This is a genomic window from Bacillus sp. B1(2022), from assembly GCF_040259625.1.
Classification (GTDB): domain Bacteria; phylum Bacillota; class Bacilli; order Bacillales; family Bacillaceae; genus Bacillus; species Bacillus velezensis.
The window spans coordinates 57,672-115,342 of record NZ_JANIFO010000013.1 but is presented as its reverse complement, the minus strand read 5'-3'; the positions used below and the strand labels follow the sequence as shown (position 1 = coordinate 115,342).

The 57,671-nt window shown below is 47.7% G+C and carries 54 protein-coding genes and 2 pseudogenes (1 of these 56 only partly in view); 13 read left to right on the top strand and 43 right to left on the bottom strand.

The features are described 5' to 3' along the window. A protein-coding gene (locus tag NQS30_RS19010; RefSeq protein ID WP_007610190.1) for an aromatic acid exporter family protein crosses the window boundary here: on the top strand, positions 1-533 show its 3' portion. It extends 532 nt beyond the left edge of the window; 533 of the gene's 1,065 nt are visible here — the last part of the coding sequence; its start codon lies off the left edge, out of view; it ends in the stop codon at positions 531-533. A gap of 79 nt (positions 534-612) precedes the next feature. On the opposite strand, the gene NQS30_RS19005 is transcribed toward NQS30_RS19010, so the two are convergent. The 5 genes and pseudogenes from NQS30_RS19005 to fabL form a co-directional block, all read right to left on the bottom strand. Then, the gene (locus NQS30_RS19005) at positions 613-2,355 is read right to left on the bottom strand and encodes an ABC transporter ATP-binding protein (protein ID WP_012117125.1); all 1,743 of its coding nucleotides are present in this window, start codon (positions 2,353-2,355) and stop codon (positions 613-615) included. 82 nt (positions 2,356-2,437) lie between these two features. Continuing rightward, entirely contained in the window at positions 2,438-2,968 is a 531-nt protein-coding gene (ntdP, locus tag NQS30_RS19000; protein WP_003155475.1) for a nucleoside tri-diphosphate phosphatase, read from the bottom strand. Positions 2,969-3,103: 135 nt separating this feature from the next. Then, positions 3,104-3,370, bottom strand: coding sequence for a YgaB family protein (locus tag NQS30_RS18995; RefSeq protein WP_003155476.1), 267 nt, complete (start codon positions 3,368-3,370; stop codon positions 3,104-3,106). Positions 3,371-3,530: 160 nt separating this feature from the next. Then, positions 3,531-3,683, bottom strand: a pseudogene (locus NQS30_RS18990) (gamma-type small acid-soluble spore protein); the annotation flags it as partial. A gap of 84 nt (positions 3,684-3,767) precedes the next feature. Next, positions 3,768-4,520 carry an enoyl-[acyl-carrier-protein] reductase FabL gene (gene fabL, locus NQS30_RS18985; RefSeq protein ID WP_003155478.1) on the bottom strand — a complete coding sequence of 251 codons (753 nt, stop codon included), beginning with the start codon at positions 4,518-4,520 and terminating at the stop codon, positions 3,768-3,770. Positions 4,521-4,601: 81 nt separating this feature from the next. On the opposite strand from fabL, the gene NQS30_RS18980 reads away from it, so the two are divergent. Then, positions 4,602-4,826: a hypothetical protein gene (locus NQS30_RS18980; protein WP_007408563.1), complete on the top strand. Its 225-nt coding sequence runs from the start codon at positions 4,602-4,604 to the stop codon at positions 4,824-4,826. Between the two features lie 6 nt (positions 4,827-4,832). On the opposite strand, the gene mutY is transcribed toward NQS30_RS18980, so the two are convergent. Then, on the bottom strand, positions 4,833-5,930 hold the full coding sequence (gene mutY, locus NQS30_RS18975; RefSeq protein WP_218791532.1) for an A/G-specific adenine glycosylase: 1,098 nt from the start codon (positions 5,928-5,930) through the stop codon (positions 4,833-4,835). A 225-nt stretch (positions 5,931-6,155) separates the two neighbouring features. Here mutY and NQS30_RS18970 point away from each other — a divergent pair, with 225 nt between their 5' ends. After that, positions 6,156-7,139 (top strand): metal-dependent hydrolase, encoded by a 984-nt coding sequence (locus NQS30_RS18970; RefSeq protein ID WP_003155481.1) that lies wholly within the window; start codon positions 6,156-6,158, stop codon positions 7,137-7,139. Here the strand turns inward: NQS30_RS18970 and NQS30_RS18965 are convergent. The 6 genes from NQS30_RS18965 to NQS30_RS18940 form a co-directional block, all read right to left on the bottom strand. After that, positions 7,136-9,721 carry a YfhO family protein gene (locus tag NQS30_RS18965; protein WP_069007034.1) on the bottom strand — a complete coding sequence of 862 codons (2,586 nt, stop codon included), beginning with the start codon at positions 9,719-9,721 and terminating at the stop codon, positions 7,136-7,138. The genes NQS30_RS18970 and NQS30_RS18965 overlap by 4 nt on opposite strands. Before the next feature lie 36 nt (positions 9,722-9,757). Beyond that, positions 9,758-10,738, bottom strand: coding sequence for a glycosyltransferase family 2 protein (locus tag NQS30_RS18960; protein ID WP_003155484.1), 981 nt, complete (start codon positions 10,736-10,738; stop codon positions 9,758-9,760). Positions 10,739-10,948: 210 nt separating this feature from the next. Then, on the bottom strand, positions 10,949-11,809 hold the full coding sequence (locus NQS30_RS18955) for an alpha/beta fold hydrolase (RefSeq protein WP_012117121.1): 861 nt from the start codon (positions 11,807-11,809) through the stop codon (positions 10,949-10,951). After that, entirely contained in the window at positions 11,802-12,137 is a 336-nt protein-coding gene (locus NQS30_RS18950) for an SdpI family protein (protein ID WP_003155488.1), read from the bottom strand. Before NQS30_RS18950 ends, NQS30_RS18955 begins: the two co-directional genes overlap by 8 nt. 85 nt (positions 12,138-12,222) lie before the next feature. Continuing rightward, positions 12,223-12,750 carry an SH3 domain-containing protein gene (locus tag NQS30_RS18945; protein ID WP_015417063.1) on the bottom strand — a complete coding sequence of 176 codons (528 nt, stop codon included), beginning with the start codon at positions 12,748-12,750 and terminating at the stop codon, positions 12,223-12,225. A gap of 132 nt (positions 12,751-12,882) precedes the next feature. Continuing rightward, the gene (locus NQS30_RS18940; RefSeq protein ID WP_003155492.1) at positions 12,883-13,152 is read right to left on the bottom strand and encodes a YfhJ family protein; all 270 of its coding nucleotides are present in this window, start codon (positions 13,150-13,152) and stop codon (positions 12,883-12,885) included. A gap of 123 nt (positions 13,153-13,275) precedes the next feature. Between NQS30_RS18940 and NQS30_RS18935 the strand changes: the two genes are divergently transcribed. The 3 genes from NQS30_RS18935 to NQS30_RS18925 all read left to right on the top strand — a co-directional run bounded on the left by NQS30_RS18935 (position 13,276) and on the right by NQS30_RS18925 (position 14,839). Continuing rightward, positions 13,276-13,428 (top strand): small, acid-soluble spore protein K, encoded by a 153-nt coding sequence (locus tag NQS30_RS18935; protein ID WP_003155495.1) that lies wholly within the window; start codon positions 13,276-13,278, stop codon positions 13,426-13,428. A 147-nt stretch (positions 13,429-13,575) separates the two neighbouring features. After that, entirely contained in the window at positions 13,576-14,487 is a 912-nt protein-coding gene (locus tag NQS30_RS18930) for a trypsin-like serine peptidase (protein WP_015239429.1), read from the top strand. Next, entirely contained in the window at positions 14,450-14,839 is a 390-nt protein-coding gene (locus NQS30_RS18925; RefSeq protein WP_043020687.1) for a DUF2606 family protein, read from the top strand. The genes NQS30_RS18930 and NQS30_RS18925 overlap by 38 nt, the downstream gene beginning before the upstream one ends. Before the next feature lie 39 nt (positions 14,840-14,878). On the opposite strand, the gene NQS30_RS18920 is transcribed toward NQS30_RS18925, so the two are convergent. From NQS30_RS18920 to recX, 3 genes are all read right to left on the bottom strand, one after another. Further along, positions 14,879-16,072: an MFS transporter gene (locus NQS30_RS18920; protein ID WP_025284446.1), complete on the bottom strand. Its 1,194-nt coding sequence runs from the start codon at positions 16,070-16,072 to the stop codon at positions 14,879-14,881. 143 nt (positions 16,073-16,215) lie between these two features. Continuing rightward, entirely contained in the window at positions 16,216-16,530 is a 315-nt protein-coding gene (locus NQS30_RS18915; protein ID WP_007408553.1) for a YfhH family protein, read from the bottom strand. Positions 16,531-16,536: 6 nt separating this feature from the next. Beyond that, entirely contained in the window at positions 16,537-17,328 is a 792-nt protein-coding gene (gene recX, locus NQS30_RS18910; RefSeq protein ID WP_015239427.1) for a recombination regulator RecX, read from the bottom strand. Positions 17,329-17,419: 91 nt separating this feature from the next. Between recX and NQS30_RS18905 the strand changes: the two genes are divergently transcribed. From NQS30_RS18905 to NQS30_RS18895, 3 genes are all read left to right on the top strand, one after another. Beyond that, positions 17,420-18,319 (top strand): TIGR01777 family oxidoreductase, encoded by a 900-nt coding sequence (locus NQS30_RS18905; protein ID WP_025284445.1) that lies wholly within the window; start codon positions 17,420-17,422, stop codon positions 18,317-18,319. 57 nt (positions 18,320-18,376) lie between these two features. Next, positions 18,377-18,487, top strand: a complete 111-nt coding sequence (locus tag NQS30_RS18900; RefSeq protein WP_003155504.1) for a YfhE family protein — start codon at positions 18,377-18,379, stop codon at positions 18,485-18,487. A 70-nt stretch (positions 18,488-18,557) separates the two neighbouring features. Continuing rightward, positions 18,558-18,749: a YfhD family protein gene (locus NQS30_RS18895; protein WP_003155508.1), complete on the top strand. Its 192-nt coding sequence runs from the start codon at positions 18,558-18,560 to the stop codon at positions 18,747-18,749. 40 nt (positions 18,750-18,789) lie between these two features. Here NQS30_RS18895 and NQS30_RS18890 read toward each other — a convergent pair whose 3' ends face one another. The 3 genes from NQS30_RS18890 to mprF all read right to left on the bottom strand — a co-directional run bounded on the left by NQS30_RS18890 (position 18,790) and on the right by mprF (position 23,000). After that, positions 18,790-19,374, bottom strand: a complete 585-nt coding sequence (locus tag NQS30_RS18890) for a nitroreductase family protein (RefSeq protein ID WP_007408549.1) — start codon at positions 19,372-19,374, stop codon at positions 18,790-18,792. Between the two features lie 76 nt (positions 19,375-19,450). Then, a complete protein-coding gene (locus NQS30_RS18885; protein WP_025284444.1) occupies positions 19,451-20,335 on the bottom strand; it encodes a PhzF family phenazine biosynthesis isomerase in 885 nt (294 codons plus the stop codon). Positions 20,336-20,429: 94 nt separating this feature from the next. Continuing rightward, positions 20,430-23,000: a bifunctional lysylphosphatidylglycerol flippase/synthetase MprF gene (gene mprF / locus NQS30_RS18880; protein ID WP_012117111.1), complete on the bottom strand. Its 2,571-nt coding sequence runs from the start codon at positions 22,998-23,000 to the stop codon at positions 20,430-20,432. Between the two features lie 168 nt (positions 23,001-23,168). Between mprF and NQS30_RS18875 the strand changes: the two genes are divergently transcribed. Beyond that, positions 23,169-23,651 (top strand): MarR family transcriptional regulator, encoded by a 483-nt coding sequence (locus NQS30_RS18875; protein ID WP_012117110.1) that lies wholly within the window; start codon positions 23,169-23,171, stop codon positions 23,649-23,651. A gap of 108 nt (positions 23,652-23,759) precedes the next feature. Then, complete coding sequence (locus tag NQS30_RS18870) at positions 23,760-25,352, top strand: MFS transporter (protein WP_218791531.1); 1,593 nt, start codon at positions 23,760-23,762, stop codon at positions 25,350-25,352. Here NQS30_RS18870 and bstA read toward each other — a convergent pair. The 5 genes from bstA to NQS30_RS18845 form a co-directional block, all read right to left on the bottom strand. Then, positions 25,312-25,854, bottom strand: coding sequence for a bacillithiol transferase BstA (gene bstA / locus NQS30_RS18865; protein ID WP_218791530.1), 543 nt, complete (start codon positions 25,852-25,854; stop codon positions 25,312-25,314). The genes NQS30_RS18870 and bstA overlap by 41 nt on opposite strands. A gap of 25 nt (positions 25,855-25,879) precedes the next feature. Then, positions 25,880-26,152, bottom strand: a complete 273-nt coding sequence (locus tag NQS30_RS18860) for a ribonuclease inhibitor Barstar (RefSeq protein WP_007408543.1) — start codon at positions 26,150-26,152, stop codon at positions 25,880-25,882. Positions 26,153-26,174: 22 nt separating this feature from the next. Further along, positions 26,175-28,586 carry a PEP/pyruvate-binding domain-containing protein gene (locus tag NQS30_RS18855; RefSeq protein WP_205164539.1) on the bottom strand — a complete coding sequence of 804 codons (2,412 nt, stop codon included), beginning with the start codon at positions 28,584-28,586 and terminating at the stop codon, positions 26,175-26,177. Positions 28,587-28,908: 322 nt separating this feature from the next. Then, positions 28,909-29,997 carry an acyltransferase family protein gene (locus NQS30_RS18850; RefSeq protein WP_025284440.1) on the bottom strand — a complete coding sequence of 363 codons (1,089 nt, stop codon included), beginning with the start codon at positions 29,995-29,997 and terminating at the stop codon, positions 28,909-28,911. Further along, a complete protein-coding gene (locus NQS30_RS18845) occupies positions 29,988-30,590 on the bottom strand; it encodes an NAD(P)H-dependent oxidoreductase (protein WP_007408540.1) in 603 nt (200 codons plus the stop codon). The genes NQS30_RS18850 and NQS30_RS18845 overlap by 10 nt, the downstream gene beginning before the upstream one ends. A gap of 231 nt (positions 30,591-30,821) precedes the next feature. Here NQS30_RS18845 and NQS30_RS18840 point away from each other — a divergent pair, with 231 nt between their 5' ends. Continuing rightward, complete coding sequence (locus tag NQS30_RS18840) at positions 30,822-31,373, top strand: PadR family transcriptional regulator (protein WP_012117104.1); 552 nt, start codon at positions 30,822-30,824, stop codon at positions 31,371-31,373. Positions 31,374-31,410: 37 nt separating this feature from the next. Here the strand turns inward: NQS30_RS18840 and cyoE are convergent, their stop codons facing one another. The 18 genes from cyoE to NQS30_RS18750 form a co-directional block, all read right to left on the bottom strand. Beyond that, on the bottom strand, positions 31,411-32,358 hold the full coding sequence (cyoE, locus tag NQS30_RS18835) for a heme o synthase (protein WP_108654882.1): 948 nt from the start codon (positions 32,356-32,358) through the stop codon (positions 31,411-31,413). A gap of 365 nt (positions 32,359-32,723) precedes the next feature. Then, positions 32,724-33,581 (bottom strand): catechol 2,3-dioxygenase, encoded by an 858-nt coding sequence (gene catE / locus NQS30_RS18830; RefSeq protein WP_072588908.1) that lies wholly within the window; start codon positions 33,579-33,581, stop codon positions 32,724-32,726. A 16-nt stretch (positions 33,582-33,597) separates the two neighbouring features. Continuing rightward, entirely contained in the window at positions 33,598-34,002 is a 405-nt protein-coding gene (locus tag NQS30_RS18825; protein ID WP_012117101.1) for a DoxX family oxidoreductase CatD, read from the bottom strand. A 167-nt stretch (positions 34,003-34,169) separates the two neighbouring features. Further along, positions 34,170-35,987 carry an ABC transporter ATP-binding protein gene (locus NQS30_RS18820; protein WP_108654884.1) on the bottom strand — a complete coding sequence of 606 codons (1,818 nt, stop codon included), beginning with the start codon at positions 35,985-35,987 and terminating at the stop codon, positions 34,170-34,172. After that, complete coding sequence (locus tag NQS30_RS18815) at positions 35,968-37,701, bottom strand: ABC transporter ATP-binding protein (protein ID WP_025284436.1); 1,734 nt, start codon at positions 37,699-37,701, stop codon at positions 35,968-35,970. Before NQS30_RS18815 ends, NQS30_RS18820 begins: the two co-directional genes overlap by 20 nt. 296 nt (positions 37,702-37,997) lie before the next feature. Next, the gene (locus NQS30_RS18810) at positions 37,998-40,322 is read right to left on the bottom strand and encodes a peptidase G2 autoproteolytic cleavage domain-containing protein (protein WP_218791529.1); all 2,325 of its coding nucleotides are present in this window, start codon (positions 40,320-40,322) and stop codon (positions 37,998-38,000) included. A gap of 187 nt (positions 40,323-40,509) precedes the next feature. Then, positions 40,510-42,096: an alpha-glucoside-specific PTS transporter subunit IIBC gene (locus tag NQS30_RS18805; protein WP_012117097.1), complete on the bottom strand. Its 1,587-nt coding sequence runs from the start codon at positions 42,094-42,096 to the stop codon at positions 40,510-40,512. 16 nt (positions 42,097-42,112) lie between these two features. After that, positions 42,113-42,874, bottom strand: a complete 762-nt coding sequence (locus NQS30_RS18800) for a MurR/RpiR family transcriptional regulator (RefSeq protein ID WP_085341829.1) — start codon at positions 42,872-42,874, stop codon at positions 42,113-42,115. A gap of 68 nt (positions 42,875-42,942) precedes the next feature. After that, positions 42,943-44,292, bottom strand: coding sequence for a maltose-6'-phosphate glucosidase (glvA, locus tag NQS30_RS18795; protein ID WP_007610111.1), 1,350 nt, complete (start codon positions 44,290-44,292; stop codon positions 42,943-42,945). A 170-nt stretch (positions 44,293-44,462) separates the two neighbouring features. Then, positions 44,463-44,645, bottom strand: coding sequence for an H-type small acid-soluble spore protein (locus NQS30_RS18790; protein ID WP_003155535.1), 183 nt, complete (start codon positions 44,643-44,645; stop codon positions 44,463-44,465). Positions 44,646-44,710: 65 nt separating this feature from the next. Then, positions 44,711-46,519: a sigma-54-dependent Fis family transcriptional regulator gene (locus NQS30_RS18785; protein WP_218791528.1), complete on the bottom strand. Its 1,809-nt coding sequence runs from the start codon at positions 46,517-46,519 to the stop codon at positions 44,711-44,713. A 106-nt stretch (positions 46,520-46,625) separates the two neighbouring features. Next, entirely contained in the window at positions 46,626-48,005 is a 1,380-nt protein-coding gene (gene lpdA / locus NQS30_RS18780) for a dihydrolipoyl dehydrogenase (protein ID WP_025284432.1), read from the bottom strand. Between the two features lie 14 nt (positions 48,006-48,019). Further along, a complete protein-coding gene (locus tag NQS30_RS18775) occupies positions 48,020-49,213 on the bottom strand; it encodes a dihydrolipoamide acetyltransferase family protein (protein ID WP_076425466.1) in 1,194 nt (397 codons plus the stop codon). Positions 49,214-49,227: 14 nt separating this feature from the next. Then, complete coding sequence (gene acoB, locus NQS30_RS18770) at positions 49,228-50,256, bottom strand: acetoin:2,6-dichlorophenolindophenol oxidoreductase subunit beta (protein WP_218791527.1); 1,029 nt, start codon at positions 50,254-50,256, stop codon at positions 49,228-49,230. Position 50,257: 1 nt separating this feature from the next. Next, on the bottom strand, positions 50,258-51,259 hold the full coding sequence (gene acoA / locus NQS30_RS18765; RefSeq protein WP_007408524.1) for an acetoin:2,6-dichlorophenolindophenol oxidoreductase subunit alpha: 1,002 nt from the start codon (positions 51,257-51,259) through the stop codon (positions 50,258-50,260). Between the two features lie 256 nt (positions 51,260-51,515). Further along, positions 51,516-52,016, bottom strand: coding sequence for a DUF6884 domain-containing protein (locus NQS30_RS18760; protein WP_085341826.1), 501 nt, complete (start codon positions 52,014-52,016; stop codon positions 51,516-51,518). A 156-nt stretch (positions 52,017-52,172) separates the two neighbouring features. After that, complete coding sequence (locus NQS30_RS18755) at positions 52,173-53,156, bottom strand: tRNA dihydrouridine synthase (RefSeq protein WP_007408522.1); 984 nt, start codon at positions 53,154-53,156, stop codon at positions 52,173-52,175. A 964-nt stretch (positions 53,157-54,120) separates the two neighbouring features. Next, entirely contained in the window at positions 54,121-54,393 is a 273-nt protein-coding gene (locus NQS30_RS18750) for a YfzA family protein (protein ID WP_085341825.1), read from the bottom strand. Positions 54,394-54,881: 488 nt separating this feature from the next. On the opposite strand from NQS30_RS18750, the pseudogene NQS30_RS18745 reads away from it, so the two are divergent. Beyond that, a pseudogene (locus NQS30_RS18745) lies at positions 54,882-55,043 on the top strand (aminotransferase-like domain-containing protein); the annotation flags it as partial. 170 nt (positions 55,044-55,213) lie between these two features. On the opposite strand, the gene rlmD reads toward NQS30_RS18745, so the two are convergent. Together rlmD and NQS30_RS18735 are read right to left on the bottom strand one after the other, a co-directional pair. Continuing rightward, positions 55,214-56,614 carry a 23S rRNA (uracil(1939)-C(5))-methyltransferase RlmD gene (gene rlmD / locus NQS30_RS18740; RefSeq protein ID WP_021493862.1) on the bottom strand — a complete coding sequence of 467 codons (1,401 nt, stop codon included), beginning with the start codon at positions 56,612-56,614 and terminating at the stop codon, positions 55,214-55,216. A gap of 134 nt (positions 56,615-56,748) precedes the next feature. Further along, positions 56,749-57,612, bottom strand: coding sequence for a DNA-3-methyladenine glycosylase family protein (locus NQS30_RS18735; RefSeq protein ID WP_167340563.1), 864 nt, complete (start codon positions 57,610-57,612; stop codon positions 56,749-56,751). Positions 57,613-57,671 lie beyond the last annotated feature (59 nt).

Sequence of the window (57,671 nt, the reverse complement as noted above, 5' to 3'; positions counted from 1 at the left end):
TATTGAAAGAGGATATTGAGAAGCTGAAGGAAAAGATGATGAAGCTTGATCATACGTACCTTCTTTATAAAGAGGAGAGAAGCTACTTTAAGAAAACGACGTATGTAAAATCGCGCAAGCTTGTTTTATTCAGACAGGCGATTATTACGGCGAATCGGGCGCTTGATACGCTGAAAAAGCTGCACCGCTATGAAAACGAGATTTATCATATGCCGGAGGAATTTCAGGAGACGCTGACAGAAGAAATTGATTATCTGCTTCATTGGCATGAAAGGATTCTGATGCGGACGGTCGGCAAGATCAAACCGCATGATGACGATGCTGAAGAAAGCATAAGATATAAACAGCTTTTGACGAAGTCTTTCTTGAAAAATCAGCAGAACTGCGAGGATGAACTGCTTGATTACAATATGCTCAGCATTATGGCTGCGGTTGCGGAATACCGCGAGCAGCTGGAGCATCTCGATACATTAATTACGAGTTTTCAGACATACCACCCGAAAGACAGCGAATTAGAAACAGACGAAGAGTAACCCGGTGCTTCCGTAAAACCGGGTTTTTTTGCATTCAAAAAAACTTATGCCGCCCATTCGGACGGCATAAGTTTTTGTATCAGTTCAAATTCTGAATCGTAAATAAGTGTCTGTACTGGCCGCCTTGGGCCATTAATTCCTCGTGCGTGCCGGTTTCGACGATGGCGCCGTTTTCCATGACGACAATTTTATCCGCGTGCGTAATCGTGGACAGCCTGTGGGCGACGATAAAAGTCGTCCGGTTTTTCGCAAGCTTTTCCATCGCTTCCTGAATGTAGTGTTCACTTTCAAGATCAAGAGCCGATGTCGCTTCATCCAAGATTAACAGCGGCGGATTTTTTAAGAATACACGCGCGATGGAAATCCGCTGTTTCTGCCCGCCTGACAATTTGACGCCCCGTTCGCCGACTTTGGTTTCGTAACCTTCTGGGAAATTCATAATAAATTCATGGGCATTTGCCGCTTTCGCAGCCGCAACCACCTCATCCAGAGACGCTCCCGGTTTACCGATGGCGATATTTTCACGAATCGTCTCACTGAACAGAAACGTATCCTGAAGCACCATTCCGACTTGATTGCGGAGGCTTCTCGCTTCATAATCGCGAATATCTGTGCCGTCAATCAGCAGGCTGCCGCCGGATACATCATAAAAACGCGGTATGAGGCTGACAAGCGTCGATTTACCGCCGCCGCTCATCCCGACGAGCGCGACGGTTTCCCCTTTTGTCACCTTTAAGGAAACGTCCTGCAAAATCGTTTCTTTTCCTTCCTCATAACGGAACGAGACATTTCGGAATTCAACTTCGCCCTTAATGCCGTCAGCTTTTACTGCATTCGGTTTATCAGTCAGTTCATACGGCTCGTCGATAAATTCAAATATGCGGTCCATTGAAGCGATCGACTGGGTCAGCGTCGTCGATGAGTTGATCAATCTTCTGACCGGATTGTACATTCTGTCAATATAGCCGACGAACGCAACCATCGTCCCTACCGTCAGCGGACCGTTTATGACAAAATAACCCGCAAACGCGATAACAAGCAGCGGCGCCAAATCCGTAATGGTATTCACGACTGCAAACGTTTTTGCGTTCCAATTCGTATGACGGATCGCTCTGTCCAGAAAATGTCCGTTTTTTTCATCAAAATTGGCTTGTTCATAATCTTCAATGGCAAAACTTCTGATGACGGGCATCCCCTGAACTCGTTCGTGCAAATGTCCCTGAACTTGGGCGAGTGCCTGAGAACGCTCCCGTGTCAGTTTTCGGAGACGGCCGTAAAAGTATTTCACTGAAATTCCGTATAACGGAAACAAAATGACAGATATCAATGTCAGCTTAACATCGAGTGTAAACATAATGCAGATGACGATCAGCACCGTCATCATATCAAGCCAGATATTCATCAGTCCCGTTATGACAAAGTCTTTTGTCTGTTCGACATCATTTATCACCCGGGAAATGACTTCGCCCGTTCTCGTGTTGGCATAAAACCTCAGGCTCAATTTTTGAATATGATCAAACAATACTCCCCTGATATCATAGAGCACCCGGCTGCCCGTCCATTGCGCGAAGTATTGCCGATAGTACTCTACCGGGGGACGCAGAATTAAAAACAGCACGAACATGATGCCCATTATCGTGAATAGCGATGATGTTTTAGCGCTTGCCGTTCCGCTCCCTTGAATAATGTCATCGACCACGTATTTTAACAGCAGCGGGAGAGCCAGCGGGATGGAGAATTTTATGATGCCGATTAACACTGTGATAAAAATTTGTTTTTTATAAGGTTTTACAAATTGCATATAGCGTCTGATTACGCCCACACTTTATCCCCCTCTCTCTTTAAGGCGTGTGAGCCCATGTGAAAAACCTGTTGACACCCCAACAGGTTTTTTATTGTATTCTTTATTTTGTATAGCGCAGATACCGTTCATACCACATATCAACAAATTCCGGAGCAAACGGTCCTTTCCGCTGATGAATCCAGTGCAGCAGCGTATTCAGATACTCCTTCAGAATGCTGTCGATCTCTTTAGGGTAATTCATTGATTTGCGGTGGTCATCGTATTCATCCTCGTCAAGAATGTTATACGTCATATCCGGAAACACCTTGACATCCAAATCGTAATCAATATATTTGATGGCCTCTCCGTCATAAGCGAACGGCGAGCTGATGTTGCAATAATAGTGTACCCCGTCATCTCTCAGCATTCCGATGACGTTAAACCACTGACGGGCATGAAAGTAGCAGATCGCCGGTTCTCTCGTCACCCACGTCCGTCCGTCGGATTCCGTCACCATTGTCCGGTCGTTGGCTCCGATGATACACAATTCCGTACTTTTTAAAATCGTCGTTTCATTCCAAATTCGATGAAGCAGCCCGTTATGCTTATAGCTGTGAATTTGAATGGTTTCTCCTTCCTTGGGATATCCCATATTTCTCCCCTACTTTCTGTAAAGCCCTGCAGTCAATGCAGCCGCAATTGCTTTCCGACAAGTCTTTTCACTATTATAACGTTACGAATTAAAAAATGAAAATAAAAGAACCACTCCGCTTCCGGAATGGCACATTCATTTCTGCACATAGGAAGACGGCTTTTCCGTGCTGCGATAAGACTGGATGACTTGCTCTGTCTGCCTTTGGAATAACTCCTGTATGCCGGCCAGGTCTTTTCGCTTTGTCGCAATTTCGTCCTGTACATTGTCCAGCTTTGCATCTCTTTCCAGACTGATGAGTTCCGCTTCCACCTGTCGGCAGCGGTCAAGTTCTGACTGCAGCTCGAGAAGCTGATCCATGATTTTCATCTGTTCACTTACAAGCTTTTCAAACTCTGACATCGGGTTCCTCCTTAGGCTTTTAGGTTGATACTCCTTACCATTTCGATTTTACGCCGGAAAACCCTTTGACTCATTCTGTAGAGGAATCACAAGTTTTGTCGTTTTGGCAACAGAAAAAAGCACTTCCATCCGAAGATGAAGTGCTTTTTCGTTTCAGTGATTAGCTGTTTTGCTGTTTGTTTTGTTCAGCAGATTGGTTTTGCTTTCTAACCTGTTGCGCATCAGTTTCACTGCCGAATTCAGTGCCGTATTGACCCTGACCAGAAGCTGATTGCTGGTTTTGTCTTTTCACCTGCTGAACGTCTGTTTTGCTGTATTTTGAGTTTGCCATTGTTATCACCTCCACGCACTTTAGAATGCGCAGGAGATGATAAGGCTATTCATCTTTTTTTAAAACTTATACAAGCAGAGAACGTCCGCCGTCAATAATGATGGTCTGGCCGCGGATCATGTCCGCTTTTGAAGAAACTAAAAACTCCACCGTGTCGATCATATCTTTAATCTCGACCATTCTGCCGGCCGGCGTATTTTGGCGGGCATCTTCCAGCAGTTCATCTCTGTTAGGGAAATGCTTCAGCGCGTCCGTATCAATCGCTCCGCCTGACACCGCGTTTACGATGATATTTTTCGGAGAAAGCTCAACCGCCAGATAACGGGTTAACGATTCTAAAGCGGCTTTTGAGACACCGACCGTCGTATAGTTTTCAAGATAGCGGATGCTGCCGAGCGAGCTGATGCTGACGATGTGGCCGCCTCCGTTTTTCTCCATCATCTTTGCTGCTTCCTGGGCGCAGAAAAGCAATGCTTTCGCATTGATATTCATCGTCCAGTCCCAGTGTGTTTCTTCGAGTTCCATGACCGGTCTCAGCACGCCTGAAGCCGCATTATTGACGAACACGTCCAGTCTGCCGAATGTTTCGTCAATCTGGCGGAACATGTCTTTGATTTTTGCCGGCTGGCCGACATTGGCTTTAATGACGAGCGTTTTAACGCCGAGTTTTTCAATTTCTTCGGCGGTTTCTAATGCCGCTTTTTTACTGCGGGCGTAATTGATGACGATGTTGTATCCTTTTTCCGCGAGTCTGATGGCGGCTGCTTTCCCGACGCCGCGGCTGCTTCCCGTGATCAGTGCGCATTTATTTTGTTCCATTTTTCCTCAGCTCCTTGCTGTGTATAGTTCTTTTCATTCAACAAACAATAAAAGCAATATGTGTTGAAAGGGGTCTTTTATATGTATGTCGGACGTGATATGGGCGAATTGGCCATGATGCCCAAAAAAGATTGGAGAGATTCAGAGCTCGCCTATTTCCATCATGCCTTCCAGCAAATTATGCCGTATTTAAACGAAGAAGGCCAGTCCAAATACCGGGAACTGATTCAGGAAATCGAAGCCCGCGGCGGACTGAAACGGAATGAAGCGGATTACGGCCACGGCACTCGCGTCAGCTATGACTGACGCTTTTTACAGGCGGCCGTTTTCTTCCGCCATTTTCCATATCTTTTGATGAGAAACGGGAAATGCGTATTCCTCGAGCTCCTCTTTTGTGACCCGTATGAATTCCGTTGTATCCGACACTTGTTTTACTTTACCGAAAAAGACCGAAATATTCCATACGAGATGGGTGAAAACATGTTCTACGATGCCTTCCAGCTCCCCGATTTCAGCGGTTGTTCCCATCTCTTTTTCTAAATAGGCTTCAAGCTGCTCTCTTTCGGTTTTGATTCCTTTCTGGGTTTCGGTATTCGGAAACTCCCACAAGTTGGCGAGCAAGCCTTTTGGCGGCCGTTTATGAATATAGACATCGCCTTGATCGTCTGTCAGCACAACGGCTGCCATTGTTTTTATTCCGGGCTTTTTCTTTTTGCTTTTAACGGGCAGCTCCCGCTCTGTCCCTTCCGCAAATGCCGAACAGTGGTTTTGTACGGGGCAAAGCAGGCAGGACGGCGATTTCGGGGTGCAGATGATCGCGCCGAGCTCCATTAAACCCTGATTGAATTCAGATGGTTTTTCATGAGAAATGAAAGCGGATACCGCCTGTTCGAAAATGGTTCTGGTTTTAGGTTTTGCGATATCGTCCCATATGGAAAGAATTCTCGACATGACACGCATCACATTGCCGTCTACGGCGGGAATCGGTTTGTTGTATGCGATGCTGAGCACGGCGCCTTTTGTATAAGGGCCGACGCCTTTCAGTCCGCCAAATTCCTTTTCCTCGGCAGGGACGACTCCCCCGTACCGCTCATGCACTTCTTTTACGGCACTTTGCAGATTTCTTACACGGGAGTAATAACCTAGCCCTTCCCAGGCTTTGAGCACTTTTTCCTCATCGGCTTCAGCGAGCGCCGAAACGGTCGGAAATTGCTCAACAAACCGCCGGAAATAAGGGATAACGGTTTCTACGCGCGTCTGCTGCAGCATCACCTCTGACACCCACACCCGATACGGGTCCTGATTTTCTCTCCACGGCAGAATTCTCTGTTCTCTTTCGAACCATGTAATTAAGTCCTCGCGAAATTTGTCTATATCTTTTTGTTTCATTTTTTCTTCAAGTGCGTTCATATCTTCTCCTCAGATGTTTCGGGTTCCGCTTTTCTTGACACCTTATTTTGGTGTAAACTTAGGGCACGTTACGATAATATGTTACATTAAATAGTGATAAAGAAAAAGCGGAAACATATGAGAACGGCGGATAAACGCCATGATTGGGCAAACAGAAAATGGGGAATATCTTATAATGCGAAATATGCGGGCGACTGATTGTTAACGCCTGCTAGGAGGTCAACAATGGATACTGGCACTCACGTTGTCATGGGTATCGCGCTTGGCGGAATCGCAACTCTTGATCCTGCCGTCGGCATGCACACCCCCATGTCTCAGGCAGTTATGATCGCCGCTCTTGCCGGCTCTCAGGCACCTGATATTGATACCATATTGAAGCTGAAAAATAATGCCGTTTATATTCGAAATCATAGAGGGTTCACGCACTCCATTCCCGCCGTTTTATTTTGGTCCGTTCTGATTCCGGGTATTTTGTTTATGTTTTATCCGGAAGCGAACTTTTTGCACCTGTGGCTGTGGACGCTTCTCGCTGTCGTTTTGCATGTGTTTGTTGACATTTTTAACGCGTACGGCACGCAGGCCATCCGCCCGTTTTCGAGAAAATGGATCGCTCTCGGTTTAATCAATACCTTTGATCCGTTTATTTTCGTCAGCCATTTGGCCGCGATTGCCGTGTGGTATATCGGAGGTCATCCGGGCGTGACATTTCTGATGCTTTATATCATCCTCGCAGGATATTACGCCGTCCGGTTTTTGATGCAGCTGCGGATAAAGCGAAGGCTGCGCGAAATGATTGAAGAGGAGATTGAAACCATCATTATTTCGCCGACGATGAAATTCAGGCAGTGGCGTATCGCCGTGACGACGGCGCATGCCTTTTATGTCGGCAGAAGCCTTGACGGCCATGTCGTGATATTGGATACATTCAACCGCGTGCCCGTTCCGGAAACCGATGTGATGAAGGCCGCAAAACAGGACGAAAATATTGCAGCCTTTCTTTCATTTTCCCCCGTTTACAGGTGGGAGGTCGATACCTTTAAAGATCATTATGAGGTGCGTTTTATTGATTTACGCTACCGGAGCAAAGGCCACTATCCTTTTGTCGCCATCGTCCACCTCAGTCATGATTTAGAGCTTCTCTCTTCTTACACGGGCTGGATTTTCAGCGAGGAAAAATTGCAGAAAAAATTAAAGCTCGGCTCTGTTTAAGAGCCGGGCTTTTTTTGTCTTCTCACATATATAACCGCAAACACGAGGCTGATCACCGATAGAGCGGCCGCGGGTTTAAAAAACGGCGGGAAATACGTTAATTGAATATCGTTTTTTCCTTTTTGCGCTTTAAATCCGATAAAGGAATAATCCGCTTTTTCAATCTGCTCTTTTCTGCCGTTTATCTTCAGCTCCCAGCCTTTTTCATATGGAATCGGAAGCATGATATACGGCGCGCGGGTTTTGTTATCATACGAGATATGAAGCGTATTTCCGCGCCAGCTGAGATCGGCCCGCGGTTCTTTTTCCGCTTTTCGGTATGCGCTTTTCAGCGTATCGTACCGTTCTTCATAAAGCGCCAGTCCGTCAAGCTGATAAGATCCTTTCGGCAGACGGATTTGGATGTTTTTTGTTTTCGGCACTCTGACAGTAAGATCGTTGATACCTGTTTTGTAAATGGATTGATTCGATTTTCTCGTTGTCGTGTAATCGTTCACTTTTAATGTAAAGCCCTGGTCCTTCGCTTTATTCTTCAAATAAAAGCTGACGTAATAATCGCCGCCGTCCATCTTAGCGGCTTGCGGCGTAATGATCAGGCCGCCGCCGTCTTCGTTTACCGTCAGGATGCCGTTATGATAATCGCCATGTTCGGCCGCTACCTCTGCATGGCGGATCATATTATTCGCCTCAGGCGCTTTTTTCGTGTTGGTTGTGCTTGATTCCGTGACGATCCCGTCAAGCATTGCCCGTTCCCTGGCAAGGGCGGGCGCTTTTTTCAGGCCGCCCTCGTTATATACGCGATCGGCTGTCCGTACGAACGGAAGCATATATTGATTTTGATAAACCGCATAATGGGTTGATTCCATGATTTTTTTGAACCCGTACGGCACGCCGGCCTCGTTTGTTTTTTCCGTCATATAATATTTTCCGTAAAGCAGGCTGTATAAATTAGCCCTGTTTCCTAATGTGGCATAACGGCTGACGCTTTCTCTGCCCATGTCAATCCGGAGGTCGTTCCAGTAAAAGGACAGCAGATTGCGGTTCAGTATGCTTGAGTATACGCTGAATCCGTTGAATCCGTATATGATCGGGGTGTTATTGAAAACACCGTTCATCCAATCTAAACGGGCAAACGGATCAGGGTCTTTTTCTTTCAGACGCTGAATGAGCTCTGATTGTTCTTTGCCTTTATAGTCAGCACCCGTCATAAAGGTATGCGATACCGTATAAATCTTCCCGCCTTCTGATAAAGCATATTTTTCATATGTATTAGCCGTAAGCACAGCCGTAAGCAAAATGACGGCATAGACGGCGGGCACCGCGCCTTTCAGTCTTGTCTTTGCTGCAAAGAAAGCGGCTATGCTCAGCACCAGAAGAAGGATGACGGGCAGGTTGGCGTGATCAGAAATATCCAGACTGTACCGCCTCACCTGGCTCCAATAGAGCAGAACGACGAGTACGGCGGACATCAGCATACTCTTCATGCTGATGTCTGAAAGCTTAGAAAGCCCGGCTGAAACCGTTCCGGCAATCGTGAAGCACAGGACGTATTCAAACCTGTTCTGCGGAGCTGAAAAACCGTTAAAGGCACTTGCCGCGAACGGACTGAAGTGAAACAGAATATACAGCAGACTGATTCCCGCAAACAGCCGGAACAAGCGGTTTTTGTATAAAGTAAATGTAAATAGAAAAAGCAAAAAAGCCGCCGGCAGGATAATAATCCGGCTTGAAAATAAAATGTTGTCGGAAAAATCAAGCCATGCAATATGCTCTGAATACGGCGGCCGCAGATTATGAAGGTATCCGTATACGACAGGAATAAAGGAAACTGCGCTTATGCCGAACCCGAGAAGGCCCGACAGAATAAATATCCTGCATTGAGTGAGCTTTTTCGCCTCATTGCCTTCAAGGGGGATCACCCACCTGAATAAGATATAAATGCCGATGAAAATCAGATTAATATACGCAAAATAAAAGTTGTTGATCAATGTCAGCGCACAGGCGAAGATAAACCACGCCGGCTTTTTTTCCCGGATGATTTTTTCCGCGCCCAACACAAGCAACGGCAGCCACACCATACTGTCAGTGAAAAAGTCCCAATATACCTCATGCCGGAAGTAAATAATCGAGACCCCGTACAACACGGCGCCGGCAAAAGCAGGCACCGTCCGTTTGACGAAATAACGGAACACACACGCCGCCGTGAATATGATAAAACTCTGCTTGGCAATGCTGATAAAAACGGAGGCCTGCGCCCAAAACAGCGCATCAGCCTCACCCGTCAGCTGAATAAGCTGCAAAAAGCGGACAGCGGCGGAGATAAACAGGAATAGAAAAGAAGTAGAGAAATAATAGCCGAGCTGACTGTACACGCCCCCGCCCAGTCCGAACGAATAGCTGTAAAACAGCCTGCCGTTCATATATTGATCAAACAGCAGCTTTTTGAAGACCGCCATTTGGGCGATCCCGTCTCCAGACCCCGTCATATAGCGGCCTGCCGACCACTCTTTTAAGAAAAAAATATGAGCGGCTGCCGCAGCCAGCACACAGGCTGCCGGCAAGATCCATTTATTTTTTTTCATACAACGTCCCCAGACCCTGCGCACAGCGGCGCCTGTTTAATGGTTCCACTTGCGCTTTTTTGTATAATTCGTTTCATTTTGTTCTCCGTACGTTATATTCGCTTCTTTAATTAAATAGTGCGGGCGTTTTTTTGTTTCATAGTAAATCCGGCCGATATATTCTCCGATGATGCCGAGACTCAAAAGCTGGATGCCCCCTAAAAACAGCACGGCGGAAATAATGGTGAAGTATCCGGGTACGGACACGCCGTGTGTCAGAATATGAACAAAGGTCGTTACAATATACACCATCGACAAAAGCAATATCAGAATACCGGTGAAAAAGCATACCCTAAGGGGCTTGTTGTTGAAGGAGACGACCCCGTCCATTCCGTAGTTGAACAGATTGCTGAATGACCATTTGGACGTGCCGTTCTTCCTTTCGACATTTTCATAAAATACGATTTTCTGGTCAAACCCGATCCAGCAGAACAGCCCTTTCGAGAAACGGTTCCCTTCACTCAGCTTCAAAAGGGCATCAACGGCCTGCCGGCTCAGCAGGCGGAAATCTCCGACCCCGTCACGCAGGTCCACTTCGACGGCTTTGTTGATAAATTTATAATACAGGGAAGAAAGCACGGAACGCACGGGGCTGTCCCCTTTTCGGTTGCGCTGCGCGATGACTTGGTCATACCCTTCTTCATAGCCTTGAATGAAGTCTTTCAGCAGATGGGTCGGATGCTGCAGATCGGCGTCCATCACGATTACCGCTTCGCCCTGCACGTGTTCAAATCCTGCCAAAATGGCCGCTTCTTTCCCGAAGTTGCGGGAAAAAGATATGTATTTGACGCGATGGTTTCTGGCGGCCAGTTCTTTAATCTGCTGAAGGGTGTCATCCGCGCTTCCGTCATTGATGTAGAAAATTTCATAGTCATAATGAATCGTCTGAAACTCTTTTTTTAAAGATTCATGGATGAGCTTGACGTTGTTCCCTTCATTGTAAGACGGAATAATAATTGAGATTAACCTTTGTTTCATGAAGGCACCTTCTTTGTATTATTCTTTTTTTAGGACTGCCTTAAAGGAATTGTCCGCAAAACTTCAGTAAGGCTTTTCCTTTTTTTAATGACGTTTAAACCCTTTTTTTGTTACAGGGAAAGAAAATTTTTTCTGCATATGGTTTATATTTTGTCATGTTTTTCGGCAGATATGAGAAAAAAAAGAAAAAGTCTGTACGCGGGACAGACTTTATTGCTGAAGGTATTCATGAATTAAATGGCTGACGATGCGCGGTTTTTCGTGAATGACCCAATGTGAGGCATCGTCTATAAAGATTAAGTCGCCGTTTGGAATCATCCGTTTTGTTTCCTTGGCGAGCTTTTTGCTCAGCGCTCGGTCATTGACGCCCCATATTAATCGGTACGGAACGGGCATTTTTAGCGGAACGGCAGGGCCTAAACCGCCGGCTCTGATCGCCCGGTACCAGTTCAGCATCGCCGTGAGCGCTCCTTTTCTGCCCCAAGCTTCTTTGTAGCTGTCGACATCTTCCCGTGAAAAAAGCGCCGGGCGTTCGGATAAGCCGATCGCGTGATCCAATACGCGGTAATTGTCTTCAGACAATCTCCGTTCCGGCTTTTCCGGCAGCTGAAAGAACGCGATATAAGAGCTTTTCTTCCACTGCGGCGGGTAGAACGGTGTGACCTTCCGCATAACCGCCGGGTGCGGGATATTGACCGTGATCAATTTTTCAACGTATTGCGGCCGCGTGGTTGCCAAATGCCAGGCCACGGCTCCTCCCCAATCGTGTCCGATGACGACGGCTTTGTCATCTGTAAAATGAGTGATCAGCCCGATAATGTCGTCTCTGAGCGTATCAATGGTATAGTTTTCAATGCCCTCCGGTTTGTCACTGAGATTATAGCCGCGCTGATCAGGCACGACAACATGGTATCCGGCATCCGCTAGCGGTTTGATCTGGCTCTTCCAGCCGTACCAGAATTCCGGAAACCCGTGCAGCAGCACCGCCAAAGGACCGTCTTTCGGACCGGCTGAAGCCGTGTGCAGCGTCACTCCGTTTGTTTCGATCATGTGAAACGTAATGTCATTCATCGATTCTCCTCCCCGTTTGTTTCAATCTTCTTTCTGTTAAGACGATGATCAGTACGCTGATCGCAATCAATAATACGGCCTGAACGATCAGGGCGAACGGCTGAGTCAGCCGGATAAGCAGGCTGCCCGCAAATCCAGCTGCCGCCGATATAAGGCCGAACAAAATCATGAGAAGCGCACTGAATCGATTGCCTTCTTTCCACTGCGACTCATCCGCCATAGATCGCTTCGTCCGATATCCGTACAGGCTGTTGATCGACTTCGGCGGAAAAAATGTGACTGAAATGCCGGCCGCAGCCATCAGAAGGCCGCCGATTACCATTATCATATCCGTCACTCTCCTTTTCATCTTTTACGAAAGGAAAGACGGAAGGTTTCAGAAAAAAAGCAGGCTCATTCGCCTGCCTGAATCTTTATTTTTGAGTTAAGTCGGCCGTTTTCACATAACCTGCTTTCCCGCCGTATGTGACGTACGCCCATTTACGGTCAAATCCTCCGTCATGGCTGAACCCCCAGCCGAGCACATTGACGGTTTCACCCGCTTTAACGGACCCTTTTTTGCCGGTTTCCAAAGTCGGCGTATAAAAAGCGGTTTGTTTCGCCGTCACCGCCTTCACCGGCTGCTTCATCAGAAAATGTGTGGAGATATAGGCTTTGTGCCCTTTGTAGTCAATCTCAGCCCAATCTGCTCCTTGAAGCCGTTTAACCTTTACGGAATCCTCTGAACGAAGCGTGCCGATAATCGACCCTTGTTTATTTGGTTCTTTGCGGACGTTAAGTTCTCCTGCTTTCACGATATATGTATCTGCTGCGGTGTCTATTTTTGTCTGGTGAACTGCTGCGGCATTCGCTGCCGGATCGAAAAAAACGGTGCCTGCGGCTAAAAATAAGCAAAGTCCTGCGGCCGGAATAAATGCGGTTAACCCCTTTTTCATGTTCATTGTGGTTCCTCCCCGCTATTTTATAAGTTATTACACATTTCCACATTCCGCCGGTCGCCAAACATGATTTTTCTATTTCTTTTATAAAAAGTAAAAACCGCCGGACTTGTATCCGGCGGGCGAACTGCTATGTTAATGCAGGAGACCCCTGCTTTGATCCAAATAATGAGAAACGTCTTCCCGAACGCTCTGGAACATATGGAGCTTGCTGCCGTATGATTCGATCCATTCCTTGACGACGCGTTCCGTCATTTGCTCTCCTTGATACGGGCGGCCGGCTTTTGCGTAAGTTGCTTCGAAATCTCCCCATAAAAGCTCAACCCAAGTTCGCGCTTGCAAATAGCTGAGCATGTCATTTTTCTCAAGCAGCAAATTCGTCAGTTTGTCGATATATGTATTCATGTCTCTGTCTCCTTTCCTTGGGAAAACCTGCTGCTTTTACGCAGCTTGTCACAGGCATATACTAACTTTACGTCTTCAGTCCAGAAGGCGCAACCTTTTGATATTGGCCGAGGGGGAAAACAAATGGTCCGGAACAAGGCAAAAGGATTTCCTAATCAGAACAATAATAAGTTTGAAGGCGAACCGCGGGCAAAGGATGACTACGCTTCTAAACGGGCGGACGGTTCAATTAATTCGCACCCGCAAGAACGCATGAGAGCTTCAGGCAGGCGATAACACACACACCGTAAGAGACCGGGAATGACCCGGTCTTTTTTTTTGCGGAAAAAAACATCCTTTTGCGGTCATAACGCTAAATAAATTCCATAATATGTTAAATGTTAAAACGAAAGCCGGTAGACAAAAAAGGAGGGGTTTTATAAAATGAAGACAGTTTCAAAACGATTGCTGAGCCTTACCGCATTCTTACTGTCAGTTTCATTATTTGCTGTTTCAGCAGAAGCAGCGGGCAGCCCGCAGACATCTGTATCAAACAGCGGTGAGGAGTTTGACGCACATCAGAATCAGCCTGTACAAACAACACAGACATCCCCCGCTTATGAAGGAACGGGCCTCACCAAAAGACAGCTTGCACAAAACAGCAAAGCTGACATCAAGTCATTAAAGCCTTCCAGTATTATTGGGACAGACGAACGAATCAGAATTTCTCCTACAACATCATTTCCATATCGAGCGACAGCACAGCTGACCGTTACATACAGCGGCAGCACAAGCACCTACGGATGCACCGGTTTTTTTGTCAATGCCGACACGATCGTTACGGCGGGACATTGCGTGTATGACCAGAAAAACGGCTGGGCATCGAAAATTACGGCAGCTCCCGGCCGCAACGGATCATCGTACCCGTACGGCTCTTATTCAGGCAAGACATTCTACAGTGTCAAAGGGTGGACAGAAAACGGTGACACAAACTACGACTACGGCGCAATCAAAGTAAACGGGTCGCCCGGGAATACCGTCGGCTGGTACGGCTACCGGACGACCAACAGTTCCAGTCCGGCCGGGCTTTCCTCAACCGTGACAGGATATCCGTGCGACAAAGTGTCCGGTTCCATGTGGTCGGACAGCAAGCCGATTCGTTCTGCCGAGACATATAAACTCACTTACACGACAGATACGTTCGGCTGCCAGAGCGGATCGCCCGTTTACCGCAATTACAGCGACACCGGCCAGACCGCCATTGCCATTCATACAAACGGCGGGTCGTCTTACAATCTGGGAACAAGGGTGACAAACAGTGTATTCGACAACATTCAATATTGGTCAAATCAATAAAGCTTTTGTTTTCTTTCTCGCCGCGGCCGTTTTATGCGGATGCGGCAAAGCGGATGATTCTGCCGCCAAAAAAGCATTGCCCGTTACGCTCCATGTTGAGGATGCAGACGGTTCACCGGCGGCCGGTGTGACGGTCACCGTGATGAAAGCGGCGGAGTCAGATCATCAGCCGAATATAGACCGCGGAGAGATAATAGGCAAGACTGATCACCACGGCGAGATTGCATGGAAAAGCGGCGCGAAAGGAACCTATGCCGTCGTTTTTGAAAAAGACGGAGTACCGGAAACCCGGAATATGTCCTTAGCTGAGAGTGATAAACATACGGTGATCAGCATTACATTGAAGCACTGAAAAAAGCTTGCAGGCGGAATATCCCCTGCAAGCTTTTTGTTATCCTTTATGCACTTGGTATTCATAGACATCTTTCTTCTCAGACAGATGAGCGAACGTGGAAAGCACAAGGCCGAGAGCCGTCATCAGCGCACCGCCGGCAAACAGCCATGAGTAAGATCCCGTTCCCCCGAGAATCAATCCGCCGATCCAGGCGCCGAGCGCGTTTGCCAGGTTAAAGGCGGAAACGCTCACCGCAGCGGCGATTGTCGTGCCGTTTTCTGAGGAAGAAATAACCTTGGTCTGCAAAAGCGGCGGCGTGCCGAACGCACATGCGCCGAATAAAAATGTCGCTGAAACGGCGGCGGCGGGAAAAACAGCGATATAAGGGAAAATCGCCAAGACGCCGATCAAGCCGATCATCACACCGATCATCGTGCGTGTCAGCAGTTTGAGCGGCACTTTCCCCGCGAAGAAATTCCCCGCCACTCCGCCGAGACCGTAGGCAAATAACGCACCTGTGATGCCGACTGTGCCGAACCCCGCTGAATCTCTTAAAATCGGCTCAATAAACGTGTAAGCGATAAATACGCCTGAGTAGCCGAGAATGGTGATCGCAAAGGAAAAAATCACTTGTTTATGCTTAAAGACACTCCATTCATTCATCAGCATCGGAATCACTTTCGGTTTCCGGTTCGGTACGACCAGCATCAGTCCGATCAGCCCGATCATGCCTAAAACGGAAATAATGAAAAAGACGGCCCGCCAGTTAAGGGCATCCCCTAAATAAGAGCCGAACGGGACACCGAGCATCAGCGCCACGGTTAATCCGCCGTTCATGGAAGCCGCGGCGGCGGAACGTTTTTCAGGCGGCACCATTTCACTCGCAAACACCATGGCGATCGCAAAAAAAGCTCCGTGGATGGATGCGGATAAAATTCTGGAAATCGCCAGCACGGCGAAGTTCGGCGCAAAGACGCTCATCAGGTTGGCAAGGACGAAGATGCCCATTAACCCTAGCAGCACCGGCTTTCTTGGCAGCTTAACCGCGATAATGGTTACGATCGGGCCCGTCAGGCAGACGCTCGCCGCGTACGCCGTAACAAGCATGCCCGCTGAAGATACATGTATATGAAAGTCATCGGCAATCGACGTCAGAATACCCATGACAGCATATTCCGTATACCCGATGGAAAATGTGCAAATCATTAAAACAAAAATCATTAATTTCACTGATGGCTGTTTCATTTTGATATTCAACGCAAATCGCCTCCTTTTTATTAAAAAACAACGAAATCCATCTTAAAAGATATCAAAAATGAATTCAATCATTTTTTACTGAAAGGTTGAAACGAATGTGCCCGAAAAGAAAAAGAGGCCGGAACCGGCCTCTTTTGTTATTTTTTTTCTTTTAAAACGGAAATCGGCAGTGCTTCTTCCCCGTCAGACGGGGAAGATCTGTGTCCCCAGGCGAATACGCCGTTGATGTAATCAATGCGGAAAGTGTCATCAGAACCTTCTATCTGATACACCCCGCCGGGCCGAAAGTCTTCCGGGTTCAGCATGTAAGCTTTGGCCATCGTAATTTTCCGTTCAAGCACGGCCAGTTCATTTACAATGCCCATCTGTTCCGCTTTTCGCGCTTTTTCCGTCAGTCCCGCAATTTCTGTCTGTAGTTCATGAGGCGTCATTTGACTGTATCGTTTGTCCATTTCAGTTTACTCCTCTTCCTGCAAGAATTGATCAATATCGTCAATCGAGAATCCTTTTCTGAATAAGTACTGTTTAACCTTCATTCCGCTTTCATAACTGCCGTCATAACGGTATTTCCTGATCGCTTTTTCCGCATGAGCCTTCAGAGCTTCCATCTCGGCTTCATCGTCATTCTCATACTCCGTCTGCTCCAGAGCGGCATTGATGACGTCGAAAGGGAAACCTTTTCGCTGAAGCTGCATCTGCGCCCGCTGTCTGATCTCTTTTGTGGACAGCTTTTTGTCTTTTTTCAGGATTTTGCCGATATGTTTCAGCGCTTCTTGTATCTGCTCATCAAATGTAAACGCACTGAGCGTCTCCTTGATGGTATCGTCGTCTATTCCTTTCGCTTTCAGCTCGCGGAACAGGACGTCAGGGCCTTTGCCGTTTGTTTTTTTGTGGGTGCTCGCATAGGCTTCGGCAAATTCTTTGTCATTTAAGTAGCTGTAATCGTACAGTTTATGGATGACTTCAGAAATGACCATGTCCGGCGTTTCTTTTTTCTTCAGATGATCCCGGACTTCTTTTTCAGAGCGCATCCGGTATGATAAAAATTCTACGGCGCGGTTAAAGGCTTTTTTCACGTCATCGCCGTACTGGATTTCAAGAATGTCAAGCTCGTCCAGTTCTTTCCCTTTTTTCAGGTCAAAACGCACAAGCACGTCGGCGTCGACGCTGAATGCATATTTCTCATCAAGAAAGATGTTGAAGCGCTCGGTATTTTTCTTTTGGGTCGATATTTTTGTAATAAACGGCATCCCGGTCTCCTTTCCCGCCCCGATGTTCAGGCGTTTTTCTTTTTGGCAAATGAGGTACAGTATATATATCAACGTGTAAGGAGAGATGGATATGAATATCGCGATGACAGGCGGCACTGGTTTTCTGGGCCGGCATCTGACAGGTGTGTTTACCCGCCGGGGACATCATGTCTATATTTTATCAAGAAAACAGAGAGAAACCGAACAAAAAAATGTGACATATGTTCAATGGCTGGCCGAAAACGCGGCGCCTGAGCGCGAGCTTCCCCCTATTGATGTATGGGTGAACCTCGCCGGCAAATCCATCTTTGACCGCTGGACGGACACAACGAAGGAACAAATCATCTCAAGCAGAATAGAAGCGACGAGAGAAGTCAGACGGATTATGAAGCAGCAGCCGAAAAAACCCCGGGCTTTGATTCAGGCCAGCGCCGTCGGCATTTACGGCACAAGCACAGAAAAAACGTTCACCGAACAGTCAGATACGTCAAATGAAGATTTTCTCAGTCATACGGCTCATATGTGGGAACGTGAAGGCCAGAAAATTGAAGCGCTCGGCATCCGGACGGTATATGCCAGATTCGGGGTGATGCTCGGTGAAAAAGGCGCCCTGCCGCTCATGGTTCTCCCTTATAAACTGTTAGCCGGCGGCACCATCGGCTCTGGACGGCAATGGCTGTCATGGGTTCATGTCGATGACGCCGCGGAACTTATCGCTTTTGCGGCGGAGCATGATGACTTGTCCGGTCCCATGAATGTGACATCGCCGAACCCCGTGGAAATGAAGCAATTCGGAAAGACGATCGCAGGCGTCCTGCACCGCCCCCATTGGATTCCCGTACCGGAACTTTTTCTGGAGAAGGCCTTGGGAGAAATGAGCCTGTTGATCGTAAAAGGCCAGCGCGCCCTGCCTAAGCAGGCGCTGACATCCGGTTTTCAATTTACGTATGAAGAACTTGATTCCGCTTTAAAGGATCTCTTATCTGCATAAAAACGGAAATAAAAGCCAATCCTATTGGTATTCTGTTTTGAAGGAGGGTCTTCTTTTATGGAAAAGAAGCGCGAAAAACATCAGCAGGGAGCCAATCTGAAAAAAATGCAGGAAGTCCTTTATTCCGGTGAATTCAAAAAAGCGGAAAGAGCAGCCAAACGGAAATAAACTGAATAAAGTCCGGAACCGGGCAGATACTATGTTTGTTTGATATCACTTTTTTCAGGGGGCGATTGATATGGGCAGAAATCATACTCACAAAAACCGTGATAAAAACAAACAAAAACTTCCTCAAGTTCCGGATGCTTTGAAACGCGAAACAGACGGCACATATGAGGAATATTCAAGCGAGCTTGCTGATTCCGCTGACCGTGAAGCGCAGGCGCGGATGAAAGCCGCTGACAACAGAGCTAAAAGCAAAACCCGCTAATACGAAATCCCCGCCTCTGTATAGAGACGGGGATTTTTTTTTACAGTTCGGTAAACAGGCTTTTTGCCGGCGTCCGTTCTTTCGCCTTAGGCTGTTCATCCGGATAGCCCGTTTGAATGATAGCTGCAAAGCGCTCATTGTCAGCAAGGCCGAAGTCTTGGTGCACCTGTTTGTCATACATAATGCGGCCGCTTTTCCAGACCATGCCGATGCCGTTTTCATGTGCGAGAAGCTGAAGGTTTTGAATCATGCCGCTCAGCGCCGCGAAATCATCGTTTCTCGTAAATTCATTTTCATCTTCTTTTAAGACGACCAGCAAAAATCCCGGAACGGCGCTGAGATTTTTTCTCATGTTCCGCTCTTTTTCCTCGTTGAAATCATCTTTTATCTTTTTGAAAAATGAGACGTAGCTGTCCGCAAGCTTTGCTTTTCCCGCTTCGCTTGCTGCGTAGATAAAACGCCATGGCTCCGTCAGTCTGTGGTTCGGTGCGTAAACGGCCGTTTCAAGCATATCTAATATGACTTCAGAAGGTACGGTTTCCGGTTTAAACGACCGGATGGATCTTCTGTTTCTGATTGTATGTGCAAGACTTTCGTTTTGCTGTAATTGTTCGGTTTTCGGCATGCCGATTCACCTTCCTATCCAAATGAAAATGATTATCATTTATAATATAACGGATACGACCGGCTTTTGTAAACCGTTACGGAAGCTGAAAATTGATTGTTTCGGCATACACGGCCGTTCCCGTCATCTTGATGTTCATCTCTCCGTTTTCCTCCGTGATCCTGATTTCCACTTTTCCGTCTTTCCCGATTTCCTGGCCTTGTTCAATCGTGAGGCATTCGGCTTCGGAGCCTCCGTATTGCCGCATATAGGCTGCCATGACGCCTGAAGCGGTTCCCGTGACGGGATCTTCGGTCGTTCCGGAGAAAGGGGAAGAAAAATGGCGTCCGTGCAGATCACTTTCCGGATGGACGGTTTCCAGAGAAAACGGATGAACGCTCGCTTTCGGAAGATCGCGCAAAATAGCGGGAAATTGTGCGTTGTCCGGCACCATATTCCGTGATGCTTTAAGTGATCTCAGCGGAACAATCAGTGTCCAGATCCCCGTTGATCCGTAAACAATCGGCAGCCCGCTGTGAAAATCCTCAGCCGTAATCCCGAGCGAGGCCGCAAGCTTTTCTTTGTCACCCGTAAACGGCAGAAATTGCGGGGGAGCCTGTTCGAGTGTGATGTATACCCGGCCGTTTCGTTCAGCGGCTTTTGCGGGAAGAATGCCGGCTTTTGTTTCAATTTGATATGTCTGATCAGCCTGAAGCCTTCCCTTTTCAATTAATGCGTAAAGAGAGGCGACGGTAGCATGTCCGCATAAATTCATTTCGTGGCCGGGTGTAAAATAGCGGATGCGCAGATCGGCTTCTCCGCTTTTACAGAGAAATGAGGTTTCATTGTACCCTGCCATTTCGGCGATCATCTGCATCTCTTCATCTGAATAATCATCTCCGTTAAAGACGATTCCCGCGGGATTTCCCAAATCCGGAATATCGGAAAACGCTTCATATTTAAACACGGTTGCCTGTTTCATTCATCAGCCTTCCTTTCACCTTATGATCATGTTATTCAGTATAACAGAGTGAAATTAGAATTTTTAGTCAATTATTCAAAAAAAAAGACGCCTTTTAACGGCGTCTTTTTTTGGTTTTTCCGATCAGGCGGGTGACGAGGATCATCGTGACGGACAGTGATCTGTTTTTGCGGTACGCCAAGTATTTCCCGCGCCACTCCGGTTTGTATTTTTCTTTAAAGGCCCGCAGCCCGCTGAAGCTGTACATATACCGGACGTTGTTGAAGATGACGGCCGCGATTCTTTCCGACCAGAAAGAAGTAAAAGCCGTTCCTACGTTTGACAAAGGCGCCATGCCCATATTGAAGGTAGTATAGCCTTTTTCCTGCGCCCAGAGAAACAGACGGATGAAAAGCGCGTCCATAATACCGTTCGGCGCGCTTTTCCGATAACGCATCAAGTCGACGGATATCTCGCCTTCCTGATACATCGGCATCAGGTTGGCAAAAGCGATGATCTCCCCTTCCGCGTCTTTCACGTAAGCAATCGGCGCCTGTTCCAAATAATCCCGGTCGAAGAAACCGAGAGAAAAACCTTTCTCTTTTTTCGGTCCGAGCCATTCGTCCGAAATGTCTTTCAGCTTGGCGATAAACTCGGAGGAAAACGGCGGTTCCCCGACATGAAATGTGTAGCCTTCGCGGTCAAATTTGTTGTTAATCGCCCGCAGCCCCGCTTTTTTCTTACCTGAGAGCGTAAAGGCCTCCATATCCACGAACGCTTCTTCTCCAAGCTTGAAGAAGTTATAGCCGAAGTCATGGTACAGCGCCAGATCTTCACGTTCGATCTGATAAAACATGACACTCAGCCCCTGCTTATGCGCTTCATTCAGAAATTCCTCAATCACAAGCGGAAAAGAGTCTCTCTGTCCTGACGGATCACCGAGCACGACAAGCCTTCTGGAAATCTGGCTGAACAATAAAAGCGCTTTGCCGTCGCTTGAGAAATAAAACCGCTTATCCCCGAGAAAGCCGAGATGGCTGAGCGCATTTCCGCCTTCTTCCGCCAAAAAGGACTTCAGCCGTTCAGGATCGGCCTCTTCTCCGATCGGCTTCGATCTTTTATGATAAAAGAACGTAAACAAAAGGAAAAACAGCGGCACAACAATAATAGCCGTCATCGTGGCATATGTAATGTGCGAATTGTTATGGACGAAATAATCGTGGCGCAGCAGCCGATTCATTTTATCCCAAATAAAGCCGGCAATGAGATTGTAGTTAAACAAGGCGATAATAAACAGAGCGGCCGCAAAAATCATCTGGCCGAGCGTATACGAAGCCTGCTCTCTGATAAACTGCCGCTTTAACAGCACAAGCAATACGATGACGACAGGCAGAATAAAGATCGCGCTGATGTTCAATCCTTTTAAGAAACTGAACACAAAACCGCCGACCAGCGCGGCAACCGCCATTGAATAAGAACGTTTCGTCCGTTTGTATAATTCAATCGGCAAGATTAAAAGAATCAAAGCCGCGCTTAACGATAACGCGTTAAACGCAAGGAGCGCCGGGCGCGGAATATGCGGGATGACCGTCTCCCTGTCAATCGGCAGGGCGACGGACGCCAGCACGACGACTCCCGCCATGAAAACCAAAAGCGACAGCGAACCGTAAAGCACCCTGATTAAGATAGCGCGCTGGAATACGAGAAGCACGTTCGTCGTTTCCACGGCAGGCGCCATCTTCGGATTTGATTCCAGCCGTTTCAGCGTATTTTCCGTTAAATCGCCAGCCGCAAAGAACAGCCCGAACACAAACGGAATAAATGAATACACAATCCGGTAGATGACGATGGATGTCACAACCGCCTCCTGCGGAAAGCCCATATTCTGCATGCCGAGCAGAAACAGAAGGTCAAACGAACCGAATCCTCCCGGCACAAGACTGATGATTCCCCCGATAGCGGCAATGGCAAATACACCGAATACATGGCGGACATCCGCGTGAATTCCCATGACATACAGGGAATAATACATGACGACAGCCGCCGCAAACCATTCAGCAAACGATGCCCCGATGTAAGAAAAAACCGGATGCCTCGGTTTTGCTTCACCGTCTTCTGCGCCAGCTTTTTTATTGTTGATCCCAGCGGCGATTAAGGCTGCCGGCACTATAAGCGCCACTCCGGCGATAACAGCCCACAGCCACGGTTTCTCACCCGTAATCTCTCCAACCGGCAGAACCCGGGCGATGGTCAGGATACTGAAGACGGACAGCCCGAGCAGCGCTGAGGACGTAAGCCAGGCGATGCCTGCGACGAGGCGTTTTACGTCATTCGTATGTTCTTTGTATAGCATCGTCCGCAGCCCGACACCCGCCAGACCGCCGAATCCAAGGACATTGTTAAAGGAATTGGCGATAAAGGAGACCCTGAATACTTTCCAATTCGGAATGTTGAGGCGAAGCGTCCGTTTCAGCACAAAGTCATAAAAGGACATTGCGCTGACGGCAAGAAGGCCGAGCAGAACGAGAATAAATAAATCGTAACGCTCAATCCCGTTAATAATGTACAGCGTTCGTTTAAAAGAAAGGTCTGTCAATTCCTTTTTGGACTGATAAATGACTAAAAGCAAAACTGCAATAGGAAATAATACTTTTAATATCGATAAGGCATTCTTTTTAGTCAGCAATGTTCTCTCCAATCATCATAAAATAGCTTATTTATTATAATTCCCCCAATAATCTCCAACATATTATACACTACCACCTCACATTCAAACAAAACTCGTCTGCAACTTTCTTTCTCTGATTAAAATCAGTAATATGGTATGCAGGAGTATAAATGAGGAAGTGAGACGATGGATTATAATCTGCATGATACAACAGTATTAAGCGGCGATATTTTTTCTCCTGAGGAACGGGATATTTGGGTGCTGTACATGAAAGTGATGACATCGGCGGGGCTCGGCGATGTGTCGGAGTGGATGAAGCTTGATATGAGCATGCCGCAAATGAAGGTGCTGATGCTTCTGAACAACCACGGGACGCTTAAGGTGAGTGACATAGCGGAGAAAATGGGCGCTTCCCTTTCAAATACGACGGGGCTGCTTGACCGTTTAGAAAAATCATGTTTCATTACACGCGCTCCGTCAGAAGAAGACCGCCGTTCAGTCGTCGTTCAATTAACGGAAAACGCGAAAGATATTTTCCGCAGCCTTTATCAAAAAGGACATGTAAAATTGAAGCGTTCATTGGAAACACTGACCGCTGAAGAAAAACAAACGGTCAATCAAGGGCTTGCCATTTTGGCAAGAGCGCTTGATTCTTCCAAACAGGGATAGAGATGAAAAAGGCCTGCCGGTATCGGCGGCCTTTTTTTGTTTGACATTTAATTCACTTGAAGTGAATAATATATTCGAAGTGAATTAAAAACAGGAGGATTGATCAGTATGCCGGAGCCATTGCAAACAGAAAAAAACCAGAGCCGGGCCATCACTCTCTTTACGATCGGTGTGTTCATGGCGGCGCTGGACAACGGAATTATTTCCGCTGTTCTGACGACGATTAACGGCTCTTTTGATGTTTCTCCTTCATGGGGATCGTGGGGAGTGACCCTTTACACATTGGGACTCAGTGTCAGTGTGCCGATTGTCGGCAAGCTGTCGGACCGATACGGGCGGAAAAAGCTGTTTATGATTGAAGTCGGGCTGTTCGGACTCGGCTCTTTGCTTGTCGCACTCAGTCAGAGCTTCCCGATGTTTTTGGCGGCACGGCTCATTCAGGCGCTTGGCGGCGGCGGAATTTTTATTATCGGGAGTTCGCATGTGCTGGCCGTGCTTCCGAAGGAGAAACAAGGGAAAGCTCTCGGGCTTTTAGGGGCGATGAACGGTATGGCGGCCGTCCTCGGACCGAATATCGGGAGCTTTTTGCTTGATGTAACCGGATCGTGGCATTGGCTGTTCTTGATTAACCTGCCGATTGCCGCCGCTTTGGTTGTGTGCGGCGGTTTGTTTATCGCTGAAACGAAAGAGCCTGAGGCGAAACGGCTTGACCTCGCCGGCACAATGCTGCTGTCTCTTGCGATCTTATCTTGTATGATCGGTATCACGAATCTCGATGGGGCGAAGCTGTCAGAAAGCATAATGGACGTAAAGGTATACGGGTATCTTTTGGGAGCTGCACTTCTCTTTCTGGTGCTGCTTAAGGTCGAAAAGCGGGTTGAAAACCGAGGGGGCGATCCGATTCTCGCCTACTCGCTGCTGCAAAATAAAGTGTTTCAATGGACGCTCGTCATCGGATTTTTATCGGGAGGGCTGCTCGCTGCGGTCATTTTTATTCCTTCTTATGCGGAGCAATATTTGCACGTATCGGCGGAGAAAGCGGGTTATTGGATGACGCCGCTCGCGTTGGCGTCAGGCATCGGAGCGTGGCTCGGCGGGGCGATCACGGATAAAAAAGGGCCGGTCTTTTCCGCGGTTGTATCAGGCGCCATCGCATTTGCCGGCTTCAGCCTGTTTCCGTTATGGGTGACGGATAAATGGGAATTTGTCACAGCGAGTGTCATTGCGGGGATCGGTTTCGGATTTCTGCTCGGGGCTCCGCTGAATGTGCTTGTATCAGAAACGGCGGGCCAAAACAAAGGAACAGCGCTCGGCACGCTGTCACTCGTAAGGCAGGTCGGGCTGACGCTCGCTCCGGCTTTATATGCCGGCTTCATTACAGCGGGCTTTGACCGGATCGGAGATGACATCAAAAACCGTTTAGCGAAAAGCGGCATTCCCGCTGATCAGGCGCAAATGCCCGATATCGGCGGCGGACTTTCTTCGTTGCAGGAGCAGGTAAGCCGAATCCCCGTTCCCGCCGTCAAAAAAGCGGTTTCTGATGCAATTGAAGCGGGCATTTCCAGCGGCTACCACCATCTTTATACGGCAGCCGCCGTCATTTCATTATGCACGATTGTGTCTGCGGCGGTTTTGGCGTATTTCCGGAAGCCGGCATCCTCTAAGACAGATGCCAGCCCATCCGCCGGGAAAGCTCAGTAATATGGGCGATGTGATGTTCAGAGTGCCAGACATATAGTCCGAGCGCTTGTTCCAGCGTAACCGTCTCTTTAGATGCAGGATGGAAGTATGTCCGTTTGAATTGGGCTTCCGTTATGGAGCGCAAAAGAGCGGCCCATCTTCTGTGCAGGATCGTTAACAGCTCAAGCGCATCCCCGCAAGCGGCGGTTTTGGAATCATGAAGAGCGGCCCAGCCTTTTTCATCATAAGGGCGGATTTCCGGTTCATTCTCCGTTAAGCTCAATTTAAACCGGGTATAGCCGTTCATGTGGCTGTCCGCCAGATGGTGAACCACTTGGCGGACAGTCCATCCCCCTTCGCGGTACGGCGTATCAAGCTGACTGTCCGACATCGCTCTGACAGCTTGTTTCAGTTTGGCCGGAGCGTGTTCGAGCGTATTGATCCATTCTTGTTTCTGTCCGGCCGAAATCAATTCAGCCGGCTGATATTCTCCAATCGGATAGCTGAGGATTTGTTTTTCCATTTTTGTCTCTCTCCCGTTGATCGTATTATGAAAGTATGATGGTGATGTCGCAGCCTTCCGCTTTCGCTTCACGAAAGACCTGAAGCACACTCTCGGCGCCATTTTCAGTAAGCTGCTTGCTTTGTTCAAACTGTCTCCATTCTAAAACGAGGGGGTATTCCACCCAGCCGGTCAGACAATCCCATAAAGCGTCAAGGTTTTCACCGTAGTATTCAGGAAGAGCAAGTTCCTTTTTCAATGTCTGGTGCAGGTCGCTCATACTTCTGATTTGCTCCCCGTTAATAACTGCTTTATTCATGCGCGGCTCCTTTCCCATGTTTTTATTCTATCAGTTTACCATTTTCCTCTTCAGAAGTGACCGGAGTCTGCCGCGGTTCCAGCTGGACAATGCCTTGCCCGCCGTCAACGGCCACCCTGTCCCCCGTTTTCAGTTTTGACGTTGCATTTCCGCACCCGACAACGGCAGGAATTCCCAGTTCCCGGGCAACGATCGCCGCGTGGGACAAAGGGGCGCCGACGTCCGTTATGATAGCAGCCGCTCTTGGAAAAAGCGGGGTCCAGCCTACATTGGTTGTCGAAGTCACTAAAATTTCCCCCGCCGCAAAAGAATCCCCGTCTTCCGGAGCATCAAGGACACGGACAATGCCCTCCACTCTCCCGGCCGCTCCCGCGAAACCTTTTAAAGTATGCGCATCATCAGTTTCCGCAGGCATAAAAGCATCGTAATAATCCGCTCTTCTGTCAGGATCTTCAGCCCATTTAAACGGATTGAATCTTCCGTTAATAACGGATGGGAACGGCGGCAGTTTTTTATAGGTTTCATAGTTTTGCTTTCTCGCTTGAATCGACGCAACCGCCGGCTCTTTCCCCGCGAGCAGATCGGTTATTTCATGCAGATACAAGAAGAAAATATCGTCCTTCATGCCGGTCATTTCCGCCGCTCTGAGCGCGAATGCTCTGGCTGTCCGGTATACCCTGACAAATTCGGATCTGGTTGTTTCTCTAATATTCGCGTATTCTGACGCTTTTTCCATTTTGGCTTTGAGCCATTTGACCTTATGAGGAAACTTTTCTTCAAATCTTCGGAAGGCCTGTTCATGCGCCCGCTGCTGTTTCAAAAGCAGTTGTTCGGCATCAATACCCGACTCTTTGTGTTCTTTGATCTGCTTCGTCAGCCAATCCCGGTTTTCTCCCGGATGCGGTATGGAAAGTTCGTATTCATGCGGGCCACGGTGGCCTTGGTTCCTGAGATATTCTTCCTCGCTCATACGGCCTTTCATGACTTGATCAATGCCGATAATCGGCTCCAGGCTGGCCAGGCCGCCTTTTCCCCTCAGATTGGACAGCAGGAGATTCGCATCTTCTATCCCTGCGAGTTTTGTTAATTGAGAGGTTAACGACGAAGAGGATTGCGCAGAATCACGCCCGCCGGATATTAACGCAAACCACGCGTTGCATAAATACGGATAGATCTCATTGTTCCATATCGCTAATAATGTCCGCTCCGTTTCGGCCCGTTTCAGCTTTTCCTCAATATTCCGGCACCACTCCGGCGATTCGTCCAAGTAGGAGGACATGTTTTTTTTCGCGTGCTTCATTTTCGACAGATACGGTTTCAGTTTTTTCGAGATGATCTTCAAAAGTTCATACTTTGAGAACGGATATAAAGGAATTTTCATTTCCGCCGGGATTTCTCCCAATGTATCGCTCATCATTTTTCCTATTTTTCCGCCTTTCGGATTCAGACCGAAAGCGGCGAGAACGGAAAGAGGCTGGCTCATATTGTTATAGGCTCTTCCACAAATATTGCCGGACCAGACATAATAACCCGGAATGATGCCCGACTCTTCATCCAGATTCCGGAGGAGCGACCATGTCAGCGGCGTCATCACATCGGGAATCGCTTCTCCTATATTTGTGTTTGTCCATAAAAAATCCCCGCTGAAAGAATCATTCCATTCATAGGTTTCCAGATTTCCGGCTTGTAAGGTCGTAATCGGGCGGGATTGAAGAATATACAATGTCCCGCCCGCGGCGGCCCATTCAATATCCTGCGGCCCTCCAAGATCTTTTTCCAGCTTTTTCGCCAGTTTATAGAGCTTTGACGCATATTTGCGAAATTCCCCGGGGCCGTCATATTTTTTCTTGGGCCGTGCCAGTTTAAAAGAATAAGCATCGGCTTCCCCGGAAACGAGCTGCTCCCCGAGACCGTAGACGTAATTGCCTGTCATCTCCCGCCTGCTCCCCGTAATCGGATCTGCGGTAAACAGCACTCCGGATATCTCAGACGGTATCATCAGCTGGATGACGATTGCGATTTCATGCTCATCTTCCATTCCCTGAACGGCGCTGTACGCTTTTACCCTTTCAGACTGTGCCGATCGGCGGACTTCATCAATCGCCCTGGACATGTCTTGATCTGTTTTGACATTCAACACCGTATCGAATTCTCCGGCAAAGGAAGCCTGAGCGGAATCCTCGCTCAGCGCGGATGATCGTACGGCAAACAACGCAGATGCATGGCGGCTGCGGATGGATTTCACATATTGATCAATAGCCTCTCTCGCCTGATGGCGCAGCTGTCCGTCCTGAAAGGCAGACGGCAAAATCACAAACCCTTCAGGCACAGGATACCCGCTTTGATACATTTTAGAGAGAATGCTTCCTTTTCCTCCCGCAAAGGAATAAAGTTCGTCCGGAAGTTCTCCGAATGTTTTGACACAGTCATTCATAATGTCCCCGCTCCTTTTTAGTCGTTCATCCAAGCTCACAGTTTTTCTCTTTTTCACTTTTTTTGAAAGTATTTCCTATAAGTATACAATATATCGGTCTTCACAAGGGAGAAAATCGATGGCGTTATGTTGTCATAAATGCATCCGTCAAAACGGCCGCAGCGGGGTCTTCAGCCTTACAATGAAAGCGCTATTAAAATTAGAGATAGGCTGCCCGATACTGCTTGCCTGGCATTCGCTTCCGGCTTGCCGCGGGGGGTTTCGTTTGCAGGTTATGTACAACTTCCGTATCATAAAAGGCGGCTGAAACGCCGCCTTTTTTTCAGACTGTGCGGCCTTGATGCGCCGCCGTATTTCTTTTGGTCTGCTTCGGCTGATACACTTTCCCGACAAACAGGTATCCGTATCTGAAATGGTTGCACACCCAAGATACGAAAATGGGACCGAGCGTGCAGATCAAAAATAAAAGAAGGATGGCAGCCGGCAAAGGCATTGATCGCAAATAGCCTTCCAGAAGATATCCGCTGATTAAAAAGTAGGAGTGCAACAGATAGATTGAAAACGAATAGTTGCTGATCATCATCACAATCGCGGGCACTTTTTTGAGCTTTGAAAACAGATGAAAACACAGAAAGATCATACTGACCGCGTAAATCATAATATCCGGACGCTTAGAGGAAATGGAGCCGCCGCTGATATATGAAACGGCCACAATCAATATTGCCGATACGGCCGCACTGAAGTAAACCGCATAACGGTACTGATTGATTAGCGATAAAAAACGCGGATATTCCTTTCCGCAATAAAATGCCAGACAGAAATAAAACACCCAGCCCGGAAACGGAACCCAAAAGAACGGAAAAATAGAATCAAGCCCCGATGATGCCGGCGGATGAAAGATGGAAAAGTAAGCCAGATAGACGGCGTTGATGATAAACGACACAGACAGCACCCACATGGGAGATTTGTTGTTCAGCCAGCGGTGCAGCAGCATATGGAGAATGTAAAATTGAAAGATCACAAGAATGAAGTAGCCGATGAAGTTTCCTAAAAACACATTTTCTAAAAATTTACCGATCACTGAAACGAAGCCGGCTCCTTCTTCCGCCACGCTTTTCATTAAAATGGCATCCACCGCGGCAATAAACAGAAACGGCACGAAAATGACTTTGCCCCTTTTCTTTAAAAAACCCGCGGGAACGCCTCCCGGGTATGACCTGGCAAGCAGAAATTCCGAAATAAAGATAAACGCCGGCGTGCTGAACATCAACAGGGTCCGAAAAGCATCAACCGTATGGGCGGCACTGGCTAAGGACTCTTCCTGAATCATCAGCACCATTGAAACTACGTGAAGCAGAACCACACTTAAACAGGACAGGCAGCGAATCACGAAAATTTCTTTTATCTGCATGCGGCCGCTCCTTTTTCACAAGCGCGCCGGACTTTAGCGTACGCTTGGCGCAGCCATTTTTCCCGCAGCTCGGGTGTGCTCGTTTTGACGACAGAAAAAAGGTTCCGCTCGGCTTTTTGAATGCCGCAAAATTGCAGAATGCCTTTTTTCAGCGTAATCCAGTCCGAGTTTTTCCGGAACCACTTTAAGTACCAGCCCGGGGAATCCGCCGTATAAAAGACCTGTGCCGTCTCTGCCCGGAGCAGTCCTTTTACGCGGCCGTTTTCATATGTGTAGGCTTCTCCGGCGACAAGCACTCTGTCAAAAAAGCCTTTCATAATCGCCGGAACGCCTCCCCACCACAGCGGGTAGATGAAAATGAGATGATCCGCTTCTTTCATCAGTTTCCGGTATTTCTTCGTTTCAGCGTCCCGGTTCATGTCAGAGCGCTTTTTTTCGCCGCCGTACTTCAGCACGGGATCAAATTGGTCGGCGTATAAGTCAATGACCGTATAGCTTTGGCCGCTATCCTTTAAAGCCATGACGACGTATTTTACGAGAGCCGCATTGAAACTGTTCTCATCCGGGTTTGCATACACAATCACCGTCTTCATATGTCCCTCCATTATTTCTTAATTTTTACAATGATTATATCATGTTGTCATATGAATGAGGCAAAGACATGAGAAAGGCTTTTTCCAGTTCTGCTGCCGTTTCGATAACCCCTTTCTGCATATTTTCGCTGATTTTGCCGCCGCAGATTCAATTACAAGCATCCGGCACTTCTGCGTTTTTGAGCGGCCGTATGGTATACTAGCTGTCAAATGAATGGCTTGGAGGACAACATGAGAATTTTAAAGTACGCGATTTTAGGGCTTTTGCGAAAAGGCGAATTGAGCGGATATGATATATCGAGCTATTTTAAAGAAGAGCTCGGCCAGTTTTGGAGCGCAAAGCACAGCCAGATTTATCCAGAATTAAAAAAACTGACGGCTGAGGGATTTATTACGTTTCGCACTGCGATTCAAGGAACGAAGCTTGAGAAAAAAATGTACACGCTGACTGACAAGGGAGAGCTGGAGCTTGCTGCCTGGCTGACGAAAAAAGACCCGATTCCGGAAACGGTCAAGGATGAATTTATGCTGAAGGCTTATTTCATCTCAGCTTTGACGCAGGAAGAAGCGGATGAGCTATTCACCGATCAGCTCGTAAAGCGGAAGGAGAAATTGTCCGATCTGGAAAACAGTTATCAAGAACTGATGACATCGTCCGCGGAGGCGGATTCATTTTCTTCCCCTGATTTCGGCCATTATCTCGTGCTGACAAAAGCGCTTGAGCGGGAACGGAATTATATTTCCTGGCTTGAAGATATTTTGGCTCTCATCAAAAAAGCATAAACAAAACGGGGCGGCTCTGTATCTGCAAGCCGCCTGTTTACGTTCTGAGAACCGCATTGATAAACGAATCAGCCATTAAAATAAGAAAAAGCAGACTGAAATACACAATCGAATAAAAAAACATCCCCTTCGACCATTGCGTGTCATCCGCCGCCTGAAAGCCTTTGACGCTCCGGTACAGCCAGATGGCTCCGAGCAGGAGAGCGGACGCGGTATAAAACGGGCTGACGTCTATATAAAGAGGAACGAGCAGCGAAACCGCAGTCAGAACGGCAATATAGCGCAGCATTTTTATTTTTGTGGCGCGGTTGCCTTTTATGATCGGCAAAAGCGGAATGCCGGCGGCACGATACTCTTCCTTTCGCCTGATTCCGATCGCCCAGAAATGCGGCGGCTGCCACAAAAACATAATCGCGTATAACAAAATCGCGGGCATATCAATGTACCCGGTCAGCGCGCAATAACCGATTAAAGGCGGAGCCGCCCCGGGAAAGCTGCCGACAAATGTGCTCCAGACGGATTGTCTTTTAAACCAAAGCGTATAAACGACGGCATACAGCAAAAAGGCAAGCAGGCCAAGAACGGCGGTCAGTACATTAAGCGAAGCAAGCATGATGAATCCGCATGCGCCGAGACATGTGCCGTACAGGATCATGACCGGCGGCGGTATTCTCCCCGTGACGCTGGCGCGGGTGCGGGTTCGCGCCATCTTTGCGTCCATGCCGCGGTCAAAAAAGTTATTAAAAACAGTGCTTGATGCCATGACCAACGCCGTTCCGATCATAGCAACCGCCATGGCGGCAAATATACCGGGCCCTCCGCCCGTCCTTTCCGACTGAAGCCATGCGATCCAAAATCCGCCCAATGCGGCGAGTGAATTTGAGATGATAATCCCCGGTTTGGCAAGAATGATAAAGTCCTTGACCGTCACCCGGTTTCCGTTATGCTTCATAGACTGTTCCGTCTGTGCTGCATTTGAGTTCATTTGTTCAGGTTCTCCTTTTTCGGCTTATCATATCAGGAAGAATCAGGAAGAACAATTTATTTTGGGTATTTTTCACACAATTGTAAATTGTGTATAAAAAGCCGCATCTTGTGACCGGAGGCGGCTTTTGCCTTTTTCTATTCAAAGTCTGCCCATACAGCTTTTTCAATCCGGCGGATGCTCTGAGCTTGGGCCGGCGATGACGGGCTCCACGCGTCATTTTGAGCCTCACTGAGATGTTCGCTCTCTTCAGTCACACAAAAGCCGTGTGTATATTGCAAATCGACGTTCTTCTTTCCCGAACCTTCCCAAGAAAACTTCAGAAAAATAAAAAACCTTGCCGGTTAGACGGCAAGGTTTGTTTCTTACAGTGTAAATGCGATATCCGCCCCTGATACAGGGTCTTTGACGAATACGCCCTCTTCTTTTTCTTCGATCTCAAAGCCGGCATCGGTCAGCGCTTTTGTCACACGTGACAGCTCTTCTTGATGCGGCAGCGCGATGGTGTAATAATCCAGCCCGCTTGCGTTTCCCGGTTTCGGCGGCGCATGTTTTCCGGCCCATATATTCAGACCGATGTGATGGTGATACCCTCCCGCCGAAACAAACAGAGCGGACATGCCCGCGTAATTGCCGACAATGTCAAAACCGAGGATATCGGTGTAAAACGCTTTGGCTTCCTGTAAATCCGTCACATGAAGATGGATGTGACCGATTACGGTTCCTTCTGGGAGACGGCTTTTCCGTTCAGCTCCGGCTTCTTCCAAAAGCCCGTCCACATCGACGGGCGCCGTTTGCATGACATAATTGCCCTCTGCATCCCGGCGCCACGTGCTGCGGGGACGATCGGCGTATATTTCAATACCGTTGCCGTCCGGATCAGACAGGTAAAGAGCCTCACTGACCGCGTGATCCCCCTGACCGAGCGCGATGCCGTTTTCAATCAGCCTGGCCAATGCGATGCCGAGTTCTTTCCGGTCAGGCAAAAGTATCGCGAAATGGTAAAGGCCGGTGACAGACCGCTCCGGCAGAACGACGGCGCTTGGATTTTCTTCAAGCACCAACAGGACGCGTTTTCCGTCTGCTGACAGTCTTGCTGAACGATCTGTCTGTGAGATGACTTGAAGGCCGATTACATTCCGGTAAAAGCCGAGCGAGCGTTCCATATTTTTAATGGTCAATTTGACATAACCGATTGCCGTATCTTGATGAATGCCGGTCATTTGAACGCCTTCTTTCTTATGCTGAAAAAGTTTCTCCCTTTTTTGATTTGAAAAGGAGCTGATCCAATGAAAGCAGACGGCTTCCTGAAAGCGCTAAGTGAATTGACGCAACCAGTAAGATGAAATCAAATTCCGATCCGCCCATAAATGGTGAGGAAAGCTTCGCCGTGAAGATGGCGCCGACTAATGTGACGGCAAACAGAACGCCGATAATGCGCGTTGCTAAACCGAAAAAGATCAGAACCCCGCCGACAAGCTCAATCGTCGCGATGACATAGACCATAAAGGCCGGAATCCCGATGCTCTGGAAAAATTGCGCAGTTCCTTCCAACCCTTGAAACTTGGATAAACCGTGAACAAAAAAGATAATACCTGTTACAACCCTTAAAAGCAGTGTTCCTGTTTCGAATGATTTATTCATAAAATCCTCCTTGAAAATTATTATCACTTACTTTATGTAAGCTAGTATATATACATAACTTATTTACGTCAAGTAATTTTGTTACATTTAACGAAAATAACTTAAAAGTACTATTTGCCTTCGCGAAAAAAAGACCTCCGCACTCTGTCGGAGGTCTTTTTCCCTATCTACGATTCCCGGAACTGGCTTTCATATAATTCCCGGTAAAACCCGTTCTGGCTGAGAAGTTCGGCGTGGGTTCCTTTTTCTTCCATTTCGCCGTCTTTCAACACAAGAATCTGGTCGGCTTTTTGAATTGTGTTCAGCCTGTGAGCGATGATGACGCTTGTTCTGCCCGTCATTAAACGGCCGAGCGCTTCTTGTATTTTCACTTCGGTCACTGTGTCAATGTTGCTCGTCGCTTCATCCAAAATGAGCAGCACCGGGTCCGCCAGCACAGCTCTCGCGATGGAAATGAGCTGTTTTTGTCCTTGGCTGATGCCCGCGCCGTTTTGGGTAAGAACGGTATCGTAGCCTTTCGGGAGCCGTTCGATGAACCCGTGGGCATTGGCGGCTTTTGCGGCTTCCTCCACCTCTTTGTCAGAAGCATCCAGCCGGCCGTAGCGAATATTTTCCCTGATGGTGCCCTGAAAGAGAAAGGAATCCTGCAGGACAAACCCCATGTTTTTTCTCAGACTGGATCTCGTCAGTTTTTTGATATCCGTTCCGTCAATGAGGATTTTTCCGTTATTCGGCTCGTAAAAACGGGCGATCAGGCTCGTAACGGTTGTTTTACCCGCTCCGGTCGGTCCGACGAAGGCGATGGACTGTCCTTTCGGAACGCTGAAGGACAGGTGTTTTAAGATCAGGCTGTCTTCCTGATAGCCGAAGGAGACATCTCGGAATTCAATCTCTCCCGTTTTGATCGGCTGGTACAGCGCATGCTCTTCATCTTCCCGCTCCTCTTTTTCATCAAGCACGTCAAACACCCGTTCAGCCCCGGCGATGGCCGATAACATCGTATTGAACTGATTAGCTAAATCATTTAAAGGGCGCGTGAACTGCCGCGAATATTCGGCGAATACGACGATGGAACCGATCGAGATCCACCCCTTCAGCGCAAACAGCCCGCCGACCGCCGCTATAATCGTAAAGCTTAAATTGTTTAAAGAGTTCATTACTTTCGGAATGAATCCCGAAATCGTCTGCGCCCAAAACCCCGATGATTGTAACGCCGCGTTTTTTTCTAAAAATTGTTCCATGACGCGGTCTTCCCTCGAATAGGCTTTAATGACCTTCGCCCCTGATATCGACTCTTCAATAAAACCGTTCAGCTCGCCGAGGTTTTTCTGCTGCTGCTTAAACAGCAATCCCGTCCGGTTGGTGATCCATTTAATGCTCAAAAGCATGATCGGAATAATCAAAAGCGTGATCAATGTTAAAAGCGGACTCATGTACAGCATGACGGAGATTGTGCCGACGAATGTAATGACGCTTGACAGCACTTGAATGACGGATGTATTTAAAGTGGAGCTGACATTTTCGATATCATTGGTGACCCGGCTCATTAAGTCCCCGAGCCGCTGTTTATCAAAAAACGGAATCGGCAGCTCATGCAGATGGGTAAACAGCTCGCTCCGCATTTTAAACACGGTGCTTTGCGAGATATTGATCATCCAATAGTTTTGAAACCATAAGGACAATGATTGCACGAGGTAAATCCCAAACAGGATGAACAGCACCCCCGCCAATCCGTCTGTCGTCTGTCCGACGATAAAATGATCAATCGCTTTCCCGATGACGAACGGTCCGAGCAGGCCGAATATGGCGCTTATGACTACCATGATGATCACAAGGGTTAAAAGCCCTTTTTTCTCGGCTACATAAGACCAGATTCTGCGCAGCGTGCCTTTTGTATCTTTTGCTTTCGCGCGTTTTCTGCCGCCTTCATTTGATTTGAGCGGTATTTTCGGATATCGGAAAGGTTTACGAATGTCTTTTTGCATTGTCAGCTCCCTCCTTTCCGAATTGTGATTCATAAATCTGCCGGTACAGATGAGACTGTGCCATCAGCTCTTTGTGCGTGCCTTTGGCCAGCAGTTCGCCGTCTTCAAGCAATAAGATGGTGTCAGCCTTCATCGCAGTCGTTATTTTCTGCGTAATAATCAGTGTCGTGCATTCATAGGATCTGATCGCTTGTAAAAGCTTCGCTTCCGTTTGAAGATCAAGCGCGCTCGTACTGTCATCTAACAGCAGGAGGGACGGCTTTCTGATAAAAGCGCGCGCGATGGAAATCCGCTGCTTCTGCCCGCCTGACAAATTGACGCCCCGCTGTCCCAGCACCGTGTCGTATCCGTTTGACAGCTTCATAATCGTGTCATGGATTTGCGCGTCTTTGGCCGCTTCCATTACTTCATCTAGTGAAGCATCCTCCCGCCCCCAGGCGATATTTTCACGGATGGTGCCCGAAAACAGAAGCACTTCCTGCGGAACATAGCCGATTTCCCTGCGCAGCCCGCAAGCGGAGAATTCACCGATCGGTTTGCCGTCTATGAAAATACTGCCCGAATCAGCCGTGTACAGGCGCGGAATCAGCTGAAAAAGCGTTGATTTTCCTGAACCTGTCGCGCCCATAATGGCAACCGTTTCTTTCGGGCTGGCAGAAAAGGACACGTGATGCAGTGCGTCTTTTTCCATGCCCGGATAGCGGAAGGACACTTCGCGAAACTCAATCCCGCCTGCAAGCGCCCGTGCCGGGTCCTGCCCCGTTCCCTCGCCGCCTTCTGTTTCCAGCACCTCGCCGATTCTTTCTCCGGAAGCCTTCGCCCGGGAAAATACCATGATGAGAAAAGGAAGGACGGACAGCGCGCCTGTAATCCGCGTCGCATAGTTAATGACGGAAACGACATCGCCGACCTGCGCTCCGCCCTGAGCAATGCTTTTGGCGCCGAACCATAAGATAAACAAAATACAAATGTTCATCAGCAGCATTAAAATCGGCATCGCCGCTTCCACGAGACGAAAAGCGGAGACCGTTTTTTCCATCAGCTTCGTATTCGATTTCAAAAAACGTTTCACTTCGTGGTTTGCACGGAGGAGCGCTTTAATCAGTTTGATCGCCGTCAGGTTTTCCTGCATGATCGTGTTGACCTGATCAAGCCGCTTTTGCACAGACCGAAACAGCGCGCCGCCTCTTTTCAGCACCCACAGCAAAAACAAAAGCAAAATCGGCACCGTGATCAGAAGAAAAAACCCGAGTTTCGCATTGACGGTCAGCGAGAGAATAATGCCCCCCGCAATCATTAACGGCGCCCGGAGCATAAACCGGAGACTCATGAAAAGCATATTCTGAACCTGTGTCACATCGTTTGTCAGCCGGGTGATAAACGATGTGGATGAGAATTGCGCAAACGTCGAATAGGAGAAGGATTGAATCTTTTGAAAAATCCCTTTTCGCGTATCATACGCATAGCTCTGGCTGATGTGGGCGGAGTAGAATGAATTTAAAATGCCCGATGCGAATGAAACAGCGGTCAGTCCGATCATCACGCCGCCCCACAGCCAAACCGTATCGAGATCCTGCTTTAAAATTCCTTCGTCAATGATTTTCCCGATCAGCAGGGGCTGTAGCAGCTCTACCGCAAGCTCGATGAGCATGAAAAACAAAGCGATTCCTGCCAAAAGAGAATACGGTTTTACATATGATAAAGCCTTTGACATGTGTAAGCCTCCAAATCCTTTGTTCAATATGTATGTATATTTATTTTATTTGTTTGTCTTAAATGAATAAAGGATTAACCCTTGAACCTGCACTTTTATTATGTACTTTGTGTAAAAAAAAACGGAAATATCATTGAGGATAAAAATTGTGGGAATGAGGCGTGCAGATATATGGAGGCTGTCTTATCTTTTCTTTTTACCAGCTCCTGAACCGGAGCCTTTTATTTTAAAATGACTAGCGGAGCCTTTAAAAGACGTCCGCTAGTCAGATGATCATTCATACCGTGTCATTTCATTTAACGAATAAAAACGAGAGCGACCCCGAATCCTTTATCAGCATCAAACTCATTGATCACTTTCATGACCTGCCAGCGCTGGTTTGGAGCATCAGATTTTGTTGCAATCCCATTATGAGCGTGAATAAAATCTCCCGCTTTCACAGTCTCATCGCATCTGACATATACCTGGCCGATGAGTCCGACAATGTTCCACTCGTCTCTCTCTTCTCTTGAAGCGTAGTCTTCTTCAGGCCGAAAGTCCGGATTTTCCTTTGGCGCCATGACCGTATGGCCATTCGCATCTTTCTGTTCTTCATAAACATAGCCGCCAAATTCATTCTTTACGTATCGTCCCGACCAGTGAAAACTCGACTCACCAAGAATCACTCCGGCGGTCTCGGAAATGACCCCAAGCATGAGGTCACCTTTTTCAGCCGGTCTGATCTTATCACCTTCAAGTGTGACAAGTGTTCCCGTCGGAATCTTTTCCCCTCTCAGGCTTTCAAAATACTCGGCGTAGTCAGAGAATGTCGAGGAACCTGTTACGCCTCCCGTAGCCTTAATTGTTCCTTCTTTTGCGTGAAGCTCAATCTTTCTGTTGGCTGATGACGGAGTGCTGCCGGCACCCCAGCCCCATACAGTTGAGTTCGCATTTGGGTTAATCGTATTATATGAACCGATTACTCCAGATTGAGAACCTCCTGCAGCCTGTCCCCGGACAGAACCGACGACAAAGCCATTAGTTCCTGTAACATGGGAATCTTTAGATGCCATAACAGAAGATCCTTTATGTTTAAACAACTCATACGGTGTTTTTTTACCGCCTACATGAAATGTTGTTTCATATCCTTGAAAATCAATATTTGATATATTCAGATCCGGACCCGAAGAGTAGAGTCCGACCGTTCCGCTGCCGGCTCCCAATCTATGCCCGTATACATTGCTCACTGTACAATTATCAACGCCTCCGCCAAAAGCAAGCCCCGTCGTGCCGCCGTCAACTAGAAAAACGCCGTCAATCATGCACTTACCTACCGCATTTTCTCCGCCAAGAACATACAGATCATGAGCAGCGGAGCGGAACCCGCGGATCGTAATATTCTTCAGATTGACATACCGCCCTTTGTAATAAATCATAATGATCGTGTCATTGCTGTAATCGTATGAACGATCTTCACAAATAGCTTGGAAATTCACTATATTAACTGAATCATAGCCCGAAACAACCAACGCACTCGCTCCGACGCCTTTATATATAGAATTTTGTTTAGGATTTGTTGCCTGACAATTTACTAATTGGACATCATGGGCAGTTTTTGATGTCGGCTCAGCCGATAAATGATGGCCAATATGTCTAATGCAAAAACCGATCGCATTTTCGTAAGCACGGCAATTAGCCAGTTGAACTCGTTTAGCCGCCGGTGCATAGTCATGCGCCTTAATTTCAAAACCGCGTGCACCGCCAATTGCAACACAGCTATCTACAAATACATCTTGAGAACCGTCATCGATCTCAAAGCAATTTGAATTTGACGTGCCATTCCCATTGCCCATCGGGTGATAGGAAACACAGTGGCTGAAAGTAGTGTGGAATCCAAAATGACAAGTAAAGTTATCATCCCCGGACCCTGTTGCTTCACAATGTGAAAACGTTACAAAGTTACAGCCGTTGGGCTGATAATAAGTTGGATCATCTTTTTCTCCATGTCTGTTATAGTTCGGGCTTGTAGAATCAAAGCCGTGCAGGCCGGCGTTCTTCGCAAACACATGCTCGACAAAAGAATAGTCAACATTCGCAAAAAGCAAACAGCTTGAAGTGGGGCCTTTCGGAATCTTCCAGCCGGAAGGACGCGTATCCTTGTTCCAATCCAAAGTGAGATGGCCGACGTAAATATTTTCATTACCGTTCGTATAATCACTGTTGGTCAGAACAGAATGGCCGACCGGTGTTTCGTCTAATAATTTAATGACCGTTCTTTTCTTGCCTGCTCCGACAAGCATTGTATTTGACGGAACAAACAATCCCGATGTTCTGAATACACCCGCGGGAACTGTTACGACATAACCTCCGTCGGCCATGGCATCATGAAATGCCTGCGTATCATCCGTTACGCCGTCACCTTTAGCTCCAAAATCCATAACGTTCCGCTCTGTCACATGTTCAAATCTGTTTTCATACATGTTAAGTCTTTCGTTTAAATTTTCATAAGTTGACGTGCCATTGCTAAGCGCAGCACCGATTTTGCTGTCAATCGCTTCAAAGTTTTGAGCAATGCTTTCAACTTCAATCCCCTCGGCCTTATCGGGTTTGTAAAGTCCTAAGAAAGTCGTATAGTTTGTCATTGTCTTGCCTCCTATTTGTTAATTGCTATTTAAAATACCGCAGAAGTCATTTCGTTTTTTGCACCCTCTCATTTTCACTCCTGCATGTACAGGTGGCAAAGGTATGACAAATTCATACATTTCTTCAAAACATAAAAAGAGCGCCGGATTAACAAGCGCTCTGCACATAATCTGCTGCTGCAGTATTTTAACCGTTCAATATTTTCTCGACACGCTCCCGCATTTGCGGAACGCCTAATCCGACAATGACCTGAAGCGCCCTGCCTTTTCTGACGACGCCGTGGGCTCCCAGCTCTCTGAAATCGGCGTCACTTTTGACCTTTGATTCATCAGCGACAGTGACGCGGAGACGGGTGGCGCAGTTGGTGACCTCCGTAATATTGTCCTTTCCGCCCAGCGCTTCAATATACAAAGCGGCTGTATCCCGCTGTGTTTCGTCTGCCGCCGCTGTTTCTTTTGAAGCCTGCTTCCGTTCTCTGTACTCCTTTTTCGAATAGAGCTTTGTTTCCTGCCCTTCCTCTTTTTCTCTGCCCGGTGTGGCGATGTTGAATTTGAGAATGAGGAAACGGAAGACGAAAAAGTAAACAGCGGTAAAACACAACCCGATAATGATCTGGTATACATACGTCAAGCCGTGGCTTGACGCCAGCGGGATCCAGTTCAAGGTCGCAGCTTCGATCAAACCGCCTCCCATATTTCCGACGACGCCGGCCATATACATGACGGTTGCCATGGAAGCGGCAAGCAAAGCATGAACCGCAAATAAAAACGGCGAGATAAAAAGGAATGTAAATTCAATCGGCTCTGTAATTCCCGCGACAATGGACGTCAAGGTGACCGGGATCAATAGGCCGGCGACGATTTTTTTCTTTTCCTTTGAAGCCGTGGCGTAAAAAGCGAGCGCGATTCCCGGAATGCCGAAGATTTTCGAGTTGCCGTGAAGCGCGAAGCCCCCCTGCGGGAACAATTCTTTCAGCGGTTTGACGCTTTGAGAGTATTCCCCGAGATGCTGGGCCCAATAGGTGACGATACCGCCTTCAGCCACAGCCGGACCGTAAATAAACGGAGAGTAAATAAAATGATGCAGGCCGGTCGGAATTAAAATCCGCTCCAGGAACGTGTAAATCCACACGCCGATCGCCCCGGAAGAAACGAGAAAACTTTGCAGCGAGCCGATTCCGGACTGAACCATCGGCCATACGTATGCCACCGCAAGTGAAATCGGTATCATAATGAAGAAAGAAATGATAACGATGTAGGAAGATCCTTGAAAAATCCCCAGAAAATCCGGCAGTTTTTTATCAAAATAACGATTGTGCAAATACACGACAATAGATGAAATAAAGATGGCGCCGATAATATTCGTATCAAGCGTTTTGATCCCGGCGATCATCGTCAGCCCGCTCGTTCCGCCCGCTTCCTGAGTCATATCGACATGAAAAGCCCCGCCCCAAACCGTCAGAATCGCATTGATAAAGTAATTGAATGTCAGATAAACTGTAAGCGCTTCCAAACAAGCCCGCGCCTGCGCTTTTTTCGCTAAGGCGACAGGTATGCCGATCGCAAACAGGAGCGGCATTTGATTAAAGACGGTCCAGCCGCCCTGTTCAATGACGTACCAGCATTGATACCAAAGCCCGTCAGGATCAGCCAGCGGCCCCATCAGCGTTTTATTTTTAAACAGCGTACTCAGACCGACAATAATACCGGAAAATGCAAATAACAAAACAGGCACAAACATCGCGCTGCCGAAGCGCTGGACTTTTTGCATCATTTCACGTGACCTCCCGCTATTTATCAAAATTTTCGAGCTCTTTATAATCAACATATGCACGGAATAACGCTTCGCCCACCAGAAAAAACGGGGCAAATGCGACAATTTCCGTTTTATCGCTTAACATCACCGGCTTGCTGGTCGCATAAAGATTATACGGCGTCATTTGCGCCAGTACGTTGTTTTTCAGATTGGTGATTGAAATAAACGGAACTCCCTTTGCGGACAGGGTCCTTACCTGCGGAATTAATTCGGGTGTTTCGCCTGATAAAGAAATAATGATGAATACGTCATCAACCGTAAAATCATCACACATGATATCAAACTCTGTGATGTCCTGAATTAAAATCAGATACTTCCGCCGGGATACAAACATCCGCTGCAGCTCACGGGCGCACACCCTCTGAGCCGTGCCCGATCCGTAAACGAAAATCCGTTTTGCTTCATCTATCAGCCGGCACATCTCCGTCATATCTTTTGACTTCACGTATTTTACATTGGCTTCAATATCATCCAGCAGCTTTTCAAACGTCATATTCTCGCCCTCTTCAGGCTGATCCTCCCATTTCAGAAAAACCCGGAATTCACTATAGCCGCTGAAGCCCAGTTTTTGGGCAAGCCGCAGGATGGAAGACCGAGAGACATTGCAGGCTTTCGCCATGTCATTGATACCGAGATGATAGCACGTATGCTTATGATTCAATATATATTTTAAAATATAAAAATCGTTATCATTTAATTTCGCGTAATGCTGATTAACCAGTTCTTCAAGACTCATCCCAAAAATCCCCCCGTTTTCTTTCTATTATATAGAATAACAGATAAAGAAAACGGGGAAGATTGTCATCAGGAAATAGGAGACGGACTTACATCAAGCTCAGGCCAGTAGTCCTTGTTAGCCTCCATCAGATCTTCAAGAATCAGTCTTGCCACACGGGCGTTCGGCACTGTTTTTGACAGGATCAGCGCCTGCCACAGCTTTTGAAATGACCGCTCTTCCCACGCTTCAGCCGTCAGTTTTTCAACAGACACCTGCTGTTCCATCAGGCCTTTTTGAAATTGCGGTATGTTCCCGACTGAGAGCGGTTCCGGTCCGTTTGAGCCTACGAGACAAGGAATCTCAACCATGGCTGACGGATCAAAGTTTGCGATCGCGCCGTTATTTTCAACGATTAACAGCATCCTCTCCCCTGTGTTGTAAGCGATGGCCCGGGCAAGGTCGACGATATAGGAAGCATGATCATCAATTTTAATTTCACTGTTCTCCGACGATTGTTCGCGCGTAATCATATCGCATTGGCTGAAAATGAAAGCTTCCCGCCCTTCCATGACTTCGTTGGCTCTCGTATGGTTCGGGTTTGATTTTTTCACCATATCATCCGGGAATAAGTAATATTGCAGATATGTGTTCGGAAGCGTATCCGGATCAGCCGCCTGTACGTCGCGCGCTTTTTTGAATGTGTCATTCCAGCTTGCTTCAGTCTGTTCGGCCTCCGTCTTCGGAACGTAGCCGTATTCACGGACATGCTCTTTCAGCTTCGGCATTAAATCATTGCCATGCCGGTCTGTGATGGACGTCCACCAGCCAAAGTGGTTCAAGCCGTAGTAACGGACGTTCATTTCTTTCCGTGAAGATAATCCGAGGATGTTCGCCATGCGATCCTCAATTCCGACCGGCATGTCGCAGATGTTCAATATTTTTGAATTCGGTCTGAGGCGCCGTGTAGCTTCGGCCACAATCGCCGCCGGATTGGAGTAATTCAGCATCCATGCGTCGGGCGAGTACGTTTCCATATAATCAAGAATCTCCAGAACACCGCCGATAGAGCGCATGCCGTATGCAATTCCGCCCGGCCCGCATGTTTCCTGGCCGACCACGCCGTACTTCAGCGGGATTTGTTCATCGAGCGCGCGCATCGCATATTTTCCGACGCGGATATGCGCCATGACGAAGTCAACATCCGTAAAAGCCGTCTCTGGGTCATCAGTCGCCAGAAATTCAATGTCCGGCGCTTTTTCTTTTATAAATACCTCACACGCACCCGCAATCCGCTCCTGCCTTTCTTTATCATTGTCATAAAGTTTCAGCTTTCTGATCGGAAACTCTTCCAGGTGATTCAAAAGCATTAATACAATTCCGGGGGTAAATGTGCTGCCGCCGCCTGCAATAACGATTGAGAATGATTTGTCTGTCATGTGAAGCCCTCCTCTGATAACGTTTACATTTTATTTATATCATGAGAAGGTCCGATCTGTACCGGGTTTGGAGGAGTTAGATCATTTAATCATTTTTAGTTATTTTTCTCAAAAAGCGGGAAAGTTCCCACAGGTACGAAAAAGGCCTGCTGTCATCAGCAGACCCATTCTCAAAAATGCTCTTGTAAATCAGAAAGCAGCACTTCCTGCTCAAATTGCGGATTTCCGATCGGAAAAATTCTGGCTGTTTCCTTGTCTTCGTTGACATGCTGAATATAAATCGGGACTCCTTCGTACGTCACATACGCCATGGCGGCGGATTCTGAAATGTCTTTCGCACGCTGTGTATTCACGTCTCAAACCTCCTTTAGGCCTCACACATAACGTGTCCGGCAGCCAAGAGAAGTATGCTTGTTTCTTACAATTGTCCGGCGGTGAGTTTGAATTTTTTGAGGCGTTTGTAAAACGTGCTCCGCGGGATTCCGGCCATTTTGGCGGCCAGCGTGACATTCCCCTTCGCTGATTCAAGCGCGTTTACGATGATGTTTTTCTGAATGTGCTCCCGGATGGAGACAGGGGACGCTTCTTCCTGTTCATAAGACTCGGCCGCCTCTTTAAGACCTGACGCTTCAAGCAGGGCTGCGATGGGGCGTTCTGACAGCCGTCCGTCCGGGAACATGACGGAAAGACGTTCAAATACATTAAACAATTCCCTGATATTCCCCGGCCATTTCCGGCTCTTTAATAGGTCTAAAAAGTCATCAGGAAGCTCCCCGCGCCAGCCGCGATTTCGCTGAAATTCAAGGAAGAGGCCGGGAATGTCTTCGGTGCGTTCTCTTAATGGAGGGAGGTGGATCGGACAGACGTGAAGCCGGTAAAATAAATCTTCTCTCAGCTTTTTGCACTCGACAAGCTGTCTCAGATCAGTGTGGGTGGCAGTGATGATTCTGATGTCAACGGGAATCTCTTTTGTCCCGCCGACCGGGGTGACTTTCCGTTCCTGCAGCACCCGTAACAGAGCGACCTGCATGGAGTGTGCTATTTCTCCGATTTCATCGAGGAAAAGCGTGCCTTTATCGGCTTTTTGCAAAGCGCCGTTATGTCCTTTCCGTTTGGCCCCGGTGAAGGCGCCTTCCGAGTAGCCGAACAGTTCGCTTTCAATCAGCTTTTCGGGGACCGCTCCGCAATTGACGGCGATAAACGGGCCGTTTTTCCTGGAGCTGTTGTTATGAATCGCCCGGGCGGCAACCTCCTTTCCCGTCCCGGTTTCTCCCGTAAGACAAACGGTCGCGTCCGTTCGGGCGACAAGCTCCAGCTGCTGAAGCATATGTCGGGATGACGGGCTTTTGCCTGCCGCACCATGGAATATAAAAGACGGCTTTTCTTCTCGTTTGGATAAATAAACGCATGTGTAGCCGTTCTCCTCCCGCTTCGCCTGCTTGATGTGATAGCCCTGTTCCTCAAGCTCGCGCAGCGTATGTCCGGTAAAATGCTGAACGGGACGGCTTGCGGCGATAACCCGGCTCATGTCATTGCAAAGCACGATCGGATCGTGAGACCGGGTCAGCCCGGCGAACTTGCTGATCATGTCAAGTTCTGTCATTTTGATCTTTAGGGCAAGCTCCCGTTCCGCCGTATAAGCGATGGAGGAGGCAATTCCGAGCATAAACGGCTGAGCGCGGGCGGCGGGGCAAGAAATATCAATGACACCCGCCAGCCGCCCGTCTTCATAACGGATCGGCGCGGCGGAACAGCTCCATTGATGAGAAGCGAGCGAATAATGTTCAGAGCCGTGTATCATGACCGGCTCATTTGTATAAAGAGCCGTCCCGATCGCATTCGTGCCGACGGCCGTTTCCGTCCAGCGGGCACCTTTTAAGAAATTGATGCGGTTCGCTTCATGAATGGTGCGCGGGTGGCCGTCAACTGAATGGACAACGCCGTCTGAATCAATCAGGAGAACCATCATTTCCATTTCCCGCATCGCCGTTTTCATTCTTTCTGCATGAGGCGTTGAGGCCGCTAAAAATAATGCATGCTTTTCGGCCTGCCTTTCTAAATGATCTGCCGGCATTACATTCGGCCCCTTTTCGAGATAAGGGTTAACGTCGGCTTTTTTGCAGCGGTGCCATGAGGCGGCCACCCGTTTCTGAATACGGGATTCATCAAGCACGCCTTCTTTCACAAAACGCTTCCAGGTTTTAAAATCATTCCGAATGACATTCATTGTATTCGCTCCCCCCTGTTCAGACCATCTTTTCATATATTGTAGGGGAAAAATAAAGCGCTTTCAACGAAAAATACCCCTTCTCATCTGAGAAAGGGTATTCCGGTTATACGGAATGCACCGCAAGTCCGGTGACATTCAGCAGGGCTTCCTGAAGCGTTTCTGACAGAGTCGGATGCGCCGCGATAAAGTGCTCCGACATATCAGCCGTCATTTCACCGTTCATCATCATGACCGCCTGACCGATCAATTCCGTCACGTCCGGCCCGATCATTGACACGCCGACGATTTCTCCGAATTCCGGTTCGGCAATGATTTTCATTTTGCCGCCATGCTGATGTTTAATTAACGCTTTTCCGTTAGCAGAAAATGAGCATTCTCCGATTTTCACATCTCCGTATGCCTCTCTCGCCTGTGTTTCCGTCAGCCCGACAGCGGCCATTTCCGGCGATGTATAAATACAGCGGGGCACCGCCCGCATATTGACTTTGCTGTCCTTTCCCGAGGCATGCGCGGCGGCTGTGATTCCTTCATGAATGGCGGCATGCGCGAGCTGCATTCCTCCGGCCGCATCGCCGCACGCGTATATATGAGGCACATTGGTCTGCATATGGTCATTGACTTCAATGCCGCGCGGAGAATACCGGATGCCGGCCTGCTCCAGATTCAAGCCATGCAAACGCGGCTTTCTCCCGATTGCAACCAAAACGTGATCAGCCTGAGCCTCAATTTCTTTGCCATCTTTTGTCCACACGGCGGTTTTCCTTTCTTTGTCAATCCGCTGAAGGGCGGCTTTCGTCTGAATATCAGCCCCGCTGTCTCTTAAAGAGTCTTCGAAAACGGCGGCGATTTCCCTGTCTTCTGCCGGGAGCAGCCGGTCAGCCGATTCAATCACCGTCACTTTCGTTTTAAACCGGCTGAATAAAGAGGCAAATTCACAGCCGATCACACCTCCCCCGACAATAAGCAGAGAAGAAGGAATTTGCTGTAAAGAAAGCGCGTCTTTGCTGTCGATCACCCAATCGCCGTCAAATGGGGCAAACGGCAGCTCCGCCGGTTCAGATCCGGATGCAATCAATATCCGATCCGCTTCCAGAATGTCTTTTGCGCCTCCTTCTCCTTCAACAAGCAATGTCTGCTCTGTGAGAAATGAAGCTGTCCCGCTGATGACTTTAATCTGATTTGCTTTCATTAAGTATTGAATTCCCTGCACGAGCTGGCTGACGATTTGCCGTTTGCGCCCCTGCATGCGAGCCCAATTGAGTGTAATGTTTTGCGGCAGTTCGATGCCGAATGTATCTGCGTGCCTGATTTTATCGAGTACATTCGCGCTTTCCAAAAGCGACTTTGTCGGGATGCATCCCTCATTGAGACAAGTGCCTCCGAGCGGCCCTTTGTCGATCAGAACGACTTCTTCTCCCCTCCGCGCGGCAGTCACGGCAGCTGCATATCCGGCAGGCCCGCCGCCGATAATGGCTAGTGTCAATCTCTTCACCCTCTCTATAAAATCAATCCGGCCGGCTCTTCAAGCAGCGCTTTGACCGTTTTCAGGAAGTCCGCAGCCGGTGCGCCGTCACATACTCTGTGATCAAAGGTAAGGCTCAGCGGCAGCATGGTGCTTTTGACAAGTTCATCTCCTTTAAACGCAGGCGTTTCATAGCTTGCGCCCACTCCGAGAATACCGGCTTCAGGCGGATTAAGAATCGGGGTGAAATGCTCAATTCCGTAACCCCCGAGATTTGTAATAGAAAATGTCGATCCGTGCAGATCATCTCCGGAAGCATTGCCTTCCCGCGCCCGGCGTGCCGATGTGCTGATGTGATCCGCAAGCTCAAGGAATGAAAGCTTTTCCGCATCCCGAATCACCGGCACGACGAGACCGTTTTCAAGAGAAACCGCCATCCCGAGGTGGACATATGGATAGGTGATGATCCGCTCCTCTTGATAAGAGCTGTTCAGCTCAGGATGCTGTTTCAGCGCAAGCACCGCGGCCCGGGATACGAAATGTGTGACCGTCAGTTTAACACCGCTCCGCTTTTTCGCGCTGTCGGCGAGCTGCTGCTGCCATTTTACAAGCTCCGTAATGTCCGCTTTCATCGTCAGCGTCAGCTGGGCGCTGTTTTGCAGGCTTTTGTGCATTCGGTCTGCAATCACTTTTCTCATCGCTGAAGCCGGTTTTCCCTCCGGCTGTGCCATCTGAACCGAGGACTGCGGTTCAGCTTCCGTCTTCATGGCCTTGATGACGTCAGCTTTTACGATTCTGCCTCCAGGCCCCGTCCCGTTCAGCGTTTCAACTTTCAACCCGGCTTTCTCCGCCATTTTTCGGGCAACGGGAGATATTTTCACGCGGTGTTTACGCTTTTGCACGGCTTTGGGAGCGGGAATATGTTCAGGTTCAGATTGCGGTTTCCCTGCATTTTCAGGAGCCGGCGCCTCCTTCTCCCGCACTTCTTCGCCGTTTTCCCCGATATAACAGATGGGCGTTCCCGGCGGGACTCCTTCTCCCTCTTTGACTTTAATATGGAGAAGCGTGCCGCTTTCAGGCGCTTCTATTTCCATTTCTATTTTTTCCGAGTTGATGCTGGCGATGCTTTCTCCCTTTTCAACCGGGTCGCCGACTTTTTTATTCCAGACGGATACTTCACCTTTCTTCATCGCCATTCCCAGCTTCGGCATTACTACTTTTACAGCCATTCTATATCCCTCCTTTAATTCATTGCCGGCTCGCCAAGCAATTCAAGCGTGACGCTGACAATTTGGTCTGGTGTCGGCAAATATTGATCTTCAAGCACCGGTGAAAACGGCACTGGTGTATGCGGCGCTGTAATCCGTTTAATCGGCGCATCAAGCAAATCAAAGCCCTTATCGGCGACAATCGCAGCAATATCCGTGGCGATGCTGCAGCGCGGATTGGCTTCGTCAATGATGATCAGCCGGTTTGTTTTTTCTAACGATGTGAAAATCGCTTCCTCATCTAAAGGAGACAGACTCCGGGGATCAAGCACCTCGGCGTCGATGCCTTTCTCAGAAAGCTGCGCAGCCGCTTCAAGCGCAGTATTGACCTGCTTGCCGACTGCAAAGAGCGTGACATCATTGCCTTCGCGTTTGATATCCGCCTTTCCGAGCGGAATTGTATAATAATCTTCCGGCACCTCGCCCTTCATGTTGTAGGACGTTTTATCTTCAAAAAAGAATACCGGATCATTGTCTTCTATTGCCGAAAGCAGCAAACCTTTGGCGTCATATGGATTGGACGGCACAACCGTCTTCAGACCCGGGATGCTGGTGAACAGGCCATACAGCGCCTGCGAATGCTGAGCGGCTGCCCGGAACCCGGCTCCGTATGTGGTGCGGACGGTGATCGGCACTTGCGCTTTACCGCCGAACATATAGCGGAATTTCGCCCCTTGGTTGATCACTTGGTCAAAGCACGTTCCGATAAAATCGTTAAACATCAGTTCCGCAATCGGTCTCAGCCCCGTGGATGCCGCAGCCATGGCCGCACCCATGTAGCCCGCCTCAGAAATTGGTGTGTCCAGCACCCTGCTTCTGCCGAATTCCTGTACGAGCCCCTTTGTGACCCCGAGTACACCGCCCCATGCTTCATCATCTTGCAAGTGATCGACCGCCGCTCCCCCGGCGACATCTTCACCGATCAAAAGCACATTTTCGTCTTTTCTCATCGCAAGCTTCATTGCTTCATTGATCGCGTCCGACATGCTTATGACTCTCGCCATCTCACATTCCCCCTTTTTCATATGACACGTAGACGTCTGTCAACAGCTCTGACTCTTTCGGATATGGACTCTTTTCGCTGAACGAGACGGCTTTTTCAATCGATTCGCTGACACGCTGTTCGATGTCTGACAGTTTATTTGCATCTGTTTCTTTTAGAAGATAGTTTTTAAAGCCTTGAATGGCATCCTTTTCTTCAAGATGCTCAGTCTTTTCATCCTTTGTTTTATAAGTTTGGGCATCCCCTTCGAAATGGCCGTAGTTTCTGTAAGTCATACATTCAATCAAAGATGGGCCTCCGCCGTTTCTTGCTCTTTCTATCGCTTCCCCGGCTGCCTGATAAACTGCTAAAATATCTTTTCCGTCCACCGTGACCCCCGGCATGTTGTAGGCAGCCGCCCGATCGGCGATTGAATTACAGGCTGATGCGTACTCAAATGTCGTGGCTTCGCCGTAGCCGTTGTTTTCGGCGATGAACACGACAGGAAGGTTCCATACTGCCGCTAAGTTCAGCCCTTCATGGAAGGTCCCTTGGTTATTGGCTCCGTCCCCAAAAAAGCAAACGCTTACATTTTTAGTTTGTTTATATTTAGCCGTGAGCGCTGATCCGCATGCGAGCGTGAATCCGCCCCCGACGATTCCATTTGCGCCTAACATGCCTTTATCAAGATCCGCAATGTGCATAGAACCGCCTTTGCCTTTACACAGTCCGGTCGCTTTTCCGAATATTTCCGCCATCATGCCGTCCAGATCACAGCCTTTGGCGATACAATGGCCATGTCCCCTGTGTGTGCTTGTAATGCTGTCGCCATCATCTAAATGAGCGCACACCCCCGCAGCTACCGCTTCTTCACCGGCATACAAATGGACGAATCCGGGAAGCACTCCTTGCGCGAACAGTTCATGCACTTTGTCTTCAAAGCCCCTGATTTCCAGCATCTTTTGGTACATCCACAGCGCTTTCTCCTCAGTTAATGACAAGCCTTCTCGTTTTAACAATTCCATTTTGTGCGCCTCCTTCTATTTAGGGTTCACACTTATAAATGCAAGAAGCATGCCAGCCTTTGAAGCCCGTAAAATGAATGTTTTTATTTTTACAATGGAGACAGTTTGAGACAGGTGTCTCATTTTGTCTCAATCTGTTCCCTTTGTCTCGTTTTAAAGCATACAAAAAAGACCGGGCATCACCCTGTCTTTGACAATGATCGACGTATTTATTTCCTCGGAAATCTTTTAACTGCTTCATTCTTCTGCATACAGTCTATCGTGGCGTTTGAGTGGTTACACTCTTTTTTTTCATATCCACGTGCTGCAGTTCATGCTTTTCTTCAACAGCCCGATTCAGCGCTTGAAGCATGTAGCCAATGCCTTTATACGATGACAAAGGCCAGGTGATATGCTGATGCTCTCCGATGACGGCGTTTAGGACGCTTCGGTATTTTTTCCCGCCAAGCATGACAAGCTCTTCGATGTCGGAAAAGCCTTTTTCATGAAATTGACGGCGCAGCTCGTCCGCTGCCATGATCTCCGGATGACCGGTTCCAAAAGTGACATCGTAATTTCCGGGAACCATATCATCCGGACGAAGGAATCCGTGCTTTGCCGACAAAATTACCCACTCATCGAAAAATGCTTTCGCATAACGCTCGCACGCCTGATGAAACGGGCTGAGATAAGCGTCTTCCGCCCTTACCGGACCTGTATCTGAATGGACATCCCAAATTTTTTTCTTGCCGCAGGGGATGATGCACAGTCGTTTCATTTTTCTCTCCCCTTTATGATGTATCTCCTATCAATGTACCATGATTCGTTTATTTCTGCATGACGAAACTGGCCATGGATCTGTCTGGGTAAAAACTGCACACAAAAAGACCCGGAATTCAAACCGAAATCCGGGCCGGATGAAGAGGTATTTATGTCACTCTTGCTCCATCCCATCAAGATACTTTCTCTCAAAGTCATCGAGCAATGCACGCACTTCATCTGTTGACTTTGTATTCATGCATTGATTTCTTAATTCACTTGCTCCACGGAATCCGCGGAGATATATCTTGAAAAAGCGGGGGAGCGGTTTATATGCTCGAGCTTCTGCTTTTGAATATTCATCATGAAGATCCAGGTGTAATCTCAAAAGATCAAGCAATTCCTTACTGCTATGCTCTCTCGGCTCCTTTTCAAAGGCGAATGGATTAGTAAAAATGCCTCGTCCAATCATAATCCCGTCAACACCGTATTGTTCAGCGAGTTTCAAGCCGGTTTCACGGTCAGGAATATCCCCATTGATCGTCAATAGGGTATCCGGCGCTATCTCATCACGAAGTTTCTTGATTTCCGGGATGAGCTCCCAATGCGCATCTACTTTACTCATTTCCGCTCTTGTACGCAGATGAATGGAAAGATTCGCAATGTCTTGTTTCAGTATGTGTGTCAGCCAGCCGCGCCATTCGTCTATATCCGTGTAGCCAAGTCTGGTCTTCACACTTACCGGCAGACCTCCTGCTTTCGCCGCCTGTATTAATTCGGCTGCAACTTCAGGACGGCAAATCAGGCCGCTTCCCTTTCCATTCCCCGCCACATTAGGTACAGGACAGCCCATATTGATATCCAGGCCCTTAAACCCTAATTCCGCCATCCCAATACTCATTTGGCGAAAGTTTTCAGGCTTATCTCCCCATATGTGGGCAACCATCGGCTGTTCATCCTCCGTGAAAGTCAAACGGCCGCGCACACTATCCTTCCCATCCGGGTGACAATAGCTTTCTGAGTTTGTAAACTCTGTGAAAAACACATCAGGTCTGCCGGCTTCACTCACAACATGGCGAAAAACGACATCCGTCACATCTTCCATTGGTGCCAGTACAAAAAATGGCCGTGGTAATTCACGCCAGAAGTTATCTGTCATAACAAATCCAAATCCTTTCATGATGGGATACAGCCAAACCTTGATCCCAAAATTAAAAACTGACCATGCTTCTTTTACACTTATAGCATGTGTCAGCACTTCTTATCAAACGATAGTAAATTTTGAACATTTCACTTTTTACACGTGAAAAAGTGAAAAGCAAACTGAAGCAGAACACATCAATTGAGTTAACGTAATAGACTATCGCTATAGTTAACCCCATATCGTTCATTTCTGATCAACTCAGCCAACTCCTTAACCTTTAAAAGGGTTTGAGAGAGAAAAAAGTGTGATGATTATCTACACCTATTTTTTATTTATATTGTGGTTTATTAATAGTAGCGCTGACCTTCATTTTTCTTAGCGGCCTTACTTTTGCTCTTTTTGGACAAAAGGATTCCAACCTAAATAGAATATCATATGAGTTCTCCCTATTACCAATGCAAAATAATTGTCCTGTTATCGAAGATAAAATATTTAACGCTGCACCATATCCGTATCTCAATATCATTTGCGAAAAAATAATTTGATTAAGCAAATGGGGCTGGGGGTGGTATATCTGGGTACTCAAGAGAATGTAAATAGAAAAAGCCTTAACTTACCGCTTGTGAATCACATGGAGTAAAGAGGATGGGATGGGAAGAGAAAATAAACTCGAACTTAACAGAATTCAAGTACTTCAATCTGGATCTTTTGGGATTTGCTCATGGTTTAGAAATAACCAACGCAGCAAGTGGCTAACAAAGATTGCTTTTTTTCTGGCTCTATACAGTATATGTACTAAGGGTCGATTGGCTTTCAAACCCCATATGTTAATATCTTTATACAATTACCTATAAATGTTTGGATAAGGTTACGATTCGGTAATCCTGATCCAAAACCAATAAAATAGACTGCTGACTAAGTGCCGCAGTCTTCATTCATAAGATTAATAAGAAAGTTTCTTTCATCATTAAATAAGGCATCAGAAGTTATTGCTTTCATTTCGAATATCCTTTGTTATACCTGTGATGATTTGTATAACAGTGAAAACCCCCAAGAAAACAGTGACAATATTAAACCATGGATTATCATAGAATGAAAGATATGTTTGAAAGAAATCCAGTTCAGCTATGTTTGCTGGGAATCCATTCATTTCTCTATAATTAGGACCCCATCCCGTTAATTCTACAAAATTAAAATAAAGCTGTGAAACTAAAAATGCCAAAACCGTGAGAAACCAACTTTTTTTATACAACGGCCGTTTTTTTGTTTACTTTATCCATTTCATTATCCATTTCCTTTTCTGCAATACTTTTTAGCCAAGTGACAATCTAACATCATTATAGTATGAAGCATGATTGTCGCGATAATTACTTATTAAGGATATAACCATCGCAGGTATTACTGTAATAGTTGTTATCACTTGCGTTTCCGCCTCGGATTTATTCCTTCTTTGGGAATAAGGAAAATGATTGGGGTCCTTTTTTCCTGTCTAGGCTTTCATATCATGTATAACGACCAAACATGCTTTTTTAGTGTGTTTGATCTTTTATCCACAGTTGTTGCTAATAGTAGATGTGCCAACTGCCGTTGTGATTAGTGTAAGTAAGCAACCTTGCCTTTTACAGCTTCTGCTTCAGAACCTTCGTTCAGTGGTTGAGGTTCCAATATCTCTCATTCGGTTTCACCTTCTTTTTATCATTTATTACAACTATCGCCAATAGTAGATGTGCCGATGAGTGTCGGGGACTTTATTCTTTAAGAAAGAAGTTTACAAAATATTAACTAAAATTACAAGTATTCACGGAACTTGAACGACTTGTTATTGCTTCTGGTTCACAACAAGATCTTCATATTTTGTCTGTCATGCCTTTTCCAAACGGAAAAAAGAAAGTGTTAATAGAAAGCAGCCTACTTGGCTTTTTTTCACTTGCTTTTCCATACGTTTTTTTCAACTCTTTTTATCAGTTAAATAAAGACAAAAGACAGATAGGACAAGGGCAAAACATGAAAAAACCCGGAAATCGGAATTGTTTAATTTACCGAAATCCAGGTCTGATTACGAATTGTTTATTTTAGTTAGACGATTTTAATACAAGCTTCGCCACGGCTTCCACATGAGCCGTCTGCGGAAACATATCAACAGGCTGAATATATTCGACGCGATAGTCCTTCGACAGCGTCTGCAAGTCTTTCGCCAGTGTGGAAGGATTGCAGGATACGTAGACGAAGCGTTTCGGTTTTACTTTTTTGATGGTATCTAAAAATGTTCTGTCACAGCCGGTTCTCGGCGGGTCGACGATGACCACGTCAGGGCGGAAGCCTTCTTTCGTCCATTTCGGGAGCCAGTGTTCGGCTGTTCCTGTGACATATGCCGCGTTTTTGATGCCGTGTTTTTTGGCGTTTTTCTTCGCATCGTCAATTGATTCTTTAATGACGTCCATGCCGCGGATCTCTTTTGCGCCGTTTGAAACCCACATGCCGATCGTACCGACGCCGCAATACGCGTCTACGACTTTTTCTTTTCCTGTCAGCTGAGCCGCTTGTTTCACTTCGTCATACAGCTTGACCGTCTGCTCAGGGTTGAGCTGGAAGAAGGCGCGGGCGCTCAGTTCAAATGACACGTCGCCGAGCACTTCTTGAATGGCATGGCTTCCGGCCAGCGCTTTTGTTTTGTCACCGAAAATGACGGATGTGCGCGCGCCGTTGACGTTTTGAATAATCGATTTCACTTCCGGCAGACGGTTCTGAATGGCTTTGACGATCTCGTCTTTATTCGGCAGTGTCTCTTTCGCGGTGACAAGCACGACCTGCACTTCGCCTGTTTCAAAACCGACTCTCGTCACGATGGTGCGGACATCGCCTTTTTTGGTCCGTTCGTTATAAACGGATACGTTGTGTTTTTCCAAAATACGGCGGACGATACCCGTTGTTTTGTTTGTCGCCGGATGCTGGACAATGCATTCCTTAATCGGAACGATTTTATGGGAATCAAGTCCGTATAAGCCGGCAATGATGCTGCCGCTTTGCGAGCGTCCGACTTGAAACTGGCTTTTGTTCCGGTAATTCCAAGGGTTGTCCATTCCGATCGTATCTTTAATGTTCATTTCTTCGACATTGAATCTCGTATGACGTTCCAGAGACTGAATGACGATGTCGCGTTTTTCGCGAAGCTGCTGGGTGTATGCCAGATGCTGAAGCTGACAGCCGCCGCACTGGTCGTAGACCGGGCATGGCGGCGTGACACGGTGTTCAGACGGCTTGCGGATTTTTTTGACGCGTGCTTCTGAAAATTTCGGCTGCACATTTGTCGCTTCGGCAACGACTTCTTCACCGGGCAGAGCGCCGGGAACGAAGACAACTTTTTTCTTAAAATAGCCGACGCCCTCTCCGTTAATGCCGAGACGTTTGATGGTCAGCGGAAATGTCTGTCCGATTTTCAATTCGGCAGGCGCCTTTTTTTGATGTTGATTCACGTTTTTTTCTCTCCGTTTCTATATAAAGCCTTCCTCCTGGGAAAACGGCTGATTTGAAATATCACATCTTTTCAGTATAACATGCAGCCGGCGGTTCCTTCATGTTTTTCACTGGAAGTTTCCAAAAATCCTCATCATTCAATACTTCTCCACAAGTACAAGGACGCATAGCTTAAATACGGCGCCCATTCGCTGCTTACCTGGAGCATCACGTCTTTTGACGGTTTATCCTCAAGGGCGAAGCGGCGTTTGACGGCGTTTTGCAGGCCGATGTCCGCCAAAGGAAACAGATTCGGGCGGCCGAGGCCGAACATGAGGACGTTTTGGACGGTCCACGGGCCGATGCCTCTGATGGTGATCAGCTTTTTCATAATGTCTTCATCCGACAAATGGGTAAGTTCCGCCAGATTGAGCGCTCCTTCTGCAATCATCCGTGAAATGTCAATCGCATATTCCGCTTTTCTCATGCTGAACTGGAGCTCCCGCAAGTCCTGATACTCAAGCCCCGCGATCGTTTTCGGCTCGGGATAGCACCAGACGCCGTCTTTTTGTTCACCGAAGGAATGGACGAACCGTTCCGTTAAAGTAAAAGCGAAGGACAGGTTGAGCTGCTGGTGGATGATGCATTTCATGAGACAGTTGTAGACGTCATATTCCAAGACGAGCGGGGTTCCCGCATGCTCCTCAAAAAGCGCCGACAGATTTGTTTTTGAGAAATGATCAAGCACAGGCTGAAGCGGCTGCTCCCACTGAAAAATGTGTTTGATCCGTTCAATCATCTCCTCGCGGTCCGTTTCTCCGCTGACGAGAAAGACCGGGTCTGCGGCGGTGCCTTCCGCTTGAACCGTGATGACGGACAGTTTGCCGTCCCGTGTTCTGAGCGGCACTTTGATTGATCTTGCATGAAGATCGACCGCATTCAGCGGATCGAGCGACATCCTTTCAAGGACTTTATCAAAATGATACGGCGGTGTGACCGAAACCGTTTCCTTCCACATATGCTCCACCCCTTTTTGTCCAAGTATATCATGAAGCGGCCGGGCGGCAATTCGTATAC

Bases quoted from the DNA above. Each gene is read 5' to 3' on its own strand.
- ntdP (WP_003155475.1), bottom strand. From the start codon at position 2,968: ATGGGATATCCCAAGGAAGGAGAAACCATTCAAATTCACAGCTATAAG.
- NQS30_RS18995 (WP_003155476.1), bottom strand. From the start codon at position 3,370: ATGTCAGAGTTTGAAAAGCTTGTAAGTGAACAGATGAAAATCATGGAT.
- fabL (WP_003155478.1), bottom strand. From the start codon at position 4,520: ATGGAACAAAATAAATGCGCACTGATCACGGGAAGCAGCCGCGGCGTC.
- NQS30_RS18980 (WP_007408563.1), top strand. From the start codon at position 4,602: ATGTATGTCGGACGTGATATGGGCGAATTGGCCATGATGCCCAAAAAA.
- mutY (WP_218791532.1), bottom strand. From the start codon at position 5,930: ATGAACGCACTTGAAGAAAAAATGAAACAAAAAGATATAGACAAATTT.
- NQS30_RS18970 (WP_003155481.1), top strand. From the start codon at position 6,156: ATGGATACTGGCACTCACGTTGTCATGGGTATCGCGCTTGGCGGAATC.
- NQS30_RS18965 (WP_069007034.1), bottom strand. From the start codon at position 9,721: ATGAAAAAAAATAAATGGATCTTGCCGGCAGCCTGTGTGCTGGCTGCG.
- NQS30_RS18960 (WP_003155484.1), bottom strand. From the start codon at position 10,738: ATGAAACAAAGGTTAATCTCAATTATTATTCCGTCTTACAATGAAGGG.
- NQS30_RS18955 (WP_012117121.1), bottom strand. From the start codon at position 11,809: ATGAATGACATTACGTTTCACATGATCGAAACAAACGGAGTGACGCTG.
- NQS30_RS18950 (WP_003155488.1), bottom strand. From the start codon at position 12,137: ATGATAATGGTAATCGGCGGCCTTCTGATGGCTGCGGCCGGCATTTCA.
- NQS30_RS18945 (WP_015417063.1), bottom strand. From the start codon at position 12,750: ATGAACATGAAAAAGGGGTTAACCGCATTTATTCCGGCCGCAGGACTT.
- NQS30_RS18940 (WP_003155492.1), bottom strand. From the start codon at position 13,152: ATGAATACATATATCGACAAACTGACGAATTTGCTGCTTGAGAAAAAT.
- NQS30_RS18935 (WP_003155495.1), top strand. From the start codon at position 13,276: ATGGTCCGGAACAAGGCAAAAGGATTTCCTAATCAGAACAATAATAAG.
- NQS30_RS18930 (WP_015239429.1), top strand. From the start codon at position 13,576: ATGAAGACAGTTTCAAAACGATTGCTGAGCCTTACCGCATTCTTACTG.
- NQS30_RS18915 (WP_007408553.1), bottom strand. From the start codon at position 16,530: ATGGACAAACGATACAGTCAAATGACGCCTCATGAACTACAGACAGAA.
- recX (WP_015239427.1), bottom strand. From the start codon at position 17,328: ATGCCGTTTATTACAAAAATATCGACCCAAAAGAAAAATACCGAGCGC.
- NQS30_RS18905 (WP_025284445.1), top strand. From the start codon at position 17,420: ATGAATATCGCGATGACAGGCGGCACTGGTTTTCTGGGCCGGCATCTG.
- NQS30_RS18900 (WP_003155504.1), top strand. From the start codon at position 18,377: ATGGAAAAGAAGCGCGAAAAACATCAGCAGGGAGCCAATCTGAAAAAA.
- NQS30_RS18895 (WP_003155508.1), top strand. From the start codon at position 18,558: ATGGGCAGAAATCATACTCACAAAAACCGTGATAAAAACAAACAAAAA.
- NQS30_RS18890 (WP_007408549.1), bottom strand. From the start codon at position 19,374: ATGCCGAAAACCGAACAATTACAGCAAAACGAAAGTCTTGCACATACA.
- NQS30_RS18885 (WP_025284444.1), bottom strand. From the start codon at position 20,335: ATGAAACAGGCAACCGTGTTTAAATATGAAGCGTTTTCCGATATTCCG.
- NQS30_RS18875 (WP_012117110.1), top strand. From the start codon at position 23,169: ATGGATTATAATCTGCATGATACAACAGTATTAAGCGGCGATATTTTT.
- NQS30_RS18870 (WP_218791531.1), top strand. From the start codon at position 23,760: ATGCCGGAGCCATTGCAAACAGAAAAAAACCAGAGCCGGGCCATCACT.
- bstA (WP_218791530.1), bottom strand. From the start codon at position 25,854: ATGGAAAAACAAATCCTCAGCTATCCGATTGGAGAATATCAGCCGGCT.
- NQS30_RS18860 (WP_007408543.1), bottom strand. From the start codon at position 26,152: ATGAATAAAGCAGTTATTAACGGGGAGCAAATCAGAAGTATGAGCGAC.
- NQS30_RS18855 (WP_205164539.1), bottom strand. From the start codon at position 28,586: ATGAATGACTGTGTCAAAACATTCGGAGAACTTCCGGACGAACTTTAT.
- NQS30_RS18850 (WP_025284440.1), bottom strand. From the start codon at position 29,997: ATGCAGATAAAAGAAATTTTCGTGATTCGCTGCCTGTCCTGTTTAAGT.
- NQS30_RS18845 (WP_007408540.1), bottom strand. From the start codon at position 30,590: ATGAAGACGGTGATTGTGTATGCAAACCCGGATGAGAACAGTTTCAAT.
- NQS30_RS18840 (WP_012117104.1), top strand. From the start codon at position 30,822: ATGAGAATTTTAAAGTACGCGATTTTAGGGCTTTTGCGAAAAGGCGAA.
- cyoE (WP_108654882.1), bottom strand. From the start codon at position 32,358: ATGAACTCAAATGCAGCACAGACGGAACAGTCTATGAAGCATAACGGA.
- catE (WP_072588908.1), bottom strand. From the start codon at position 33,581: ATGACCGGCATTCATCAAGATACGGCAATCGGTTATGTCAAATTGACC.
- NQS30_RS18825 (WP_012117101.1), bottom strand. From the start codon at position 34,002: ATGAATAAATCATTCGAAACAGGAACACTGCTTTTAAGGGTTGTAACA.
- NQS30_RS18820 (WP_108654884.1), bottom strand. From the start codon at position 35,987: ATGCAAAAAGACATTCGTAAACCTTTCCGATATCCGAAAATACCGCTC.
- NQS30_RS18815 (WP_025284436.1), bottom strand. From the start codon at position 37,701: ATGTCAAAGGCTTTATCATATGTAAAACCGTATTCTCTTTTGGCAGGA.
- NQS30_RS18810 (WP_218791529.1), bottom strand. From the start codon at position 40,322: ATGACAAACTATACGACTTTCTTAGGACTTTACAAACCCGATAAGGCC.
- NQS30_RS18805 (WP_012117097.1), bottom strand. From the start codon at position 42,096: ATGATGCAAAAAGTCCAGCGCTTCGGCAGCGCGATGTTTGTGCCTGTT.
- NQS30_RS18800 (WP_085341829.1), bottom strand. From the start codon at position 42,874: ATGAGTCTTGAAGAACTGGTTAATCAGCATTACGCGAAATTAAATGAT.
- glvA (WP_007610111.1), bottom strand. From the start codon at position 44,292: ATGACAGACAAATCATTCTCAATCGTTATTGCAGGCGGCGGCAGCACA.
- NQS30_RS18785 (WP_218791528.1), bottom strand. From the start codon at position 46,519: ATGAATGTCATTCGGAATGATTTTAAAACCTGGAAGCGTTTTGTGAAA.
- NQS30_RS18775 (WP_076425466.1), bottom strand. From the start codon at position 49,213: ATGGCTGTAAAAGTAGTAATGCCGAAGCTGGGAATGGCGATGAAGAAA.
- acoB (WP_218791527.1), bottom strand. From the start codon at position 50,256: ATGGCGAGAGTCATAAGCATGTCGGACGCGATCAATGAAGCAATGAAG.
- acoA (WP_007408524.1), bottom strand. From the start codon at position 51,259: ATGGAATTGTTAAAACGAGAAGGCTTGTCATTAACTGAGGAGAAAGCG.
- NQS30_RS18760 (WP_085341826.1), bottom strand. From the start codon at position 52,016: ATGAAACGACTGTGCATCATCCCCTGCGGCAAGAAAAAAATTTGGGAT.
- NQS30_RS18755 (WP_007408522.1), bottom strand. From the start codon at position 53,156: ATGACAGATAACTTCTGGCGTGAATTACCACGGCCATTTTTTGTACTG.
- NQS30_RS18735 (WP_167340563.1), bottom strand. From the start codon at position 57,612: ATGTGGAAGGAAACGGTTTCGGTCACACCGCCGTATCATTTTGATAAA.